Source organism: Isoptericola sp. NPDC056578 (assembly GCF_042793275.1).
Taxonomy (GTDB): domain Bacteria; phylum Actinomycetota; class Actinomycetes; order Actinomycetales; family Cellulomonadaceae; genus Isoptericola.
On record NZ_JBHTVC010000011.1, the window covers coordinates 1 to 55,632 of the forward strand.

Here is a 55,632-nt window from a genome sequence, read left to right on the forward strand (position 1 = left end):
GCCGTGACGTGCGGCGCGCGCGACGTGCGTCGCTCCGGTGCGGCCTGGGCACAGGCCGCACCGGAGCCGGGCGTCCGAGAACCACGGGGGTCGGCCGCGGGCGGCGCGGCGTGAGCTCCGTCGTCTTCGAACATGTGTTCGACTCTAGCGAGGATCGACTGACACCACAAGAGGTTCATCGCGCGTCCGACGACCGGCCGGGCAGCAACCACGCCCCCGCCGGTCCGAGGGACGGGCCATGGTCACCCGCCGCCCGCCGCGAGCCTTCGCAGGCCGTCTTCTGCCGGCGATCACGGCCGTCGGCCGCCCGCCGGTTCCCGTGCGCGGGGGACGCGCTTCCCCCGCACGGGGGAGGCCACCCGCCACCCCCGGCGCGAGCGTGGGAGCACACCCACCGACCGACCGGAGGCAGCACGATGACCAGCACGTCCGTCCCCAGAGAAGTCCCCCGGCGCGACGCCGGCCCCGGCAGCGCCCCGCACGCCGTCGAGGCGCGGCCGCCGGACCGCCGGCTCGCCGCCGCCGCGCTCGTCGCGTCCGCCGCCACGGCGGCCATGCTCGGGTGGTTCGTCGCCCGGCCGGACCTCGACCCCCTGCTCGAGGACGGGCGCATGCTCGCCGCCGGGCTGGTGCCCGCGGCGTCGCTCGTCCTGGTCCTGCTCGCGGCCGCGCTGCTCGGCGTCGTGACCGCCGCGGCCGCGCTCGCCCGCCCCACCGCCCGCGCCGCCGGGCGCCTCGTCGCGCCGGTCGGCGCCGGTGAGGTCGTCCTGTTCGGCCTGCTGGCCCAGGGGTCGGGCACGCTCCCCGCCGCCGGCTACCTCGTGTCGTTCGCGGTCCCCGTCCTCGCCGTCTGGGCGGGCGTCCAGGTGTTCCGCAACCGCCCCGCGTGGCGGTTGCCCCTCGCCGCCGTGGCGGTGCTCGCCGTCGTCGGCGTCGTCGTCGGCCGCGACGCGTTCGCCACCTGGGTCGGCGCGGTCTCGACAGGGCTCGCGCGCGAGCCGTGGGCCCTGCCCGCGGTTCTGCTGCCTCTCGCCACGGCGGCCGCCTGGGGCGGCCTCGTCGCCGTGCGCGCCTGGCGGCGCGGGTCGCTGCGGACCGCCACCGCCTGGGTCACCCGGCACCGGAAGCTGTTCACGATCCTCGCGGCGCTCGGGCCGCTGCCCTACGCGCTCGCCCGCGCCAGCTGGCTGACCCCGTGGCCGCAGCTCGGCAACGGCGAGGAGCTGACGCTGGCGGTGAAGATCCAGGGCCTGTCGCTCTCGTCCGGCGCCTGGCTCGGCATCGTGCTCACGCTCGGCCTGATCCTGCCGTGGGGCGAGCGGCTGCCGCGCTGGTTCGGCCGCCGCGCAGGACGCCCGGTGCCGCCGGCCGCCGCCATCGTGCCCGGCGGGATCGTCGCCGTCATGCTCTGCGGCGCCGCCGTCCCGATGCTCCTCCTGATGGGCGCCACGGGCGCCCTGTACTTCCCCGCGTGGTTCTGGGGGCCCACGCTCGCCCTCGCGGTCTGGGGCTACGCGGGCCACCGGTACGGGGTCGGCGACGCCGTCGAGGGCGCCCCCGGGGTCAGCGACCCAGGGACTTCTCGGCCCGCTCCCGCAGCTCGTCGCTGAGGCGCAGCTCGCCGCCGTCGTGGGCCACGACCAGGGCCTTCGCGACGTCGGCGAGCACGGGCGCGCCGTCGAGCCGGTTGAACGCCCCGAACCAGTCCGCGAGCGTCACGCCGTGCGACGGCCGGTGCACCACCTCGACCTCGTCGCCCGCGCCCAGGTCGCCGTTCTCCACGACCCGCAGGTACGCGCCGGTCCGGTTCGCCTGCGTGAACCGGCGCACCCAGCGCGGCGGCGAGTCGAGGCGGCGGGCGAACGTCTGGCACGGGGTGCGCGGCACCGTCGCCTCGAGGAGCGCCGTGCCCACGCGCCACCGCTCGCCGACGACGGCCCCGCTCACCTCGAGCCCGCGGGTGCGCAGGTTCTCCCCGAACAGCCCCGGAGTGACCTCGTAGCCCAGCTGCGCGCCCCACCAGTCGGCGTCCTCCTGGGCGTACGCGTACACCGCCTGGTCCAGGCCGCCGTGGTTGGCGCGGTCCGCCTGCACGTCCGCGTACAGCCCGTACGGGCGGGCCTTGACCCGCCCCTCCACGGGGCGCTTGTCGATGGCGGTGACGCCCACCGTCCCGGCGTCGGGCAGGAGGGCGAACACGCGGCAGACGGCGAGGAGCTCGGGCACGGCAGCATTCTCTCAGGTCACCTACCGTGGTCCCCGTGAGCGAACGCACCGAGAACCTCCCCCATGTCGTGGTCGTCGGCGGAGGGTTCGGCGGTCTCGCGGTGGTGAAGGCGCTCGCGAAGGCGCCGGTGCGGGTCACGCTCGTCGAGCGACGCGTCTACAACACGTTCCAGCCCTTGCTGTACCAGGTCGCCACCGGGGGGCTGAACCCGGGCGACGTCACCTACTGGCTCCGCGGGCTGCGACTGAAGCAGAAGAACCTGCGGGTGCTGCACGAGCACCTGGTCGGCGTCGACCACGACGCGCGCACCATCCGGCTCGCCAACGACGAGACGATCTCCTTCGACCACCTGGTGCTCGCCAACGGCGTCACCGTGAACTTCTTCGACACCCCGGGTGCCAAGGAGAACGCGTTCGGCATGTACTCGCGCTCGCAGGCCCTGCGGATCCGCGACCAGCTCTTCATCCGGCTGGAGCGCTCCGCGTTCACCCCGGGGTCCGACGACGGCCTGCGCGTCGTCGTGGTGGGCGGCGGCGCCACGGGGGTCGAGGTCGCGGGGGCGCTCGCGGAGCTGCGCACCGCCGGGCTCGCACCCGCCTACCCCGAGATCCACGGCGACGCGTTCGAGATCACGGTCGTGCAGCGCGGCGGCGAGCTGCTCAAGGCGTTCCACCCGAGCCTGCGCGAGTACGCCGCGCAGGAGCTGGGCCACCGCGGGGTGAAGCTGCACCTGGGGGCGGGCGTCGCGGAGGTGCTGCCCGACGCCGTCGTGCTCACCGACGGCACCCGCATCCGCGCCGACCTCACGGTGTGGTCGGCCGGCGTGGGACCGCACCCCGAGGTGGACGACTGGGACCTGCCCCGCCGGAAGGGCGGGCGCGTCGCCGTCGGCCCGGACCTGCAGGTCGAGGGGCGGCCCGGCGTGTTCGCGATCGGCGACATCGCCGAGACGCCCGACTGGCTGCCGCAGCTGGCGCAACCGGCCATCCAGGGCGGGCAGCAGGTGGCGCGCAACATCCTCGCGCTCCTCGAGGGCCGGGCCACCGAGCCGCTGAGCTACCACGACAAGGGCACGATGGCGGTCATCGGCCGCCGCGCCGCGATCGCCGAGATCACCCTGCCCGTGACGTCGAAGATGCTGCGGCTCACGGGCGGCCTCGCCTGGCTGGTCTGGCTGTTCGTGCACATCATGTCGCTCGTCGGCCCGCGCAACCGCGTCACGACGCTCGCCGGCCTCGTCACCCGGTACGGGTTCCCGTTCCACCGCCGCCCGATCCCGATCGTCGGCGACGTGCCCACGATCCGGCCGGCGAAGCCGGACGCCGCCCCCGACGGTGCTAGCGAGCGGCGCGCACCCGGCGCATGACGGCGTAGACCGCGAGGATCACGACGACCAGGCCGCCCGTGGCGGCGAGCTGGGCGCGCGCCGCCGGGTCGGAGAGCATGAGCCCGGCGAGCGCGACGAGACCCGCGAGCGTGACCCACGTGAGGTACGGGTAGCCCCACATGCGCAGCCGCATGGGCTCGCCCGACCGCGCGGCGTCGGCCTCGAGGCGCGGGCGCAGGCGCAGCTGCGACACGGTGATGAGCAGCCACACCACGAACAGCGCGGAGCCGACGGCGTTGAGCAGGATCGTGAGGATCTGCGCGGGCAGCAGCCAGTTGAGCCCCACGGCGACGACGCCGAAGAACACGGACACGAGCACGGCCACCCACGGCACCTCGCGACGCGAGACCCGGGTGGTGGCGGGGGGCGCGTCGTCGCGCTGCCCGAGGGAGAAGAGCATCCGCGACGTGCCGTACACGTTGGCGTTGAACGCGCTGAGCAGCGCCAGCACCACCACGACCTCCATGAGCCGCGCGCCGCCCTCGAACCCGGCCATCTGCAGCACGGACACGAACGGCGAGGCCAGCCGCGCGGCGTCGTCCCAGGCGATGAGCGCGACGATGATCGCCACCGAGCCCACGTAGAACAGCAGGATGCGCCACACGATGGTGCGGGTGGCGCGGGCCACCGCGGTGCGCGGGTCGCGCGCCTCGGCCGCCGCGATCGCGACGATCTCGATGCCGCCGAACGCGAAGACGACGGTGAGCAGGCCCGCCGCGATGCCCGCCCAGCCGGCGGGGGCGAACCCGCCGTGCGCGGCCCAGTCGCCCAGCACGCTGCCGGACACCGGGATGACGCCGACCACGATCAGCACGCCCACCACGAGGAAGGCGAGGATGGCGGCCACCTTGATCGCCGCGAACCAGAACTCCGACTCGCCGAACTGCCGCACGCCCACGAGGTTGATGCCGCCCAGCACCAGCACGACCACGGCGGCCACGACCCACTGCGGCACGTCCGGCCACCAGCCGCTGACGATGCCCGCGACGCCCGTCACCTCGACGCCGAGCACCATGATCAGCGTGAACCAGTACAGCCAGCCCAGCAGGAAGCCGGCCCATCGGCCCAGCGCCGCCTCCGCGTAGACGGAGAACGAGCCGGAGGCGGGCAGCGCGGACGCCATCTCCGCGAGCATGCGCATCACGAGGACGACGAGCGCCCCCGCGATGGCGTAGCTGACGAGGACGGCGGGGCCCGCGGTCGCGACGCCGACGCCGGCGCCGAGGAACAGGCCCGCCCCGATCGCGGACCCGAGCCCCATCATCGTCAGGTGGCGGGTGCGCAGGCCGTGCGCGAGCTGGGTGTCGTGGCCGGCGCCGGGCTGGTCGCTCGCCGTCGTGCCGGGATCCGTGGGGGTGCTCACGGCCGACCACGCTAACCCGCCCCCGCGAGTTGTCAGGACCAGCGCCCGGTATACGGCGCGCAGAGCCTGACGACTCGCGGGGCGGGGCGCTACTTCGTGGCGACGTCCCGACGGCGGAAGCCGGCGAACGCCAGCACGAACAGCACGAGCGCGACGGCGCAGAGCCCGGCCACGTGCACCCCGTCGACGTCGCCGGTGAGCGGGTCGGGCACCCACCAGAACGGCGAGATCCTCCGCGCCCAGTCGGGCAGGTGGAGCAGGTCGGCGAACAGGGAGACGACGATCGTGTACTCCAGCAGCAGCCAGACCAGGGACGTCGCCCGGGGGACCCAGGCGAACAGCGCCGCCGCGAGCCCGACGAAGACGGCGAGCGCCGGCAGGTACAGCAGCCCCGCCTCGGCGACCTGGCCGAACGTCACCTCGTCGGTGCCCGCCACGGCCGCGCCGCCGGCCAGCGCGAGGACGCCCGTCACCAGCACCACCAGGGTGCCGAGGGACGTCACGGCGAGGTTCGCCCCGAGCCACCGGCCCCGGGAGACCGGCGTCGCGAGCGCGTACTCCGCGCGTCCGGCGTCCTCCTCCGACCTGACCCGCAGGGCGGCGACGATGCCGTACGCGGCCGCGCCGAGCGCGGCGTACAGCGTGATGATGCCGACGAAGGCCTGGGTCACCTCGCCGCTGCCGAGGACGCTCGCGTACACCGGGTTGTCGGCGAGCGACTCGGTCATCGACCCGACCTGGTTGACGATCGTGCCGGTGGCGAACCACATGAACGCCAGCCCGAGCGTCGTCCACAGGAGGGCCATGCGCTGCTGCACCCACACGAGCGCGGACGGCGTCCGCAGGCTCGGCAGGGCGTCGGCGCGGCCGGGGCGGTCGGGCACCAGCCCGGCGCCGAAGTCCCGGCGCGAGGCGAGCGACGCCGCCACGACCAGCAGCAGCACGATGGCGACGGCGCCGAGGGCGGCGGGCCACCAGCGCAGGTCCACGTAGGCGCGCATCTGCTGCGCCCACGCGATCGGGGACAGCCACGAGACCCAGCTGCCGTGCTGCTCCTGCATGTCGCCGATGGTGCGCAGCGTGAACGCCGCGCCGAGCGCCGCCATCGACAGCCCCGTGGCGCCGCGGGAGTGCTCCGTCACCTGCGCCGCGACCAGCGCGATCGCGCCGAACGTCATGGCGCTCATCGCGACGCCGAGCGACATCGCCACCGAGTCCGTGGCCTCCAGCCCGCTCCCGACCAGCACCGCGGACGACAGCGCTGCGACCACCAGGTTGACCAGCAGCACCACGATCAGCGCCGACGCGACCGACGCGTGCCGCCCGACGGCGGCCGCGCGCACCAGCTCCGACCGGCTCGACTCCTCCTCGGCGCGCGTGTGGCGCACCACCTGCAAGATGCTCATGACCGCGAGCGCCAGCACCATCCACAGCACGAGCTCGTTCGAGACCGCCGCGCCGACGGTGTAGTCGTCGGTGCCGTACCCCGGCCCGGTCATCGACACCATGGCGGGCGTCTGCACCAGCGCGGCCCGCGCCTGCATGCCGGCCGGGTCGTCCGCCATCGCCGTGTACTCGCCGAGCGAGGCGAGGTACAGCGCCGGGATCGCGAGGGACCACACGAGCAGGCGCACGCGGTCGCGGCGCAGGATGAACCGCACCAGGCTCCACGTGCCCGTCAGCGTGGTGCCGCCGGAGCGCGTGGAACCCGCGCGGAGCGGCGGCGCGGCGGTGACGGCACTCATCGCGCGCCCGCCTTGCTGGTGGCGCCCTCGACCTGCACGCCGTCGGCGGCGAGCTCGTCGCCGTAGTGCCGCATGAACAGCTCTTCGAGCGACGGCGGCTGCGCGGTGAAGGAGTGCACGCCGAGGGCGGAGACGGCGGGCAGGACACGCCCCATCTCCGAGTTGTCGACGTCGAACGTCACGCGCGTGCCGACACCGTTCTCGCTGGTGGCGAGGTCGTGCACCCCGGCCATCGCCCCGATCGGGGCCGGGTCGCCGTCGACGACGGCGGTGACGGCCGAGCGCGTGAGGTGGCGCAGGTCGTCGAGGGTGCCGGACTCCACGGAGCGGCCGCCGCGGATGATCGTCACGGTGTCGCAGACCTTCTCGACCTCGCTGAGGATGTGGCTCGACAGCAGCACGGAGGTGCCGGCGGCCTTGGCCTCCCGCACGTGCTCGGTGAACACGGCCTCCATGAGCGGGTCGAGGCCGGAGGTGGGCTCGTCGAGCACGAGCAGGTCGACCTGGGAGACGAACGCCGCGACGAGCGCGACCTTCTGCCGGTTGCCCTTGGAGTAGGTGCGGGCCTTCTTGGTGGGGTCGAGCTCGAACCGCTCCAGCAGCTCGGCCTTGCGCTTCTTGTCGGGCTTCCCGCGCAGGCGGGCGAGGTAGTCGATGGCCTCGCCGCCGGTGAGGTTCGGCCACAGCGACACGTCGCCCGGCACGTACGCCAGACGGCGGTGCAGCGCGACGGCGTCGCGCCAGGGGTCGCCGCCGAGCAGCCGGGCGCTGCCGGAGTCGGCGCGCAGCAGGCCGAGCAGCACGCGGATGGTGGTGGACTTCCCGGCGCCGTTCGGGCCGAGGAAGCCGGCCACCTGGCCGGCCTCGACGGTCAGGTCCAGCCCGTCGAGGGCCTGGACGGAGCCGAAGGACTTGCGCAGGTCGTGGATCTCGACCGCGCTCGCGGCCCGCGGGCCGGTGGTGGTTGCAGCCGTGGTGGTCATGGTTCCTCTTCGTCGTGGTGGGGGGTTCCGTCGGTGGGGGCCTGCGCCCCGGGCGGCGGGTCCGGCACGTACAGGAGGTAGTCGTCGAGCATGCGACGGGTGGTGAGGAAGCCCTCGGTGAAGAGCTCGAGCATCGGCAGGTACAGCTCGTCCATGAAGCGGCGCATGGCCGCGGTGACGTCGGAGGCGTCCTGCGGCGGGTCGAGCGTGACGGACAGCAGCATCGCGCCGAGGGAGGAGTAGACGAGGTAGCGCACCCGCGCCGCCTCGTCCCGGCTGGGCCGCACGACGCCGTCGCGCACCGCCTCGGACGTGTACACCTCGGCGTCGGCGATCATGTGCTCGGTGAACTCGCGGCCCACCGCGCCGCCCACCTGCAGCGAGCGCAGCACGTAGCCCACGAGCGGCGCGTACTGGTCCGCCGCGGCGAGCACCTGCAGCAGACTGCCGCCCGCGGCGCGGCCGATCGAGTCGCGCTTGACGTCGCGGATCCACGCGAGCACGTACTCGTCGCACGCGGCGTGCAGCTTGTCCTTGGAGCCGAAGTGGTGGATGACGAGCGCCGCGCTGACCCCGGCGTCGGACGCGATGGTCCGGACGGACGCGCCGAACCCGGACCGGGCGAACCGGCGCATCGCGACGTCGAGGATCCGGCCGCGCGTGCTGCCGTCGGGTTCCGGCACGAGCGGCCCGCGGTCCTCGGCAGGGACCTCCGGCGCGACATCGACTGAACGCATGTTCAACAGACTAAACACGTGTTCAGCCGCCCCGCAAGACCCTGATTTCCGTCGCCCCCGTGACGGGCGGGCGGCTAGCGTGGCCGGATCCGCCCCCCGTCCCGCAGGAGCCCCGTGCCCGACCTGTTCGGCCAGCTGTCGGCCGTCACCACCCGCCCCGCCCTCTACGCGACGCTCACGACCCCCGACCTGTGGACCGACCCCCACATCTCCGCGCGCATGCTCGCCGCGCACCTCGACCCCGACGTCGACCTCTCGACCTACCGGACCGAGCTCCGGGAGCGCGTGCTGGCGTGGCTGGTCGACCGCTTCGACGTCGGCGAGGGCACGTCGGTGGCCGACCTCGGCTGCGGCCCCGGCCTCTACACGACGCCGCTCGCCCGCACCGGCGCGGCGGTCACGGGCCTCGACCTGCCGACGCGGTCGCTCGACCACGCCCGCGCGCTCGCCCGCGCCGAGGGGCTCCCGGTCCGCTACCTGCACCAGGACTACCTCGCCTACCGGGAGGACGTCCGCTACGACCTCGTCCTGCTGATCATGCGCGACTACGGCGCCCTGCCGCCGGAGCAGCGGCGGGCGCTGCTGGGCACGGTGCGCGACCACCTCGCCCCCGGCGGGTCCTTCGTGCTCGACGTCGACCACCTGCCGGCGTTCGCCGCGGTCCGGGAGGAGACGGTCTTCGCGCCCGACCTCATGGACGGCTTCTGGTCGGCGGACCCGTACTTCGGGTTCCGCACCACGCACCGGTACGACGAGGAGCGCGTCTCCCTGGACCGGTACGACGTCGTCGAGGCCGAGCGGACGCGCACCTTCTGCAACTGGGTCCGGTACTTCGACCCCGAGGAGCTGACCCGCGAGCTGTCCGCCGCCGGGCTCCGCACCGTCGACGTGCTGGGCGACCTGTCCGGCGCCCCGTTCGACCCCGACGGCCCGCAGTTCGCCGTCGTCGCGACCGCCGGCTGACCGGCGGGGCGCCGGAGGCGCCGGGTGCTCGGCGTCGGGCTGCTCGTGCGGTGGGTGCGCGTGTCACGATGACCCGGTGCGCCTCTGGTCCCTCGCCCCCGACTACCTCGACCGGCAGGGGCTGACGGCCTGCTGGCGCGAGGCCCTGCTCGCCCAGGCGGTGCTCGCCGGGCGCACGAAGGGCTACCGCGACCATCCGCAGCTCGCCCGGTTCCGCGCCACCCCCGACCCGCTCGCCTCCGTCGGGGCCTACCTCGAGGGGATCGCGGCCGAGGCGTCCGCCCGCACGTACTCCTTCGACCGCGGCCGGATCCTCGACGCACCCCACGCCGGCCGCCCGCCGGTGCCGCGGATCCCGGTGACGGACGGGCAGCTGGAGTTCGAACGGGCGCACCTGGCCGCCAAGCTCCGCGTCCGCACCCCCGGCCTCGCGCCGGCGCTCGAGGAGGCCGAGCGCGTCCGTGCGCACCCGCTCTTCACCGTCGTCCCCGGCGCACGCGAGGACTGGGAGCGGGGCTGACCCCGAGCCCGATCCCGAGCCCCGACAGCCTCCGGGCCGGGGTCAGAGCCAGCCCAGGCTGACGGCGATGAGCAGCTGCGTCACCAGGAACCCGGTGACGAGGTTGAGCCACAGGAACCGCCGCCACCCGGCGTGCGCCTCCTCGCAGCGGTCGTCGGGCAGGTTCCGGTACGGCGCGACGCTCACCACGTAGGGCACGACGAGGACGGCGGCGAGCGCCGCGGGCCGGCCCGCCAGGACCAACACGACGCCGGCCGCGGCGTAGGCCACCATCGCCCCGCGCACGGTGCGCGCCGCGCCGAGCCACGTGGCCACCGAGCCGATCCCGGCGGCGCGGTCCGCCTCGACGTCCTGCACCGCGCCGAACGCCTGGGACGCCATGCCCCACAGGAAGAACGCCGCGAGCACCCCGACCACCGGCCCGGTGAGGGTGCCGCCCGCCAGCGCCAGGCCGAAGACGGCGGGGCTGACGAAATGGGTGCTCGACGTCGCCGAGTCCAGCACCGGCCGTTCCTTGAACCGCAGCCCCGGCGCGGAGTACGCGACCACGGCGAAGACGCTCACGGCGAGCACCGCGGTGGAGGCGGCCGACCCGACCACGACCAGGTAGACGAGGAACGGGACGTTGCTCAGGACGGCGGAGCGCACCGTGAGGCGGTGCCACCGCCGCGACAGCACGACGCCCTCGATCCCGCCCTTGCGCGGGTTGCGCAGGTCCGACTCGTAGTCCCAGACGTCGTTGAGCCCGTACATCAGCAGGTTGTACGGGACGAGGAAGTAGAGCGCGCCGACGACGAGCTCCGCGACGCCCACCCGGCCGGCCCCGCCCGCCAGCAGGTACGCCGCGGCGAACGGGTACGCCGTGTTGATCCAGCTCACGGGGCGGGACGACCCGACGACCTGGCGCAGCGCGGCCGCCGGCCCCGTCGTCTGTCCCCCTCTCGCGGGCGCCGTCATGCGTCGACCTCCCCGCGCCCGTCGTCGCCCACCAGCGCCCACAGGGCGGGCAGCAGCAGCGCGGCCACGACGGGCCACGCGAGGTCCTCCACCGGCGTGAGCCACAGCCGCACGCCCACGAGCGCCGCGTCGTCGTACCGGAACAGGTCGGCGGCGATCATGAGGCTGTCGAAGACGACGGTGAGCGCCACGAGCACGACGGCGGCGAGCGCCGTCGCCGCCCACCACCGGCGCCCGAGGCGGCGCACCCGCGCGACGACCAGCGCGACCACCAGCGCGCCGGCGACGGCACCGACCGCGAGCCCCGCGTACGTCATCGCGCGCCCCGGGCGAGGCGTCCGGCGAGCGTGCGCCGCAGGAGCCCGTGCAGCACCAGCGTGAAATAGCAGAGGAACAGGATGAAGAAGAGCTCCTCGAGCGGCAGGTGCGGCGCGAGCTCGACGCCGGTCATGGCGGCGCCTCCGCGGGAGTAGAAGCCCGCCGCGATCGCCACGAGGTCCCACCCGAGGAACACCAGGGTGCCGACGGCGAGGACGGCGGCGCCGCGGCCGGGGTGCGCGGACCAGAGGACGAGCCGCGCGCGCCGGTCCACGAGGGCCATCGAGGCCAGCGCGCCGAGCAGCAGCGCGAGGTAGACGAAGGAGGTCCAGTGCAGGGCGATCACTCCTGGGACGCGAGGGCCGGACAGGGTTCGGGGAGCGGGCGGGCGGTCGTGTCGCCGCGCACCCGCTTCACGGCGAGCTCCGCGCTGATGAGGCACATCGGCAGCCCGACGCCGGGGATCGTCGACCCGCCGGCGTGGAGCAGCCCCGCGACGCGCCGCGAGCGGTTGCCCGCCCGGAACATCGCGCTCTGGCGCAGGGTGTGCGCCGGGCCGAGCATGCCGCCGGACCACGACGACAGGTCGGCCGCGAAGTCGCCCGGCCCCACGGTCCGGCGCACCACGACGCGCTCGCGCAGGTCGGGCACGCCCGCCCACGCGGCGACGCGGTCGATCGCGGCGTCCGCGACCGCCTCGACGGCGGCGTCGCCCCCGCCGTCCTCGCCGCCGCGGCCGAGGCCCGGGTCGGCCGGCACGGGCACGAGCAGGAAGAGGTTCTCGTGCCCGGGCGGGGCCACGGTCGGGTCCGTGCGGGACGGCGCGCACACGTACAGCGACGCCGGGTCGGGCACGCGCCCCTCGGCGATGGCGCCGAAGTTCTCCCGCCAGTCCGCGGTGAAGAACAGCGAGTGGTGCGCGAGCTGCGGCACGCGGCCGCGCACGCCCAGCATCACCAGGACGCCGCCCGGCCCCGGGTCGCGCCGGGCCCACCACGACGGCGACCGGTCGCGCAGGTCGGGCGGCAGCAGGTCCTGCTCCACGTGGTGCAGGTCGGCCGCGGTGACGACGACGTCGGCGGGCGCGTGGTGCTCGTCCCCGGCGGCGTCCACCCAGCGCACCCCGGTGACCGCAGCCCGGGGACGGCGGGACCCGGGGACGGGGATCCGGGTCCGTGCCGCCCCCGGGCCGTTCCCGACGGCCGTGGTCGTGATCGCGGTCGCCCGCGCGCGGGTGCGCAGGGTGACCCCCGCGCCCACCGCGAGCCCGGCGACCGCGTCGACCACGCGCGCGAATCCCCCCTGCGGGTATCGCACGCCGCCGTCGAGGTCCAGGGCGCTCATCAGGTGGTACAGGCTCGGCGCCCGGTCGGGCGACGAGCCGAGGAAGACCGCGGGGTACCCCAGCACCTGGCGCAGCCGCACGTCCTGGAACGACGCGGCCACCCGGGAGCCGAGCGACGCGCCCAGCAGCGGGGCGAGCCGGTGCCACCGCTTCGCGACGTCGGGATGGGCGAACGGCCGCCAGGAGGCGAACGTCGTGTACAGGAAGTGCCGCAGCGCCAGGTCGTACGTGTCGTGCGCGGAGTCCAGGTACCGCTCCAGACGCTCCCCCGCGCCGGGCTCGACCGCCTCGAACGTCGCGACGTTGGCGGCCCGGTCGGGCGAGACGTCGAGCGCGTCGTCGTGCCCCTCGAAGAAGACGCGGTAGGCCGGGTCGAGCCCGACGAGGTCCAGCTCGCGGTCGGCGCTCGAGCCCATGAGCCGGAACCAGTGGTCGAAGACCTCGGGCATGAGGTACCAGGACGGGCCCGTGTCGAAGCGGAAGCCGGCGCGCTCCCAGGAGCCCGCGCGCCCGCCCGGTGCGGCGTGCCGCTCGAGCACCTCGACCTCGTGCCCGTCGCGCGCGAGCAGCCCGGCCGTCGCCAGCCCCGCGATCCCCGCACCGACCACGACCACCCTCACCGGAGCACCTCCCCCGCAAGGGCCCCGGCCACCAGCCGCGCCTTGACCGGACCCGGGACCCTCACCCGCTCCTGCCGGATCGTGGCGGCCGGGGTGGTCGCCAGCCGACGGGAGAGCTCCGCGAACAGGTCGTGCGCCACCCGCACCGCGAGTCGCGAGCCGCGCGGCAGGTCGTCGATCGCGACGCGCGCGGCGGCCAGGTCGGCGTCGATGTCGGCGATGAGCCGGTCGCGGTCGTCGTCGCCGAACGCGTCCACGTCCAGCCCCGGGAAGTAGGCCCGGCCGCGGAGGTCCACGTCCTCAGCCAGGTCGCGCAGGAAGTTGACCTTCTGGAACGCCGCGCCGAGCCGTGCCGCGCCCGGGGCCAGGCGGTCGTAGGCCGCGTCGTCCCCCGCGACGAACACGCGCAGGCACATGAGGCCGACCACCTCGGCCGAACCGTGCACGTACGCGGCGAAGCTGGCCTCGTCGTGCGCGGTCACCGAGAGGTCGGCCCGCATCGACGCGAAGAACGGCGCCACGAGGTCGTCCCCGATGCCGAACCGGCGCGCGGTGCGCGCGAAGGCGTGCACCACGAGGTTGCTGCTGCGCCCGCGTGCCCGCGCCCGCGCGACCTCGTGCTCGAGCTCGGCGAGCAGCTCGCCGCGCTCGGCGGCGGAGAGCCCGGGCCGGGGGTCGTCGACGATCTCGTCGGCCACCCGGACCAGCGCGTAGACGCCGCGCACGTGGTCTCGCACGTCGTCGCCGAGCAGGCGGCAGGCCCAGCCGAACGACGTCGAGTAGGCACGGACGACCACCGCGGCGCTGCGCACGGCCGCGGCGTCGTACGTCGGGTCGTCCGCCGCGACGCCGGGGACGTCGGGGACGGCCCGGTCCGGCGCGGTCGCGGCGCTCATGCGGCGCTCGTCGCGTGCGGTCCGGTCCCGACGAGACGCTCCACCACCGCGTCCAGGCCGAGGTCGCGGCCCAGCGCCCGGGCGTCGCGCTCGAGGTCCGCCACGAGGGTCTCGACCGCCGCACGGGCCCCGCACGCCGCGAGCATCTCGCGGGCCCGCGCCAGCTCCGGCTCCCCGGCGTCGGGGTCGCCGAGCACGGCGCTCAGCTCGCCCCAGGCCCACGTGCCGCGGGCGAGCGCCACCAGCGGGGTGCACTTGCCCTCCCTCAGGTCGGAGGCGTTGCTCTTGCCGGTCACCTCCGGGTCCCCGAACACGCCGTCGAGGTCGTCGCGGAGCTGGAACGCGAGGCCCAGGTCACGCCCCAGGCGCAGGACGTCGGGCTCGAGGTCGTCCCGGCCCGCGAGGACCGCCGCGGCCCACAGCGGGAGCTGGAACGAGTACGCGGCCGTCTTGCGCTCGGCCGTGCGGAGCGTCTCGTCGAGGTCGGCGCACGGCCCGAGGCTCAGCCGGACGTCCGCGAGCTCCCCGTCGGCGGTGACGTGCAGGGTCTCGTCGAGGGCGTCGAGCAGTCGCTCGGTGGTCGCCGGGGCGGCCCCGCACAGCGCGACCGCCCGCACCGCGCCTGCGAGCGCCAGGTCACCGGCCAGGATGCCCGCCGCGGCGCCGTAGCCCTCGGCCCGCCGGTCGTCGACGCCCGCCTCCCGCGCCCGGGCCGCGAACGCCCCGGCGACGTTCGGGCGCCCGCGTCGGGTGTCGGCCTCGTCGATGACGTCGTCGTGCACCAGGAAGGCGTGGTGCAGCAGCTCGAGGGCCGCGGCCACGGCGAGCGCGACCTCCCGAGGCTCGGGCGGCGCCGCCGGTGCGAGCGCGTCGTAGGCAGCGAGCAGGAGGCGCGGCCGCAGCCGCTTGCCCCCGCGGCTCGTGCCGCGCACGGACTCCCACAGCCGGGCGTCCTCCGGACGGGGGCCGGTGACGAACAGCCGGTCGACGGCGTCCTCGATGTGCTCGGTGTCCGCGGTCGACGGGTCGCCGGCCCACGACGAGCGCTCCATCCGGCCCACCTCCTCGCCAAGCATGTATTTAGCCTAGCAAGATACTAGCCAGATGTGCAGTGGCTAGGATGAGCGCGTGACCCAGGCACCCACGGGGGGCTCCTACTGGTTCGGGGAGTCGGACGCGGAGGCCCGCAGCCTCCTCGAGGCGCTGCGGGCGTTCCGCCGTGCCGACGAGGCGATGCGGCGCCGCGCCGGCCGCGACATGAAGATGAACCTCACCGACCTCCGTGCCCTCCAGCACGTCATCGCGTGCGAGGGCCACGGCGAGCCGGCGACGCCGCGCGGGCTCGCCGCGTACCTGGCGATCTCCACCGCCTCGACCACGAAGCTGCTCGACCGCCTGGTCGCCTCGGGGCACCTGGAGCGGCGCCCGCACCCGTCGGACCGCCGCTCGGTCGTCGTCGTCGCCTCCGACGCCGCGCACGCCGAGGTGCGCGAGCGGCTCGCCCCGGTCCACGCCCGCATGCTCGAGATCGCGCGGGCCGTGCCGGCGCGCTCCCGCCCGGCCGTGCGGGACTTCCTGCTGGCCATGGCGGCCGAGGCCGAGCGGGAGTCCGACCACGCGGCCGGGACCGTGGCCGGCGACGCGCCCGCCTGATCCCCGCGGCGCCCGCTACGCGACGCCTGGCTGCGCGCCGCCCGGCGCGGTCCAGCCCGCCGCGCGCAGCTCGGGCACCTGCTCGACCATCCACGGGCTCACCGCCCAGGGCGCGAGGTCGACGAGCGCCTCGACGTCACCCGGCCGCACCCACCGCCAGTCCATGACCTCGTCCGGGTTCGGCGCGGGGTCGCGGTCCACCGACGCGAGCAGCACCGGGCAGATCTCGTTCTCGACGACGCCGCCCGCGTCCACCGCGCGGTAGCGGAACGACGGCAGCACGGGCTCGCCGTCGGTCGCCACGTCCAGCCCGAGCTCGTGCCCGCCGTGCCGCAGGACGGCCTGCGCCAGCGGCTCGCCCCGGCGCGGGTGCCCGCAGAACGAGTTGGTCCAGACGCCGGGCCACGTCCGCTTCGACAGCGCGCGCCGGGTGACCAGGAGCCGCCCGTCCGGGCGGAACAGGTAGCAGGAGAACCCGAGGTGCAGCGGGGTGTCGCGGGTGTGCACCGTCGCGCGGGGGGCGACCCCCAGCGGCGCGCCCGCGTCGTCGAGCAGGACCACGTGGTCCTCGGCGGCCCCGGGGCCGCCGTCGACCCCGCTCACGACGCACCCTCGACGACGCGGCCGCGAACGGCCCGCAGGCGCAGCACCACCGCCGCCCCGAGCACGACGACGGCCGCGGCGACGGCGCTGGCCGCGGCGGGTGCCGAGGCGGGCTCGCCCCCGGACCGCGCGACGGCCACCCACGCCAGGCCCCAGGCGATCGCCGCCGCCACGGCGATGCGTCCCTGCCCCCGCACCGCGAGCGCGACGCCGACGGCGGCGACCGCCGCGAGGATCCCCACGGCCCACCAGTCCGCCGCCACCGCCCCGCCGTCGAACCCCGCGGCCGCGAGGGCCGCCGCCACGTTGGCGACGGTGGCCACGCAGACCCAGCCCAGGTAGAGGCCGAGCGTCCCGTCCACGAGCACGCGCTCGACCACGCCGCTCGCCGGCGTCCGCACCAGGACCAGGAACGTCCGGGCGAGCACGGCGAGGAGCACCGCGATGACGAGCACGCTCCACCACAGCGCGCCGGCCTGGACGACGAGGATCCAGGCCGCGTTGAGCAGCATGGTCGCCGCGACCGGGAGCCGCAGCCGCCGCTGCCGGTCGTCGGCCGCGTGCGCGGGGAGCCACTGGAACACCGTGTAGCCCGCGAGGCCGAGGTAGATGACGGTCCAGATCGAGAACGCGGGGGACGCCGGGGCCACCAGGGTCGCGTCGGCTGCGAGCGCGCCGCCCGCGGCCTCCGACACCCGGGTGCCGCCGAAGACCCCGACGCCGATCATCGACCCCACCACGCACACCAGCAGGCTCGCCGTCACCGCGACCTGCTGCAGCCGCGGAGCGGTCGTCGCGTCCGCCATCGGATCCTCCTCGCACGTCGGACGTCGCCGCGGCGAGGCGCCGCGGCACCTTCCACCCTGCCACCACGCGCACAGTATTGCTAGCCTGGCTAGCAACTTGAGACCCGAGAGGGGTCCGCCGAGAAGGAGGTACGCCCGTGCCGACCGACGCGCCGCTCGTGCTGGTCACCGGCGCCACCGGGTACATCGGCGGGCGGCTCGTGCCCGAGCTGCTCGCCGCCGGGTACCGGGTCCGCGTGCTCGCCCGCCATCCCGAGCGCCTCACCGCGCGCGCCTGGGCCGACGCCGTCGACGTCGTGACGGGCGACGCCGGCTCGCACCAGGACCTGCGCCGCGCCCTGGACGGGGTCGAGGTCGCCTACTACCTCATCCACGCCCTCGGCGCGGGGCACGGGTTCGCCGACACCGACCGCCGCACGGCCCGCGGGTTCGCGGAGGCGGCCGCCGAGGCCGGGCTGCGCCGCGTGGTCTACCTGGGCGGTCTCTACCCCGACACCGCGGACCTGTCGCCGCACCTCCGCTCCCGCCGGGAGGTGGAGAGGATCCTGCTCGCCGGCCGGGTCCCCACCGTCGTCCTGCGGGCCGCGGTCATCCTGGGCTCCGGGAGCGCGTCGTTCGAGATGATGCGCTACCTCACCGAGCGCCTGCCCGTCATGGTGGCCCCGCGGTGGATCGACAACCGCATCCAGCCGATCGCCGTCCGCGACGTGCTGCGCTACCTGGTCGGGGCAGCGGAGGTCCCCGACGACGTCAGCCGCGGCTTCGACATCGGCGGCCCGGACGTGCTGACCTACCGCGGGATGATGCAGCGCTACGCCGCCGTCGCGGGGCTGCGGCCCCGCGTGATCCGCGCCGTGCCCGTGCTGACGCCCCGGCTCGCGAGCCTGTGGGTCGGGCTGGTGACCCCGGTGCCGCCGGCGATCGCCCGCCCCCTGGTGGGCTCGCTGGTGCACGAGGTCGTGGCGCGCGACCACGACATCGCGCGGTACGTCCCCGACCCGCCCGAGGGGCTCGTCGGGTTCGACGACGCGGTCGCCCTGGCGCTGGCCCGGATCCGTGACCTCGACGTGCGGACCAGCTGGAGCTCGGCGTCCACGCGCGGCGCGCCGTCCGACCCGCTGCCCGACGACCCGGACTGGGCCGGAGGCAGCCTGCTCGTCGACGACCGGGCCCGAGCGGTGGACACCACGCCGGAGTCGCTGTGGTCGGTGATCGAGGGCATCGGCGGCGCCCACGGCTGGTACTCCTGGCGCCTCGGCTGGGTCGCCCGCGGCGTGCTCGACCGCCTCTTCGGCGGCCCCGGGCTGCGGCGCGGCCGGCGGCACCCGCACCGGCTGGAGCCCGGGGACGCGCTCGACTGGTGGCGCGTGGAGAAGGTGGTGCCCGGGCGGCTGCTCCGGCTGCGCGCCGAGATGCGCCTGCCGGGGCTCGCGTGGCTGGAGCTGGCGGTCGAGGAGGGTCCCGGCCCGAGCCCGGTGTTCCGGCAGCGCGCGATCTTCTCCCCGCGCGGCCTGCCGGGGCAGCTGTACTGGTGGGCGATCAGCCCGTTCCACGGGATCGTGTTCGGCGGGATGCAGCGCAACATCGCGCGCGCGGCCCACGAGCACGCGGTCGCCGAGGGGCGCCGCTGAACGACGTCAGTGGCGGGCCCGGCGGGCGCCGAGCGGGCCGCCGAAGACCAGCGAGATGCCGAGCACGTACCCGACGTCGTACCAGTTGCCGGTGTTGTGCACCTCGTACACCGACACGGAGTCGGTGAACAGGGAGACGATGAACGTGATCGGCAGGATCATGCCCTGCCACAGGCCCCACCAGAACCCGTAGGGCCCGACGCCGCTGATCGTCGAGGTGTCGACGGCCGGGTTCGGCCCCGCGGCGCACGCGCCCAGCACCGCGAGCGCGGCGAGGGCGAGCGCCGCCGCCGTCACGCGGCGTGCCGTCCGGCCGCGGGACGCACCCGCCTGGCCATGCTCCCTCTGCGCACGTTCCATCTGCCCACGATGACACCGGCCGGCCGCCGACGCCCCGCGGACGGCGTCCGACGCCCGGGTTCACCCCTCCCCGGGCCGCTGGCTCCCGACCGAGACGGGGATCCGCGCGGGCAGCGCCTCGAGCCGGTCCGCGGTCTCGTCCGCGCACGCGGCGAGCTCCCGCGCGATCTCGGTGCTCAGGCCGAGGTAGCCCGCCGGGTCGAGGAGGGTCCGCAGCTCGTCGTCGTCGAACGCCTCGCTGACCACGGGGTCGCCGTGCAGCAGCTCGAGGAACGGGCGCCCGTCCGACGCGGCCGCCTGCGCGACGGTGAACACGACATCGTGCGCCTTCTGCCGCCCGATCTTCTCGCCGAGGGCGAGCATGAGGGACTCCGAGCCGATCATGCCCTCGGACAGGCGGATGTTCGCCCGCATCCGGCCCGGATCGAGCTCCAGGCCGTCCATCACCACCTCGAGCCGCGCGAGCATGTCGCCCGCCAGCACCGCGGCGGACGCCGAGACGTCCTCGAGCAGGGCCGTCATGGCGCCGTTCGCCTCCTGGTCGTGCAGCATCGACTCCAGCGCCGGGCCGGCGAGGGCGCGCAGCTCCGCCGACATCGTCTGCATGTCGAGGGCGAGCTGGGGGTTGCGCTTGTGCGGCATGGTCGAGCTGCCGACCGTGCCCTCCGGCACCGGCTCGAACGCCTCCGCGAACTCCGGCTGCATCAGCGTGTAGACGTCCCGGCCGATCTTCCCGATCGTGCCCGCGAGCTGCGCCAGCACCAGCACGAGCTCCACGATGCCGTCGTTGACCGACCGGGACGGCACGCGCATCGGGTGCAGCCCGAGCCGCCGCGCCACCCCCGCCTCGATCGCCCGGCCCGAGCCGCCGAACGACGCGAACGTGCCCGCGGCGCCGCCCATGAGCACGCAGAACAGCCGCTCGTCGAGCCGCTCCAGCCGGTCGGCGTGCGCGGCGAGCTGGTCGATCCACACCGCCACCTTGAAGCCGAACGTCACCGGCACCGCGTGCTGGCTGTGCGTGCGGCCCGCCATCGGCAGCGCCGCGGACGACTCCGCGAGGCGGCCCGCCGACCGCAGCACGCGGCCCAGCTGGCGCAGCACCGCCCGGTGCGCGTCGCGCAGCACCAGCACGTCCGCCGTCTGGGTGATGTTCTGCGTCGTCGCGCCCCAGTGCACCCAGCCGCCGTGCTTGGAGCCGACGGCGCGCGCGAACTCCTCGATGAGCGGCACCAGCGGGTGGCTCGCCTCGGCGGTCGCGGCGAGCACCCGCCGCACGTCGAGCTTCTCGATGCGCGCCGTGAGTGCGATGGCGCGGGCCGACTCCGCCGGGATGAGCCCGGCGTCGGCCTCCGCGAGCGCGAGCGCCGCCTCGACGTCGAGCCGCGCCTGCCACCGGTTCTCCCGCGTGAACAGCCGAGCGATGCCGGGGTCGGGCACACGGCCCTCGGTGAAGCGTCCGAACGGTGCGACGATCATGCGGCCCCCAGGGCGTCCGACGGCGGTGAGCAGCATGATCGCCCCGCCCGGCGGCGCTGTACAGCCCCGGCGCGCTGCGGGTGTCGGAGGTCCGCGGCACGCTGGGTCCCATGAGCGACGAGACGACGACGCGGGTCGCAGCCCTGGACGCGGTGGTGTTCGACGTCCCCGAACCGCAGGTCGCGGCGGACTTCTGGCAACGGCTGACCGGCGCGGAGGTCGAGCAGCAGGGGTACGGCGAGGACTGGATCACGCTGAACACCCCCGACGGCTGGTCGCTCGCCTTCCAGCCCGCCCCCGACCTGGTGCCGCCGCAGTGGCCCGGGCAGGAGCACCCGCAGCAGCTGCACCTCGACCTGCGCGTGCCGGACGTCGCGGCCGCCGTGCAGCGCGCCGTCGGGCTCGGCGCCACCGTGCTGCGCGAGAACCCGGAGTGGACGACGCTCGCCGACCCTGCCGGGCACCCGTTCGACCTGTGCCACGCGCCCGACAACGACGGTCTGACGATCATGGGCCTCACCTTCGACGTGCCGGACGCCTCGGCCGCCGCCGCGTTCTGGTCCGGCGTCCTCGGCGACCCGGTGGTCTACGACGCCGAGGGGATGGCGATGCTCGGAGGGGAGAGGGCGCTGCTGTTCCAGCAGGTGGAGGGCTACGCCGCCCCGCGCTGGCCCGACCCGGCGTACCCGCAGCAGCTGCACCTCGACCTCCAGATCGGCCCGCAGACGCTGGACGAGGCGGAGGCCGCGGCCCTCGCCGTCGGCGCGCAGCGGCTGCCCGGCGGTGAGGACACCTTCCGCGTCTTCGCCGACCCCGCCGGCCACCCGTTCTGCCTCTGCACGGGCTGACCGCCGGCCCGGCGGGTCAACCCGGCAGCACCAACGCGGGGCGGTCGGGGTGGTCCACCCGCACGACGACATCGGCGCGGCGCTCGGGCTGCGCCTCGCGGCGGTAGCGCCCGTACGCCGCGAGGGTCCACGCGTCGTCGAGCGGCGTGTTCCGCGTCTCCGTCGCGGGCCGCAGCGCCAGGTGGACGGCCAGGTCGACGTCGAGCCCCCGGCCCAGCGCGAGCGACCCGTCCAGCACGACGACGGTGCCCGGCGGCGCGTCCTCGTACCCCGCGCGGGTCGAGCGGCCGGTGTCCGGGTCGCGCAGGCTCGGCAGCCAGCGGCCCCGCGTCACGACCGCGCCCAGCACCTCCCGGTTGAGCCCGTCGACGTCGATCCACTCGTCCAGGAGCGCGTCGGCGTCCCGGCGGCCCCGCTCGAGCCGCAGCGACCGGGCGCGCAGGAAGTCCCGGACCCGCACCCGTGCGACCGGGCGGCCCGCCGCGCGCAGCGGCTCGACCAGCGCGTCCGCGAGCGCCTCCGGGCGCGTGGACGGGTGCCCGTCGACGAGCACGCGCACCGGGACGTCGCCCGCCCCGCGACCCAGGACGCGCGCCACGACGTGATCCACCACGCCGTCCGGGGTCAGGGGTTCCACGCGCACGCCGTCATGCTGCCAGGTCGCGCGCCCTCCGACGCCCGGCCCACGCCTCAGCGCGCGTGCTCGACGCAGCGGGTGGCGGCGGGCCGCGCCTCCAGCCGGGCGGCGGGGATGGGCCGGCCGCACACCTCGCAGACGCCGTACGTTCCGGCGGCGACGCGGTCGAGCGCGGCGAGGAGCTGGTCGCGCTCGCGCTCCGCCTCGGCCGCGAGCGCCGCCGCCTGCTGCCGCTCCCACGCGAGCGTGGCGCCCTCGGGGTCGTGCTCGTCGTCGGCGTTGGAGTCGCGCGCCGACTCGACGATCCCGTCGACGGCGCGGCGCTGCGCCGCGAGACGCTCCTCCACCTCCGCGAGGCGCGCGCGCAGACGGCCCTCGGCGTCCTCCCGGTCGGTCATCCCGGCAGTCTCGCACCCCACCCGAAGTTCGTCCGACCGTCACCGGCGGGTCACCCCGTCGGCCCCGGTCCGGACATCCGCGCTGCCTAGCGTGCCCGCCATATCCGTCCGACGACGCCAGGAGGGTCCACCATGACCGCACGCCGCCGCACCCTGCTCGCCCCGCCCGGGACGCGCACCGTCCCCGCCACGCTCGCGTTCGCCGTCGCCGCGGGGGTGTCCGTCGCCTCGTTCGGCGCGACCCTCGTCGCGCCGCCCGTCGCGACCGCCGCGCCGCTCGCCGCCGAGCCCGGCGACGTCGTCTACGCCCAGGACTTCGACGACGTCGCGGACGGCGCGCTGCCCGACGGCTGGCGGGTCGGGGCGGGCGCGTGGGCCGTGCAGGACGGCCGCCTCGTGGGCGAGCCGTCGACGATCGGGCGCGTCACCTTCGGCCCGCACCTGGAGAACTACCGGCTCGAGGCCACGGTGCGCTTCGACGCCGTGAACAACGCGGCCCGCTGGCTCGCGCCGATCCTCGACATCGACCCCGCCGGCGGCGTGCCGTGGTGGCAGGCCGCCATGCGCTCCACCACGACGGCGGGCAACGGCCTCGAGCTGGCCGAGCGTACGTCGGGCAACGCCTGGAACGTGCCGTCCACGGCGGCCGCGCCGTCGGACGCCGGCGTCGGCAAGGACGTGCCGATCGCGATCGAGGTGCAGGGCAACCACGCCACCTGGGTCTTCGACGGCCAGGAGGTGCTGGAGGGGCGCATCGGCCGCACCGACGACGGCGTGCTCGGCTTCTCCGCCGACGGCGCGCGCGTGAGCATCGACGACGTCGTCGTCACGGAGCTCGAGCCGAAGCCCGTCGTGAACGAGCCCGGCGACCTTCCCGTCACCGCGGCGCACCGCGGCTACTCGTCGGTCACGCCGGAGAACACGCTCGCCGCGTACGCCGCGGCGATGAAGACCGGCGCCGAGTACGTCGAGATCGACGTGCACACCACCGCGGACGGCGTGCCGGTCGTCCTGCACGACCAGACCGTCGACCGCACCACGGACGGGACGGGCGACGTCGCGTTCCTGCGGTCGCCGTACCTCGGCTCCCTCGACGCGGGATCGTGGTTCAGTCCCGCGTTCACCGGGGAGAAGGTGCCCACGTTCGCGCAGGTGCTCGACCTCATGGACACCGGCAGCTCCGACCTGCTGCTCGAGATCAAGGGGCCGGAGACCCGCGCGGAGGTGGACCGGACGGTCGACATGATCCTCGAGGCCGGGCTGGAGGACCGCGTGGTGCTGCAGTCGTTCGACGAGAAGGCCCTGGAGTACGCGTACGACCGCGCTCCGCAGATCCCGCTCGGCCTGCTGCGCGGCGCCCTCGACGCGGACCCGGTCGCCACGGCGGAGCGCCTGCACGCCACGTACTACAACCCGTCCGGCTCGGCGCTGGCCACGCGGCCGTCCGTCGTCGAGGACCTCAACGCCGCCGGCGTCGGCGTCTTCGTGTGGACGGTCGACTCCGCCGCCGACTGGACCCGGTTCACCGACCTCGGTGTCGAGGGCATGATCACCAACCGGCCCGGCGCGTTCGTCGGGTGGAAGGCCGCGCAGGAGCAGGCCGACCCGGAGCCCGAGCCCGGCCCCGGCCTGCTCGCCCGGCTCGCCGACCTCGACCTCTCGACCGGGCAGGCGCAGCAGCTGTTCTCCGCCCTCGCCCGCGAGGACTGGGACCGGCTGGAGCGCGTGGTGACGAAGCACGTCGACGACGCCGAGCAGCGCGACGCCCTCCTCGCGGAGATCGCCGAGCTCCGCGCCTGACCTCCACCGTCGAGCACGGGATCCGTACCGCTACGGGCGCCGACGGCGGTACGGATCCCGTGCTCGAAGGACGCGCTGGTGGGCGTCAGAGGGCGCGGTGCGTCCACCGGCCCGCGACGAGCGTGCCGGCGACGGCGGTGCCGCGCAGCGCGTCGGCGAGCGCCACGGGGTCGTCGTGCGCCAGGGAGCCGTGCGCCGCGGGCAGCGCGAGCGGGTCGACGTCGAGCACGGCCAGGTCGGCGGGGCTGCCGACGACGAGGTCGAGCGGGCGGCCGTCGACGGACGCCTCGAGCGCGGCGCGCACGTCGATCCGCTGCTCGGGGTGCCAGGGCGCGCGGCCGTCGCGGGAGCGGGTGACGGCGGCGGCGAGCGCCGTCCACGGGTCGAGGGGCGCGACGGGGGCGTCCGACCCGAGGGCCAGCGGCACCCCGGCGGCGCGCAGCTCCGCCAGCGGGAACGCGCGGGCCGTGCGGCCCGGCCACAGCTCCTCGGCGACGTCGCGGTCGTCCATCGCGTGCTCGGGCTGCACGCTCGCGGTGACGCCCAGCGCCGCGAACCGCGCCACGTCGTCGGCGCGCAGCAGCTGGGCGTGCTCCACGGATCCCCGCGCCCCGGAGGCCTCGAACGCGTCGAGGGCGAGCGAGTTCGCGCGGTCGCCGATGGCGTGGATCGCGCACCGCAGTCCCGCGGCGTGCGCGCGGGCCATGAGGGGCGCGAGCTGGTCGGTCGCGATGTTGAGGATGCCGTGCGCGTCCGGCCCGGCGACGCCCGCGTACTCCTCGAAGCAGAATGCCGTGAGCGTGTTGAGCGACCCGTCGCTGATCACCTTGAGCGGGCCCTGCGTCACCAGGTCGGACCCCTGCGGGTGGCCGAGCGGGTCCCCGTGCCGCAGCCCGGCGTCGAGCACGGCGTCCAGGTGCTGCTCCCACACCCCCGCGCGCACGCGCAGGCCGTCCCAGCCGCCGGCCACCCGGCGTCGCCACGCGGTGAGGTTGTCCGCCACCTCGAAGTCGACGACGCCGACGACGCCGCGGGCGGCGGCCGCGCGGGCCGCGTCCACCACCAGGGCGTCCGCCACGGCGTCGTCCACCGTGACGATGCGCGGGCTGGCGGGCATCCACTCCTCCTCCCGCAGCAGCCCGGTGGGGTGCTCCGCGATGCCGAGGAAGCGCAGGCCCGCCGTCGACGCCCAGGCGCTGTGCAGGTCGCCGGACAGGAGGACGACGGGCACGTCCCCGGCGACGGCGTCGAGCACCGCGGCGGTTGGGTCGTCCGGCCACGTGGCCCACCGGAAGCCGTAGCCGACGAGCGGCGTGCCGCCGGTGGGCGGCGCGGCCAGGTCCAGCCGGTCGCGCACCAGGGCGGCGGCGTGCGCGGCGCTCGTCGCTGCGGACACGTCGAGGCGCTGGCGCACCATCGCCCACTGCGTGAGGTGCGTGTGCGCGTCCCACAGCCCGGGCACCACCGTGCGACCGTCGACGTCGACCCGCTCGGGGAGGGTCGAGACGGGCACCGGGGCCGGGGAGCCCGCGGGCGTCACCGCGGCGACCCGGCCGTCGTCGAGCAGGAGGTCGACGGGCCGGCCGGGCCGGCCGGCGAGGCGGGCGTTCGTCAGGAGCAGCGCGGGCACGGGGCCACCGTAGACGGCGGGCGTCGCGCCGGTCAGGCGCCGCCGGCGGCCTGCACGCGCAGCGCCTCGACGACCAGCGCGTGGTCGTCGGCCTGCGCCAGCCCGGACACGGTGACGACGCCGACGATCCCCACGCCCTCGACCCGCACGGGGAACGCACCGCCGTGCGCCGCATACTCCTGCAGCGGCAGCTGGTGCTTGGCGTTGAAGTCCTCGCCCTTCGCCCGCGCGCGCAGGCCGGTGAGGTACGACGACGCGCCGAACCGCTCCACGACGCGCACCTTGCGCTGCACCCACGAGTCGTTGTCCGGCGTCGTGCCCTCGCGCGCCGCGTGGAACACCTGCTGGGACCCCTTGCGGACGTCGACCGTCACGGCCAGGCCACGCTCGGTGGCGAGCTCGACCAGCAGGCAACCGAGCTGCCACGCGTCGTCGTGCGTGAACCGGGAGAGCACGAGCTCGCGCTCCTGCTGCTCGACCTCGGCGACCAGGGCTGCGACGTCCTCCGTGTTCCCCATGGGCCCAGCGTCCCACGCCCGCCGCCCCGCGCGCGGCGCGTCCGCGAGGGCCGGCCGACGCGGGTGGGTACCGTCGCCCGCGTGACCCGACTGGTGCTCGTCCACGGCCGTGACCTCGACGGACGCGACCCGGAGGCGCTGGAGACGCAGTGGCTCGGCGCGCTCGGCGCGGGGCTCGCCGCGGCGGGGTCGCCGCTGCGGCCCACGGACGACGACGCGTCGTTCGTCTACTACGGCGACACCCTGGAGCGGCTGGTCGACGGCGGCACGCCGCCGCCCGTGACGGTGCACGCGCTGGCCGCGGACCCGGCGGCCGTCCCCCGGCTCGTGGGCGGGCTGCCGGACGGCGAGCTGCGGTTCCTGCTCGACGTCGTGCGCGAGGTCCTGGCCGGCGCCGGCCACGGCCCCGGCGCCGCGCCGCCCGCCGTCGTGGAGGGCGCGCTCGGGGACGCGCTGGTCGAGGCCGTCGTCGCGGCGCTGGCGCTCGTGGACCGCGTCGTGCCCGGCGTCAGCGCCGCCGTCCTGCTCACGCTCACGCGCGACGTGTACGCCTATCTGCACGACGACGCCGTCCGGCGGGCCATCGACGCGGGCCTCGCCGACGCCTTGGCCGACGCGACGGCCGGCGACGAGCCCGCCGCCGTCGTCGCGCACTCCCTCGGCAGCGTGGTGGCGTACTCGGTGCTCGCCGCGCGGGCCTCGGGTCCGGAGGTGCCGCTGCTGCTCACGCCCGGCTCGCCGCTCGGCATCCGGGCGGTCCGGGAGGCGCTGGAGTCGCGCGCGCCGCTGGTGTTCCCCGCGCAGGTGGGGCGCTGGGTGAGTCCTCGCGACCCGCGCGACCTGCTCGCGCTGCACGACCTCACGCCCGACGTCTTCCCGCTGCCGACAGGTCGGGGGCCCGCGTCGCCGACGATCGAGGCCCCGCGCGTGACGAACCGGGCGCCAGGGTTCCACGCCGCGGCGTACCGCCTCGACGACGGCGCGTGGGCGGGCTACCTGGCCCTGCCGGAGGTCGCCGGGCCGGTCGGCGAGGCGCTGACGTAGCGCTCGGTCGCCGTCCCTGCACAGGACGACGACGAATCGCTACGTCGCGGCGTCCCGCCAGCCGGGCAGCACCCGCTCCAGCGCGTCGACGAGCTCGATCGAGCTGCCGTCCTTGCCGCCCGCGCCGAGGATCATCGGCGGGCGCTGCGGCTCGACGCGCGCCCCGCGCACCCGGTCGACCAGCGTCAGCGGGGCGGTGAGCACGTAGAACGCGCCGTCGGCCGTGACGGCCGCCGTGCGGTCGTGCCGCAGGTACCAGCCGCGCAGCGACGTGCGCGCCGTCCCGCGCCCGCCGTAGCCCTTGACCTGCAGCGGCTCGGGCTCCAGCCCGGCGGCCGCCGCGGCCCGGACGAAGTCGCGCAGCAGCGCCTCCGCCTCCGTGTGCTCGGCGTCCTGCCGCGCGCGCAGCCGATCCGCCTGCACGCGGGCCGCCTCCGTGCGCTGCGCCGCCCAGTCGTCGCTCACCCGGGCATCCTCCCACCCGCCGGGTCGTCAGGGTGCGCGCGGGTATGGCGCGCACCCTGACAACGTCCGGGGCAGGTCAGAGCTCGCGCTCCGCGTACGCGACGAGGGCGTCGCGCACGAACGTCGCGCCCTCGGTGCCGCCGTAGTTCTTCGCGAACCGGGGGTCGGCCACGTACATCTCGGCCAGGCCGACGACGTACTCCTTCGTGGGCCGACCCCGCTCGGAGCCCGGCGTGCCGGGGATGCCGCCGAGCCAGGCCGCGTGCCGGGCGGCGAGGGCCTGCGCCTCGTCGGACGTCGGGGCGACGCCGCGGCGGGCGGCGTCGCCCCAGGCGTCGCCGAGCTCCGTCGTCCGCGCCTGCCACTCCTTCTGTCCGGCGGGACCCAGGCCGCGCCACCACGCGTCGCTCCTCGCGTACGCGTCGGCGCCCCAGCGCTCGGTCACCTCCTCCTGGTGCTGCGTGTGGTCGAAGCCGTCGAGCATGTCCTCGGCCATGAGCTGTTCTCCCTTCTCGATCGCGGTCACGGTCCGTTCCACCGACGCGATCTGCCGCGTCAGCCGGTCCTGCTCGGCACGGAGCTGGCCGAGGTGGCGGCGCAGCGCGCCGGCCTCGTCCGCCTGCTCGTCGAGCACCCTGCCGACGTCGCTCAGCGGCAGCCCCAGGTCGCGCAGCAGCAGGATGCGCTGCAGACGGCGGACCGCCGCGTCGTCGTACCGGCGCAGCCCGCCGGAACCGGTGCCCGACGGCGGCAGCAGACCGATCTGGTCGTAGTGCCGCAGCGTGCGGCTGCTGACACCGGCGAGCCGGGCGACGTCCTGGATGGAACGGGTCATGACACCAACGGTAGAGGTTGACGCTGCGTCAACCGCAAGAGGTCCGGTCCGATCCGGCCACTCCGACCCTCCGGGGACCAGAATCCCCGGAACTCCAACGGAAACGCCCCTCCCTGGCACCAGTCAGGGAGGGGCGTTCCCATGCCGGCTCTCACGCCGGCACTCACAACCGGGAGCCTGCGACGCTCAGAGACTGGGGTCGGTCCGCTCGCCAGGGCCGGACGGCTCGGACCCGGTGCCGTCGTCGTCAGCAACTACCGGCGGGTTGCCCGGAACGTCGCCGGTCGCTGCCTGATACTCGTCGTCCGTCAAGAATCCTCCGTCACGGAGGGCGATGAAAAAGTAGAGCGTCTGCGATCCGGCGTCGTCGTAGTGGTGCGCTAGGACTTCGCGCACACGGGCTGCATTCAGCTTCGCGGCAGCGGGCTCCTTATCGCCGAACAGCACCATGGACGCTGCAAGGTCGCCCGCACCAACCGTGTTCGGCCCGCTTCCGGGGTCCTTCGACCTCGCGCGAAAGAGCGCGTCCCTCATGAAGTAGCGGCGCACGAACTGTCGAAACGTCTCCGGCGAGCCGGAAAACTGCGACTGCCCAGGCGTCAGAAACAGGGGCGTCCAGCGAGCGACGGCATCGCGGCGGCCCGCGACGCGAACCCGCACGCGAAGATGGTGCCATCGTCGATCCCTACCGTCGGGGGGCCGGTGAGGCGACGCCATGAGCGGTCGGGCATCCAACAAGTACTCCGCGTAGTCGTGAGGCTCCACGCGGACACGGTCACCGGTCACGACGCCTTCGCCGGCGAAGGCGTAAGTACCAATCTCCCAGCGCTTCCGGCGCGACGCGCCCCACCAGCGGTCCTTGTGCCACAAGGGCGCGAGAATCTCGAACCTCGGAGTGCTCGCGGTGAGCGGCGTCCGCCCCTTGTTCTCGACCCGGACCGTGATGGCCTCCACTCCGGTCGTCGGGGGCCACCGAGGCTTGTCCTGTTGAGATGAGCTACGCGCCGCCGCTCGGTGAAACGTCACTCCGTCGGAGATCACGGAGAGCTGGACGCTGATGCGGGGACGCGCCCCGGTGGCGCGATGGATGACCAGCGCGGTGATCAGGGTCGCGAGGGCGGCGAAAAGTGATCCGATGGCTGCGACAGCAGCCCAACCGGTGGCGTCCACGCCTAGGAACTCGGGCGAGGGCACAGCCTGGGTCAACACCACGCGGTCAAGGTAGCCCAGGGGATCAGGAGGCAGACGCCCTAAGCGACCAATTCACCCGGAGCGGCCGCCCGCTCGTTTCGACGGCCGCCCCGAGCAGCTCCAGGCTAGGACTCGGCGGGGCCAGCGGGGGCGTGCCCATTGATGGGCTGGTGAAGGCCCCGGTCAGTTTTCGGGCTCAGCGACGTTCGGGCTGTTCTCATCGCCGCAAGAGTCGACATCCTTGCCGTCCTGCGTCACCGTCGACACCCAGGTGAAGTCGCTGCCTAGTGGCTCTAGCAATGCGACCGGGTAGCGGACCGAAACCTGTCCGTCAGCGAACACGGCGCCGTTCGTCACGCTCTCCTGATCGCTCGCGTTCATGTCGAACACAAAGTTCGCTATTTCCGCCCCGTCGAGGAACTTCGTCCCGAACTGGTAACTACTTTCCCGGTCCGCCGAGCGTGCGAGCGTGAGGAAGCTCAGATCGTTCACGTCCGCCGGTTCGATGGGCTCCGACAACGTCACCGACGCGAACACGAGCGATCCGTCATTGGAGAGTGACACCTCTTCAATATCAACTCCGTTCGAGCCGTCGCCACGGTCGTCGGTGCACGTCGAGTAGAACTCTGGGAATCCGGCCCGGACGGCTGGGGCTGCGCCGGCGTTGAGGAGGTCGTCGCAGGTACCGTCCTTCGGCTCCCCCATCGTCTCGCCGGGAAAGGTCACCACGACATATCCCGCGCTGCCTCCCGCGCCGTCCGGACCCCCGTCCTCGCCATAGGTCCGGTCCACGCACACGTCGGCGTCGTCCACCACGGTGCCTATCGTGGTAACGCCCTCCCAAATCGGAATATCAGGGAGTTCTGCGACTACTAGGCCCTCGGCGGTGGAGACCCGGTCGGCGTCCGACATGACCGGTTCCGCCGCCGTGGCGGCGGTCGCAGAGTCGCTAGGGGCATCCGGCTCGCCGGCTCCACCGCTGCACCCGGCCAGGAGCGCCAAAACCAGGGCCACCCCGATGCCAACGATCCGCCGCATTGGCTCCCCCCAACGTTCGATGCCCAGCAGACTAGGCCCGCCTGCTTCTACTTCTGTGACGTACCCGAAGTGACATCCTCTCTCGCGCAACCGGAACATGCTCGCTTCTCCAAGCCGTCAGGCAGGCCCAGGCGGTGCTCGCGCTAAGCCAACTTGCAGCGGCAGGGCCTGCCGGCCCGCGGCTTCAATCCACGACTCGCATACCGCCCCGGTGCATTGCCCGGATCATCCCGGCGGCCTGTGTCGTCGCGCCAAGCCGCAAAGAGGCCCGGTCGCGGCTGTCCAGGTGCTGAATGAGGGTCTTCACATCCGCATCTCATGCGGGGGCCACCGACCGCCCGGAGGATCGTCGTCATGAGCAACCGCACCGCACGCCGCCTCGCCGTCCCCGCCGCGCTCGCCCTGACGCTCGGCCTCACCCTCACCGCCTGCGCCGACGGCTCCGGTGACGACGGCGCGCCCGCCGGGGACGCCACGACGTCCGCCGGCGCGACCGACGACACCACGACCGACGACACCACGCCGGACGACGGCGGTGCGGCAGACGGCACGTCGCCGAGCGCGTCCGCGGAGCCGGAGCACCGCACGGCCGCCGGCCTGCTGGCGATCGCCACCGCGGAGAAGAAGGCGGGCGGCACCGCGTTCGCCATCGACGACCCGGACCGCGACAACACGTGGGAGGTCGACGTCGCGACCGGCACCATCAGCATCGAGGTGGAGGTCAGCGCCGACGGGACCGAGGTGGTCCGCACGCAGGAGGACGACCTCGACGCCGACGACCGCCGCGCGCTGGCCGACGCGACGTTCTCCCTGACCCAGGCGATCGAGCGGACCGTGGCGACGTCCGGCGGCGACCTCGACGACGCGGAGCTCGACGAGGACGACGGCCGGTACCACTGGTCGGTCACGGTGCTGGTGGACGGCGTCGAGACCGACTACCGGGTCGGCACCCAGGACGGGAAGGTCGTCCAGGAGCGCGGCGACGACTGATCCTCCGGCCGACCGTCCGGGCCGGGCCGGCGCGGCGTCGCCCCGGGCACGCTCAATCACCCCCGCCGCCCGTTGACCGCCCCGCGACGCCGGTGGGTCACTGGAGACATGACCCGCTCGGTCGACACCGACTACCTGGTCGTCGGCGCCGGGGCGGCCGGGATCGCGTTCGTCGACGCGCTCGTCGACCACGACCCGACCGCGCACGCGACGCTCGTCGACCGGCGTGCCGCGCCGGGCGGGCACTGGCTGGACGCGTACCCGTTCGTCCGCCTGCACCAGGCGTCGCAGTTCTACGGGGTCGCGTCGACCCGCCTCGGCTCCGGGCGCGTCCAGGAGTCGGGCCCGGAGCAGGGGATGCACGAGCGCGCCACCGGCCCCGAGATCTGCGCGTACTTCGCCCGGGTGCTCGCCGACCGGCTCCTGCCGACCGGGCGCGTGGAGCTGCTCGGCGGGCACGAGTACCGCGACGGCCTGCTCGTCGACCTCGCCTCGGGGGACGTCGTCGAGCCCCGCGTCCGCCGGCGGGTGGTCGACGCCCGCTACCTCGCCCCGTCCATCCCCGCCGTGGGCCCGCCGCCGTTCGACGTGGACGACGGCGCCGACGTCGTCCCCGCGGGCGCGCTGCCCGACGTCGGGGAGGCCGCCGCCTACGTCGTCGTCGGGTCGGGGAAGACGGCCACCGACGCCGTGGTGTGGTTGCTCGGGCGCGGGGTGGACCCGGACGCGATCCTGTGGGTGCGGCCGCGGGACCCGTGGATGCTCGACCGTGCCGTCGTCCAGCCGGACCCGGCGGTCTTCCTGGGCATGGCGGGGACGCTGATGGCCTCGGCCTACGACGCCTCGTCGGCGGACGATCTCTTCCTGCGCCTCGAGGACGCGGGCGTCATGACGCGCATCGACCCGGCGGTCGTGCCGACCATGGCCCGCACGCCGACGCTCGGCCGGTGGGAGCTCGAGCTGTTGCGGTCGGTGACCCGCGTCGTCCGCGACGGGCACCTGCGCCGGGTCGAGCCCGGACGGCTGGTGCTCGACGACGGCGAGGTCGCGCTCCCGCACGGCGCCGTCGTCGTGCACTGCGCGTCGTACGGCCTGCACGTGCGCCCGGGGCTGCCGATCTGGGACGAGCGGATCACGCTCCAGTCGGTGCGGGCGGGGTTCCCGCCGTTCTGCGCCGCCCTGGTCGGCTACGTGGAGGGCACCCGCCACGACCGGCCCGACGCCGAGAAGAACGCCCTCTGCCCGCCGACGCCCTACTGGAGCACGCCCGCCGACTGGGCGGCCATGCAGGGCCGCGGCGCGCGGGCCGCCGCGACGTTCATGGCCGACCCGGACCTCGCCGCCTGGGCGCACTCCGTGCTGCTCAACCCCGCCCGTGTCCCGCCCGAGGAGACCGCGCGGCCCGAGGTGCGCGCCGCCGTCGAGCGGTACCTCGAGTACGCCCCCGCGGGCATCGCCGGGCTGGAACGGATCGGCCGCGACGCCGGGGTGCGGATCTGAGGGCAGCCCGCCGTCAGCCGGCGAGCACCTCCCGCAGCCGGGCCGCGAACGCCGCCGGGTCGTTGCCGGGGGACCACTCGTTGGACGCGAAGCCGCCGTGGTCGCCGGGGAAGACGACGGTGTCGAGGCCGAGCGCCGCGGCCAGCGCTTCTCCCCCGCGGCGGGGCATCGAGCCCGGCGCCTTCTCGCCGACGGCGGGCACCAGCCGCACGGTGGTGCGGCGCAGCGCGTCGAGGTCGGGCTCGAACCAGGGCAGGGCCTTCATGTTCCCGTTCAGCAGCAGGTCGTCCCGGGAGCCGTCGTCCTCGGTGGGCAGGCCGAACGCGGCCGGGTCGGGCGCGGGTTGCGTCAGGTAGTCCTCGGTGAGCGGCGCGTCCTGCATGGAGACCTGGATGAACTTCGCCATCGCGGGGCCGAAACCGTCCCGCTCGTACGTCTCGACGATGTCGCGGGTGACCTGGCGCTGCACGTCGCGGTCCTCCAGGAGCGCCCACAGCGGGGGCTCGTGCGCCACGACGGTGCCCAGCTCGTCGGGGTGGTCCACGATCCACGGCAGCACGTTGACGGCGCCGCCGCTGGACGCGAACACGTCGACGGGACCGTCCCCGATCACCGGCCGGGCGGCGGCCACCACGCGGTGGAAGTCGTCGGCGTGGAGCTCGACCGACACCGCGCCGCCGGCGGCGAGCGTGCTCCGTTCCGTGCCGCGCGGGTCGTACGTGACGACGGCGCGGTCGTCGACGTGCCCGAGCAGCTGGGTGAAGCCCGACGCCGCCATCGGCGACCCGAGCAGGAACAGCGGCGGGTGCCCGCCGGGGGCGGCCGGGATGCGGACGTCGTAGGTGAGGACGGCGCCGGGCACGTCCACGGTGAAGGTCTGCTGGGTGCTCATGGGGTGCCTCCGTCGGCCTGATGGGGTTCTCATCCTGTGGTGGGGGAAGACGGCGCGCCACCCCCGAACTCATCGGTCGTGACCAGGCACGACGTCGCCGCGGCGCTCCGGGAGTGGGAGCCTGCCCCCAGGTTCCGCGTGTCCACAGGCCGCGGGCCCGGGCGCCTCGACGACGGCCGCCGCCCGCGAGGCTCGGCCACGGACGCCCGCCCCGGACGCCCCGAACCCGAGGAGCCACCCATGCCCGTCGCGACGCCGCCCCCGCCCACCTCGCCGGCCCCCGGTCCCGCCCGCTTCGTCCCGCCCGACCTCGTCGACCTGCGCACCGCGTGGACCCGGGAGCGCGAGCTCGCGGCCGCCGCGGGCGGACCCCACCACGGCGGCCGGGACGGCGGCTGCCCTGGCCGGCACGGCTGGTTGCTCGACGACGGGCTCGACGTCCTGCTGGAGCCCGTGCTCGCCGGCTCGACCACGCCCGGCTTCTACCCGTTCGCCGCCCTGGACGAACGGACCGCCGCCGGGCTGCTGGAGCGGCTGGACGAGGCGGAGCTGGCGACCGAGCGGCAGAACCTCGGCCCCACGCTCGGCACGGTGCTGCGGGCCGTCGTGCGGTACCCCGACCGCGTCCGCGCGCAGGGGTACGTCGTCGGGCCGCTGTGGTGCGACGAACGGATCACCGTGACCGGGGTGCTGCTCCGGCCGGGCCCGGGCGTGCGCCTCGAGGGACCGCAGGGGCCCGGCGGTGAGAGGGCCGACGTCGTGCGCGCCCTCGCCGCGCTGGGTGTCGACGACATGCACGCGCCCCCGGACGAGGTCGCGCCCTGGCGGGGGCGACGGCTCGACGGCGGCACGGACGACGGGCCGTGGTTCCGCGTCTGGTGGGACTGACCTGATGGGCCTGACCTGATGGGACTCACCCACCCGACCGACCCTGTGGATAACCTCGACCCGCCCGGTCCCACCGTCGCTAGCGTCGTGCCCGCGCCCCGGCGCAGCCTCCGACGGACCCACGACGAACAGGGACGGGATGACCCAGCTCGACCTCGACACCACGACCCTCGCGGCGGTGGGCGCGGACCTGCGCGCGGGCGCCACCACGCTCGCCGGCGCCCGCGCCGGAGCGCTCACCGCGGCCGCGGCGCCGGGCGCGAGCGGCGACGTCGCCCTGTCGGCCGCGGTGGAGGACCTCGCCGCGGCCTGGCGGTCGGCCCACGAGTCGCTCGTCGGCGCACTCGAGTCGCTCGGCGCGGGGCTCTCGGAGGCTGCGGAGGTCTTCGCCGGTGCGGAGCGCGGGACCGTGCGCGACCTGGCCGCGCTGCTCGGCGCTGCCGGGACGGCGGACGGCGCATGAGGCCCGAGGTGCGGCACGGCGGGCAGCGCGGCGGCGGACAGGGCACCCTCGACGGCGAGCTCGGCGCGCTGACGGGCAGCCCGCCCGCGCTGGTCGACGCCGCCGACGCCGCGGCACGCGCCGCGGCACGGCTCGCGGACGTGCACGCACAGCTGCTACGGGTGCACGCGTCGCTCGACGGTCAGCGCAGCACCGCCGTCGAGCGGGCGCGCGGGCGGGTCGCCACCGTGGCCGACGACGCCCGCGCGAGCGGCGGCCTGCTCGAGGCGGCGGCCGGCGCCCTGCACCGGTACGCGGTCACGCTCGGCGACGCCCGGTCCGCCGCGGGACGGGCGCTCGCCGACCGGGCGGAGGCCCTGTGGCGGGAGGCGCGGTGGCGGTCCGAGGCCGACGAGGCCCGGCGTTCCACGTGGAACATCGCCGGGCCGGGCCTCCTCCCCGCGGCCCCCGACGTCGGCGTGCCGGGAGCGGCGACGCCGCTCGGCGACCCGGGGCAGGCGCACCAGCGGCTCGTCGTCGCGGAACGAGAGGTCGCCGCGGCGCGCGAGGACGTCGCGGCGGCGGAAGCGCGCTGGCGGTCCGCCCGCGACGCCAAGGCCGAGGCGTCGCGCCGCGCCGCCACCACCCTGGCCGCGCTCGCCGACGTCCGTGCGGTCCGAGCTGTCACCGCCGCAGGGGCCGACCCGGCAGGGCTCGTGGCCTCCGGGGACGCCGCGCGGCGGGTCGTCGCGCTGCTGCCGCGCGCCGCGTCGGGCGGCGACGACACCGCACGTCGCGAGCTCCGGGACGACGTCCGCCGCGTGCTGACCGGCCACGCGGACGACCCCGCGTTCTGGGCCGTCTTCTGGGACACCACGACGCCGCAGGACCTCTACCTGGCGCTCGGACCGACCTCCCTCGACCCGACCCGGCCGGTCCCGACCGAGCTGCGCACCGCCCTGGCCCAGGGCGCGGCCGCCTGGGCCGGCACGGCGTCGGACGCGGAGCTGCGCGAGTTCGGGCGGGACGTCGTCACCGGCGTCGGCGACTGGCCGCTCGGCCTGGGCGAGCGGTCCCGGATCGCCGCGACGCTCCTGCCCGCCGAGCTCCCCGCGGCGGCGCACGCCGCCGCCGGCGACGCGCTCGACGCGAGGTGGCAGGCCCGCGCGGACGAGCAGGCGGCCGCCACCGGCACCCGCGGCGGCCTCGGAGGTGAGGCCCTCGTCGACGCCACGATCACCGCGCCGCTCGCCGCGGCCGTGCTGGCGGGTTACGCCCGGCACCCACGGCTCGCGCTCGACCGGCTCGCCCCGGCTCAGGACGCCCAGGTCGCCGGCAGCGTGCGGCGCTGGTTCGGGTGGGTCCCGGACGGGGGCTGGCCCGACGACGGCAGGGCCGTCGCGGGCGCGTTCGCCGCCGCGGTGGAGGAGGGGACGACGTCGCACCATCAGGCCGACCAGCGGAGGGCCGCCGTCCTCGTCTCGCACGCCACGCCGGTCCTGCCGTCCGGGCTGCTCGCGGGCCCCACGCTGGACGACCACGCCGGCGCCGACGTCGCGCGCGCGTACGAGCCGTACCTGCCGTCGGTGGGCGACGCGACCCTGGACCAGACGCTCCACCGCGGATCGGAGGACGGGCCTCCGGAGCCCGCCCCGGCACCCGGGATCGACGCGGACGACGGTCTCGCCGCGGGCACGGGACGGCGCGCCGACGTCCTCCAGCCGGAGCTCGACGCGTTCGCCCTGCGCGACGTCGTCGCCGCGACGTCGCGCAGCCCCGAGGCCGCGCGGGCCTGGCTGGGAGCCACCGAGCGCTATGCGGCGGCGATGGTCGAGGTCGCGACGTCCGGCGCCTACGACGTCGACACCGCGCCGCGCTACCACCTCGCGGAGCAGGTGCTCGGCGGGGTGGGTGCGGTCACGGGCGCCATGCAGGCCGAGACGCTCGCCACCGCCTACGACGAGGTCGAGACCCGCGAGGCGCTCATCTCGCTGGCCGGCGACACGCTGGGGCTCGGCACCCTCGGCCGCAGCAGCGCGGAGGCCCTGGCCGCCACGGCGACGACCAAGGGCCTGGAGTTCCTCGACACGAGCAGCCCGGTCGCCGAGGCACGGGCCGAGGTCGGCGACGTCGGCCACCAGACGTACACCCGGTACGCGACGACGATCCACGACCTCTACCTCGCCCACGACCTCGACCTCGGCATCCCGCTCGACGAGGCGATGCGGCGCACCGAGAGCACGGACGTCGCCGCCGCCGACCACGAGAAGCTCTCCGTCGCCCGCCAGTTCTGGGGCGCGTTCAAGGACATGTCCCAGCCCGCCGGAGGAGGTCGATGAGCACCGTGCTGAAGCGTGTCTTCGCCAACCCGCAGGTCACGCCGGCGGTGGTGCTCGTGCTCCTCCTGGTGGCGCTCGTCACCGTCCCCCGGGCGCTCGACGCGGCGACGGACCGCCAGCGGCAGCGCGAGCTCGAGCAGGCGCAGACCTGGATCGCGGACCGCTGGGTGTTCACCACCGCCGACTTCCCCGCGCACGACACGGCCGAGCTCCCGGTGGAGCGGTGGTGGCTGGACCGGGGCCTCGCGGGGGCGGGCTGGCTCGTCGAGCCCGTCCGGGCCACGGGCATCGCCCCGCTGTTCCACGCCCCGTTCGCACTGACCGGTGGGTGGTCGCCGGAGTCGACGTCCGGAATCTCCGGCGTGCGGGTCGACGGCGTCGACGTGTACAGCTATGTCGCCACTCCCCCGGGCCCCGGTTTCGACACCGCACGAGGATCGGATGGTGTCTGGCGGCTGCAGGAGGAGGCGTCGAGGGTCGCGGACTATCTCCTGGACCCCGGCTCCGCGTGGGAGGAGTACCGCGGCGCGGAGCTCCTGTCCGTCGCGTACGTCGGGACGCCCGCAGGCCCCCGGTGGTACGAGGATCACCTCGGCGAGCCGTTCGACGCCGGCGGGCCGGGCTATTTCGGCGTGGAGGTCCACGAGCGTGCCGATGACGACCTGGCGTTCCGGACCACGACGATCGGCACGGTGGTCGAGGGCTCGCTCGCCGTGGTGGGCGTCGTCGTCCCCGACGGCGTGGTGCCGCCGGCCGAGCTGGAGCCGGCGCTGCTGCTCGAGCGCCTCTCCCAGGAGCTTCGCTCCCACCCGCCGTCACCGACGGACACGGTCGGCGGCGCCGTCAGCGGCACGGACCGCGGCGCTCAGGCCGACTCGCGCACCACCAGGGAGGTGGGCAGCGTGATGGCCGCGGGCTCCTGACCGTCGACGACCTCGAGCAGCAGCCGCACCATCTCGGCGCTGATGCGCTCGTAGGGCTGGCGCATCGTCGTCAGCGGCGGGTGGAGCTGCGCAGCGACGCCGGAGTCGTCGAAGCCGCCGACGGCGACGTCGCCGGGCACGCTGCGGCCGGCGGCCTGCAGGGCGACCAGGGCGCCGGCGGCCATGAGGTCGGAGTGCACGAACACGGCGTCGACGTCGGGCCGCCGCTCCAGCAGCTCGGCCATCGCGAGGCGGCCGCTCTCGCGGGAGTAGTCGCCGTGCACGACCAGCTCCGGGTCGTAGGCGTCGCCCAGCACCTCGCGGTACCCCTCGAGACGCAGCACGCCGCCCGGGGTGTCCAAGGGGCCGGTGATGGTGGCGATGCGCCGCCGGCCGGTGTCCCACAGGTGCTGCGTCATCGTCCGCCCGCCGGACCGGTCGTCGGCGGCGACGTACCCGACCTTGCCCTCGTACCCGAGCGGGACGCCGCACGCGACGGTGGGGATCTCGTGCCGCAGCAGCTCCCTCATCATCGGGTTGCCGCGGTGGGAGCTGATGAGCAGCACCCCGTCCACGTGCCCGGCCTCGAGGTACTGCGCCACCCGGCGACGCTCCTGGTCCGTGCCCGCGACGAGCAGCACCATCGGCATCTCCCGCTCGGCGGCGGCGTGCGTGGCGCCCCGCAGGAGCAGGGAGAAGTTGGGGTCCTCGAACAGCAGGTGCTGCTCCTCCGTGAGGAGGAAGGCGACGGAGTTGGCGCGCCCCGTCACCAGGGAGCGGGCGTGCGGGTTCGCGCGGTACCCGGTGGTGCGGATGGCCTCCTCGACCGCGGTGCGCGCGTCGGGTGACACCCAGTGCCCGCCGTTGATGACCCGCGAGACGGTGCCCCGCGACACCCCCGCGACCGCCGCGACGTCGCGGATCGTGGGCCGCTTCGCCCGGCCGTCGTCGGCCCCGTGCCCACCCGTTCCTTCCACGCCCGCGAGTCTAGGGACCCGAGCGGCCCCGGCCTGACCGGCGCGAGGAGGCGTCACGACTTCACCGCGCCCGCGGCGAGGTCCACCTGCCAGAACCGCTGGAGCGCGAAGAACAGTGCGACGAGCGGCACGATCGACAGCAGCGCACCGGTGATCACGAGCGTGTACATGGCGGGCTGGCTGGCGCCCTGGTTGAGGAGGCCGGACAGGCCCACCGTGATCGGGAACAGCTTGTCGTCGCCGAGCATGATGTACGGCAGCATGAAGTTGTTCCAGATCGCGACGAACTGGAAGAGGAACACCGTCACGAGGCCGGGCACCAGCATCGGCACGGCCACCTGGAAGAAGGTGCGGGTCTCGCTCGCGCCGTCGGTCCGGGCGGCCTCGACCACCTCGTCGGGCACGGCAGCGGCCGCGTAGATGCGCGCCAGGTAGATGCCGTACGGGCTGATGATGCTGGGCAGCAGCACCGACCAGTACGTGTTGGTGAGGTCGAGCTCGGCCAGCAGCAGGTACTGCGGGATCGCGAGCACGATGGCGGGGACGAGCACGCCGGCGAGCAGCACGTTGAACACCGCGTTCTTGCCGGCGAACGTGTACTTCGCCAGGCCGTAGCCGGCCATCGCGGACACCAGCGTGGACGCCGCCGCGCCGACACCGGCGTACAGGGCCGTGTTGAGCATCCACCGCCAGAACAGACCGTCGCGGTAGGCCGAGAGGTCGGCGACGTTGTCGGCCAGGTGGGTGGAGGGCGCGAACGTGAAGCTCGAGAACAGCTCGGCGCCGGACTTGGTCGAGGCCATCACCACCCACACCACCGGCAGCAGGCAGTACAGGGCCCCCAGGAGGAGCACGGCCGTGGCCACCGGGGACGGCCGTTCGCCGGCGCCGCGCCAGTGGCGGCGTCCCTTCGCGGCCGGGCGGCGGACGTCGGAGCGCGCGGCCGGGGCGTCGGCGGGCAGCGGGCTGGTCAGCGTCGTCATGGTCACTTCTCCTGGCCGAAGGCGCGGCCCTGCACGAGGCGCAGGAAGCCGAACGAGAGCACGAACGTCGCCGCGGCGATGATCACCGAGGTCGCGGCGGCCGAGTAGAGGTCGCCGCGCGTGAACGCGTCGCGGTACACCTTCATCAGCGGGGTCCAGGTGGTCGAGATGGCGTTGCTCAGCGGGCGCAGCGTGGTGGGCTCGGCGAACACCTGGAGCGTCGCGATCATCGAGAACACCGCTGTCATGATGATCGACGGCGTGACGATCGGGATCTTGATCCGCAGGGCGACCGCCACCTGCGACGCGCCGTCCAGCTCGGCCGCCTCGTAGAGCTCCGACGGCACCGCCTTGAGCGCCGTGTAGATGACGATCATGTTGAACCCCGTGCCGCCCCAGACGGCGATGTTCGCGACCGCGAACATCACGAGGTCGCCCTCGAACAGCGACGGCACGTCCCAGCCGAACCGCTCGAACAGGTCGTAGAAGGGGCTGACCCCGGGCAGGTAGAGGAAGCCCCACAGCAGGGACGAGATCACGGCCGGCACCGCGTAGGGCAGGAAGATCGCCGTCCGCGAGAACGTGCGCGTCCGCGCCCGGCGCGAGTCGAGGAGCAGCGCGAACAGCAGCGCCAGGCCGAGCATCGTCGGCACGACGATCAGCCCGTACAGGGCCACGCGCCCCACGGACGCGAGGAACTCCGGGTCGCCCAACGCGGCCGCATAGTTGGACAGCCCCGCCCACACCTCGGTGCGCGAGCCCGAACCGAGGCCCAGACCGCTCACCTTCTCCGTGCGGAAGGACAGGTAGACCGCGTACGCGATCGGCAGCGCCAGGAAGAGGACGAACAGCACGATCGCCGGCGCGAGGAAGCCCCACGGGGCGAGGCGGCGCCGGCCGGACGTGCTGGGCCCGGTCGCGCGGGCCGGCGGCGCGGCGGTGGTCGTGGTCATCTCAGGCTTCCCTCTCGGATCTTCGCCGATCGTGCTCGACGGCGATCGTGGTCGACGCGGGTCGGGCCGCCCGGGGGGTCTCCCCGCCCCGGGCGGCCCGCGTCGTCACTCGCTGACGCTGAACCCCTGGTTCTTCAGGTCGTCGAGCGTGATCTGCTGCATCGCGCCGACGGCGTCGAGGAACGCGCTCGCCGTCTTGGCCTTGGTGGCCTTGGCGAACTCGTCGTTGTACGCGGAGTAGGCGACGTTGATGTTCGGCCCGTAGGTGAACGGCTGCACGGTCTGCGCGGTCTGCGCCGCGACCTCGTAGAAGTCGGGCTGGTTGGAGAAGAACTCCGGCGGGTCGCTCAGCGCCTCCGTGCTCGCGGGGACGTCGGCCGGGTAGATGCCGGTCTCGTCCACGAGCGCCTGCACGGCCTCCGGGTCGGTGTTGAGCCAGGTGACGAACTCGGCGGCCTGCTCCGGGTGCTCCGACTGCGACGTCACCGCGGTGGCCGAGCCGCCCCACGCGCCGGTGGCGGGCGCGTCGGCGTCCCACTGCGGCATGGGCGCCATCTCCCACTTGCCCGCGGTGTCGGCGGCGTTGCCCGACAGGACGCCGGGCGCCCAGATCGCCGACAGCCAGCCCACCTGGGTGCCGTCGTTGAGGCCGGCGTTCCACTCGGGGGTGTACATCGGCCTGTTGTCGATGACGCCCTCCTCCACGAGGCCGCCCCAGTACTCGGCGACCTTCGTCGTGGCGTCGGAGTCGATGTCCACCGACCAGGCGTCGCCGTCGATCCCGTACCAGGACGCGCCGGCCTGCTGCGTGATGCCGGCGAACCAGCCCGCGTCGTTGGCGGAGAACGTGCCGAGGTACGCCTTCGGGTCTGCCTCGTGCACCTTCCGCGCCGCCTCCGCGTACTCGTCCCACGTGGTGGGGACGTCGATGCCGAGCTTCTCGAAGATGTCGGCCCGGTAGTAGAACTGCATCGGCCCGGAGTCCTGCGGCACCGCGTAGACGGCGTCCGACCCGAGGGTGACGGCGTCCCACACGCCGTCGGCGAAGTGCCCGGCGACGTCGTCGCCCAGCGAGCCCGAGAGGTCCGCGAGCGCGTCCGAGGACACCAGCTGCGGGATCTTCTGGTACTCGGCCTGCATGATGTCGGGCGCGCCCGAGCCGGCCTTGATCGCGGTGAGCAGCTTGGTGACGGCGGGGTCGCCGCCGTCCTGCTTGTTCACCGTGACCGTGATGTCGGGGTGCTCGGAGTTCCAGAGGTCGACGACCTTCTCCATGTTCGGCGTCCACGTCCAGAAGGTGAGCTCGACGGGGCCCGCGGCCGACCCGCCGTCGTCCGTGCCGGCGACGTCGCCACCGCCGGAGCAGGCGGACGCGAGCAGCGCGGTGGCGGCGGCGAGGGCCGCGATCCGGGTGCCTGTGGTCAGGCGCATGACTCCTCCTCGTCAAGGACCATCGCACCGCCGCGTCAGGCAGGGAGCGCTGGGCGACTCACGACAGTGTGGCTGTGCACGGTCACAGTAGCGACACGGCTCCCGGGATTGTCAACTTCAGGTTTCGTGGTGTTACCTAGTCGTTGCCCGGCCACGACGACTGTGACCGGGCACAGAAAGCCGAGCACAGCACCGACGCGAGGAGCCTCTCCCATGCCCGACGCCACGCCCCTCGAGCTGCCGGGCGGCGCCCCCACCCGGACCACGCCTCTCCGCCCCGGCCCGGACTTCGACGGCTGGCTGCCGGGCATCGACGAGATCTCCTACGGCGGCGACTACAACCCGGAGCAGTGGCCGGAGGAGGTGTGGGCGCAGGACGTCGCCCTCATGCAGGAGGCCGGCGTCACCCTGGTGAGCGTCGGGATCTGGAGCTGGGCGCTGCTGGAGCCGCGCGAGGGCGAGTACGACTTCGGCTGGCTCGACCGGCTGCTCGACCTGCTGCACTCCGGCGGCATCCGCGTGGACCTCGGCACCCCGACCGCGTCGCCGCCGGCATGGTTCTTCCGCACCTACCCGGACTCGCGCGTCGTGACGCGCGACGGCACCGTGCTGGAGTTCGGCTCGCGCGGCGCCGCCGCGCCGTCGTCGCCCGCCTACCGTCGCGCCGCCACCCGGATCGCCGGCGCGCTGGCGGAGCGCTACGCCTCCCACCCCGCCGTCGTGCTGTGGCACGTGCACAACGAGTACGGCGCACCCGTCTCCGACGACTACTCCGACCACGCGCAGCGCGCCTGGCGCCTGTGGCTGCGCGCCCGGTACGGCACGCTGGAGGCGCTCAACACCGCCTGGGGCACGCGCTTCTGGGGCCAGGTGTACGGCGAGTGGGAGCACGTCGTCGCCCCGTCGGCCACGCCGACCGTCGCGAACCCGGCGATGCGCCTCGACTACGCACGGTTCACCGACGCGATGCTGCGCGAGTGCTTCGTGGCCGAGCGCGACGCGATCCGCGCGCACTCCGACGTCCCGGTCACCACCAACTTCATGGCGACGGCGTGCCCCTCGACCGACCTGTGGGCCTGGGGCCGCGAGGTCGACGTCGTCTCCGACGACCACTACCTCACCGCCGCGGACCCACGCGGCCACGTCGGTCTGGCGATGGCCGCCGACCTCACCCGGTCGGTCGCGGGCGGCAAGCCCTGGCTGCTCCTGGAGCACTCCAGCTCGGCCGTGAACTGGCAGCCCCGCAACGTGGCCAAGCGGCCCGGCGAGGAGCGGCGCAACGCCCTGTCGCACCTGGGCCGCGGCGCCGACGGGATCCTGTTCTTCCAGTGGCGGGCCTCGCGCAGCGGCGCGGAGAAGTTCCACTCGGCGATGCTCCCCCACGCCGGCACGGGCAGCCGCGTGTTCCGCGAGGTGTGCGCGCTCGGCGCCGAGCTCGGCCGCCTCGGCGAGGTGCGCGGGTCTCGCGTGCGCGCCGACGTCGCGCTGCTGTGGGACTACGAGTCGCACTGGGCGCAGGACCTCGAGTGGCGCCCCAGCGTCGACGCGTCGCACCGCGAGCGCACCGAGGCGTTCTACGACCGGCTGTGGCGCGACGGGCTCACCGTCGACATGGCGCACCCGGAGCAGGACCTGTCCGGCTACCGCCTCGTCGTCGCACCGGCGTCGTACCTGCTCACGGCGGCCGCGGCCGACAACCTCGCCCGGTACGTCGAGGGCGGCGGCACGCTGCTGGTCAGCTACTTCAGCGCCGTCGTGGACGAGCACGACCGCGTGCACGAAGGCGGCTACGGCGCGCCGCTGCGCCGCGCGCTCGGCCTCACCGTCGAGGAGTTCCTGCCGCTGCGGGAGGGCGAGACGCTCGGCGTCGTCGGCCTGTCCGACGGCGCGCTGACCGGCGACGTGTGGGCCGACGACCTCGCGCTCGACGACGCGGACGTCGTCGCCACGTACGACGGCGGCCCTCGGCCCGGCGCCGCGGCGGTCACGCGGAACTCCCTCGGCGCGGGGACCGGCTGGTACGTCTCGACGCGGCTGGACGTCGACGCCCTCGCGCCCCTCATGGCGCGGGTGTACGACGACGCGGGGCTCGCGCCCGCCGGCCTGCCCGCGGAGCTCGAGGTCGTGCGCAGGCACGGGGACGGAGCCGTGTTCACCGTCGCGCTCAACCACGCCGACGCCGACGCCAAGCTGCCCGACGTCGCGCCGGGCTCCACCGACCTGCTCACCGGGGAGGGCGTCGCAGGCTTCGTCGTCGTCCCCGCCGGCGGGGCGCGCGTGCTGCGCACGCCCGTCCCGCACTGACCCGCGACCTGTCAGGGCGAGCGCGGGGCATACCCCGCGCTCGTCCTGACAGATCGGGGCCCACAGGAGCTGTCAGGGCACGCGCCCGGCATACCGGGCGCTGACCCTGACGGCTCGCCCGACGCGAAAGGACGATGATGTCGCACCGCACCCGCACGATCGCCACGAGCCTGCTCGCCGCCGCCCTCTCCGCCGCCCTCGCGGCCGCCCTCGCCTCGCCGGCGGGGGCCGCGCCCGGCGGCCGGTCCGCCGTCGAGCCCACGAACGCAGGGTTCTCCGGCCTGGACGGCTGGACCGTCACCGGCGACGCCTCCGCCGCGACGACGGAGGCCGGCGGCCGCACCGGCGACCGGCTGACGCACTGGTCGGACACGCCCTACGAGGTCACGACGTCCCAGCGCCTCGGCCGCCTGGGGACGGGCTGGTGGACGGCGAGCGCCTGGGTGAAGTCCGGCGGGCTGGACACCTCGACGCTGTCCCTGACCTGCGCGGGCGGCACGTCCGGCACGGTCACCCTGCCGCAGTCGCTGCAGGACGACGCGTGGGTGCGCGTCGCCGTCTCCGCGAAGAGCCGCGGCGGCGACTGCACGCTCGCCGTCGCGACGTCGGACGACGCGGGCGGCGCGTGGGCGGGCGTCGACGACGTCGCCGTCGAGCGCGGCCGGGTGACGCGCGACGTGCGCGGCGGCGACCTCTCCGGCCTGGCGAAGAACGAGGACCACGGCGCCGCGTACGCCGACGTCGACGGCACGCCCGGCGACCCGGTCGAGATCCTCGCCGACCACGGCATGAACCTCGGCCGCCTCAAGGTGTGGGTCGACCCGGCCGACGGCTACAACGAGGTGACGCACGTCGTCGAGACGGCGCGACGGATCCAGGCCGCCGGCATGGACGTCATGGTCGACTTCCACTACTCCGACCGGTGGACCGACCCGGGGGCGCAGGGCGTGCCGGCCGCGTGGGCGGGGTCGAGCGTCGCCGCGATGACCGACCGGCTCGCCGCGCACACCCGCGAGGTGATGGCCGCCCTCGTCGACGCGGGCGTCGACGTCGCGTACGCGCAGGTGGGCAACGAGATCAACCCCGGCATGCTGTGGCCGTACGGCCAGACGTGGGACGTCGACCCCGACGACGGCGTCGCCGACGCGCAGTGGGACGCCCTCGCCGGCTTCCTCACCGCCGGCCACGACGCGGTGAAGGCCGTCTCGCCGTCGACGCGGACGATCCTGCACCTGACGAACATCAACAACGGCGTCGACTCGCTCACCTGGTGGTTCGACGAGGTCACCGCGCGCGACGTCCCGTTCGACGTCGTCGGGCTGAGCTACTACGGCTACTGGCACGGGTCGCTCGCCGACCTGCAGGGGGCCGTCAGCACCCTGTCCGCGCGCTACGACCGCGACGTCATGGTGGTCGAGACGGCGTACCCGTTCACGCTCGAGGACGACGACCCGGCCTGGGAGAACGTCATCGCGTCCGAGGACCAGCTCGTCGACGGCTACCCCGCCACGCCCGAGGGCCAGGCGGCGGCGTTCCGCGCCGTGCAGGACACGGTCGCCGCCGCCCCCGGCGGTCGCGGCCTCGGCGCCGTCTACTGGGAGCCGGCCTGGACGGCCGTCGAGGGCAACGGCTGGGACCCGGAGGACCCGGCGTCCGGCAACGCGTGGGAGAACCAGGCGATGTTCGACCACGACGGGCGCCTGCTCGCGCCCGTCGCGGCCGAGCTCGCCGCCGACTGACCGACGTCGTACGGCGGGTCAGCAGGTGGCGAGCAGCGCGGGCACCAGGGCGGTGCCGAGGTCGGACTCCAGCGACGTCAGGTCGCGGCCGGTCAGGGCCACGGTGACCTGGCGCTCGGCGTCCGGCGAGGTCAGCGTGATGCTGAGCGTGCCGAACGACGCGCCGTCGTGCCCGTACAGCCACGCACCCTCCTCGCACGGGTCGGGCAGGCGGTACACGCCGAGCCCGTAGTCGGGCAGCACCTGGCTGTCGACGGTGCGCGGCGTGAGGACGTCCGTCACGGTCTCCGGCTCAAGCAGGTCGCCCGTCACCAGCGCCTCGGTGAACCGCTGCAGGTCCTCCGTGGTGCTGGTGACGGCGCCGGCCGAGCCGAACAGGCTGGGGTCGAAGCCGTCGAGGCCGTACCAGCCGGCGCCGAGGTCGCCCGTGTACGCGGCCTCGCGCAGGAACGGGCCCCGGTAGCCCGGGTCGTCGGGGTACGCGGAGTGCCGCATCCCGGCGGGCTTGAAGACGCGCTTCTCCAGCAGGCGCTCGACGTCCTGCCCGGTGGCGTGCTCCAGCGCGAGGCCCAGCAGCACGTAGCCGGCGTTGGAGTACGAGGCGTCGGTGCCGGGCTCGAACAGCCACGGCTGGTCGTCCATCGCGGCGAGGTGGTCCGCCGTCGTGTACTCCTCGCCGAGGACGTCGAAGAACTCGTCGTAGTCCTCCGGGTCGGTCATCCGGCTCGCGGTGAGCGCGGCGAGGTGGTCCGGCAGGCCCGAGCGGTGGGTGAGCAGCAGCTCCAGCGTCACGTCGTCCTCGTACGCGTCGGGGACGACGACGGCCGCCTCGGGCACGACGTCGACCACCGGGGTGTCGAGCGACCACGTGCCCTGCTCGACCTCCTGGAGCACGAGCGTCGAGACCATCATCTTGGTGTTGCTCGCCGCGCGGAACCGGTCCTGCGACCGCGCCGGCCCGTGCCCGTCCAGGCGGCGCGTGCCGTCCGCGCCGCTCCAGTGCAGGCCCGGGGCGTCGACCCGGCCGACGACGCCGATCGGGACGCCCGCCGCCGTGTCCGCGAGCGCCTGGTCGAGAGCGTCGGTCACGGCGTCGGCCCGTCCCGACGCCTCGCTCGGCGCGCTGAACGTCCTCGCGCGAGCCTGGCGCTCCGCCTGCGCGACGGCGTCGGCCACCGCCTGCGCGACGGACGAGCGGTCCTCGTCGAGAGCCGCCGACGGCGAAGGGCCCGGCGGCTCGTCCGCCCCCGCGGGCAGCGCGCCGAGGCCCAGTGCGAGCGCGGCGGCGGTCGTGACGGTCAGGGGCGTGCGCATGCGGCGGCGCATGGTGTCTCCTTCGTCCTCGGTGTCGGTGCACCCACCCTCGCAGGGCGGGCCGCCCGGGCGGATCCGTCGGGCGACGGAGATCCGCCGTCGTCGCCTCCGCCGTCCGCCGGACGCCGAGGTGGTACTACCTCGGCAGGTTCGGTACTACCTCGGCAGGGTCCGAACTACCTCGGCGTCTGCGGGACTACCTCGGCGAGGCGGGCGGCGGCCTCGTCGCGGCGGCGGGTGGCGTCGGCCAGGGTGCGCTCGGCGCGCTGGCGGGCGACGACGGCGCCGCGCAGCTCGGCGTCGACGGCCGCGGCCTCGTCGTCCAGCTCGGCGAGGCGACGACGGACGGCGTCGCGCTCGGCGTCGGTGCGGTGCGCGACGCCCTCGATGCGGCCCACCTCCGCGGCCGCCGCGCTGCCGGCGTCGCGCGCGGCGGCGACGTCGTCCTCCGCGTCGGCGAGCTCCTGCTCCGCCTGCTGCCGGGCCGCCTCCTGCGCGGCCTGCTCCTCGGCGGCCGCGTCGTCGTCCTTCCTCGACGGGCCCCGTCGCCGGCGGCCGGCGCGCGCCCCGCCCGGGAGGTCGGGCACCGCGTGCAGGTGCCGCGACGGCGCGCCGTCGTCGTCGACGGGCGCGATGCCGAGCGCGTCGGGGACGGCGACGGCGGACGCGACGTCGGCCCGCCCGATGCCGGTGGCCTGCAGCGGCCCGACCAGCAACCCGCCGCGGACGGCGCGGCCGGCGTCGGCGTCGATCATCGCGGCGGTGAGCGTGGCCTCCACCTGCGCCAGGACCGCGCCCGAGACGGACGCTCCGGTCTCGACGGCGAGCGATCGCGCCCGCGCGGCGACCGCGGCGACGAGCAGCCGCCGCTGGCGCGTGAGCTCGCGCAGGCGCTTGCCGTCGAGGTCGTCCTGCGCCTCGCGGAACGCGGCGCCGAGCTCGACCACCTGCTCCACCTGCGCGGCGTCGGCGCGCGCGAGGAGGTTGACCACCCAGGCCGCCGTCGACGGCTTGCGCAGCCGCTTCACCCGGTCGGCCGCCTCGTCCTCGCCGTCGGCGCGCAGGGCGGCGGCGCGCGCGTCGCGCGCGGGGACGAACGCCGCCGGCTCGAGGGCGTAGAGCTCCCCGGCGACGTCGGTCAGCAGCTCCGCCAGCGTGGGCACCCTCCGAGAATCCGGAACGCCGCCGCCCACCGCAACCCCACCCGCGCGAGCTGTCAGGACCAGGTCACGGTATTCATGCTCCTGGTCCTGACGACTCGCGCCTACGATCGTCTCGATCCCCATGACCGAGAACCTTCCCCACGCGCCGGCGTCCGCCATCACGCCCCCTGTCGACGAGCGTCGCGCCACGATCATCCTGGTCGCGATGGCGCTGTCGACGTTCCTGTTCGTCACCGTCGAGTCGCTGCCGTCCGGACTGCTCACGCTCATGGCCCCCGACCTGGGCCGGTCGACGTCCGAGATCGGCCTGCTCGTCACGGCGTACGCGCTGGTGGTGCTGGTCACGACGGTGCCGCTGGCGCACTGGGCGCGACGCGTGCCGCGCCGGTGGGTGCTGTCCGCGTGCGCGGGCGTGGCCGCCGTCGCGACGCTGTGGGCCGCGCTCGCCCCCAGCTACGAGCAGCTGCTGGCCGCCCGCCTCGTGACGGCGACGGCGCAGGCCCTGTTCTGGGCGGCCGTGGTGCCCGCGACGACCGGGCTGTTCCGGCCCGTGGTGCGCGGCAGGGTGATGACGCGCCTCGCCCTCGGCAACTCGCTCGCTCCCGTGCTCGGCGTGCCGGCGGGGACGTGGCTCGGCGAGCACACCTCATGGCGGTGGACGTTCGCCGCCGTCGCGGTCCTGTCGCTCGTGGTGACGTTCGTCGTGCTGGCGCTGTTCCCCACGATGGCGCCGTCCGAGGGCGGCGCCAGCCGGGCGCCGCACCCCAGCCGGCGCCGGTTCGGGTTCCAGATGGTCACGACCGGCCTGGTGCTGACCGGCGCGTTCGGCGTCATCACGTTCGTCACGCAGTACTTCATCGAGGTCACCGGCTTCGCGCAGTCGGACATGGCCCGGCTGCTGCTCCTGCAGGGCGCGGCCGGCGTGATCGGCACGATCGTCGTGGGCCGGTTCATCGACGCCCGACCCGTGGCGGTGCTGCTGGTGGCGCTCGCCGTGCTCACCGCGGCCCTGCTGGGCCTGTGGGTGTTCGGCGAGCAGCCGGTCGCCGCCGTCGCGTCCCTGGCGCTCTTCGGGTTCTCGTTCTCCTGCGTGCCACCCGCCCTGTCGCACCGCGTGATGCTCGTCGCCCCTGGTTCGACCAACATGGGGGTGGCCATCTCCTCGTCCATGTTCAACGTGGGCATCGCGGCCGGTTCCGGGCTGGGTGCGGCGCTGGTCGCCGCCGTCGACGTGCGCGTCGTGCCGCTCGCGAGCGCCGTCGTCGTGCTGCTGGCGCTGCTCGTCGCCCTCGGCGAGGAGCGGTTCAACCCGCGCCTGCCCGGCGCGCACTGACCCGACGCACCCGACCCGACGCACCGACCCCCAGGAGGACCCGTGCTCGACGACGACCGCTGCCCCTGCGGCTCCGGCGACACCTACGGCGCGTGCTGCGGGCCGCTGCTGCGCGGCGACCGGCCCGCCCCCACCGCGGAGGCGTTGATGCGCTCGCGCTACACCGCGTTCGCCGTCGGTGACGCCGCCTACCTGCGCGCCACGTGGCACCCGCGCACGCGCCCGCCGTCGCTGGAGCTCGACGACGACCAGCGGTGGCGGCGCCTCGTCGTGCTCGCCACCCACGCCGGGGGCCCGTTCGACGACGGCGGCGAGGTGGAGTTCGTCGCGCAGTACGTGCAGGCGGCCACGGGTGAGCGCGGCCGCCTGCACGAGGTGAGCCGGTTCGTCCGCGAGGACGGCCGCTGGTTCTACGTGGACGGCGACGTCGGGGCCTGAGCCGCGGCCGGCTCCAGCTCGGCGTCGGGCGCCGGATCGGGCACCGGGTCGGGCGCCGGGTCCGGCGACCGCCGGAGCTGGTCGCCGTTGAGCAGCAGGTTGAGCAGGATGGCGCTGATCGCGCCGGCGCTGATGCCGGAGTCGAAGATCAGCTGGAACCACGTGGGGAACTCCGCGTAGATCTCCGGGCGCACGGTGGGCAGCATGGCGACCCCGAGGGACACCGCGACCACGAGGATGTTCTTGCTGGTGAACGTCACCTTGGTGAGCGACCGGATGCCGGACGCCGCGACCATGCCGAACAGCGCGATCCCCGCGCCGCCGAGCACGGCGCTGGGCACGCCCTCGACCACCGCGCCGACCTTGGGCACCAGGCCCAGGACGACGAGGATGCCGCCGGCCATCGTCGCGACGTAGCGCGACGCGACCCCCGTGAGGCTGACGAGGCCCACGTTCTGCGCGAACGCGGTGTACGGGAAGGTGTTGAACAGGCCGCCGATCATGGTGGACAGCCCGTCGGCGCGCAGCCCGTCGCCGAGCCGCTGCTTGGTCACCGGACGCCCGGTGATCTCGCCGACGGCGATCATGTCGCCCGTGGTCTCGGTCATGATCACCAGCCCCACGACCAGCATCGACACGACCGCGGCCAGCGGGAACGTCGGGAGGCCGAAGTGGAACGGCGTCACGACGGCGAACCAGCCAGCCTCGCCCACGCCTGACCAGTCGACCTTGCCCATCGGCAGCGCGGCGAGCGTGCCGAGGGCGAGGCCCAGCAGCACCGAGAGGCGCGCGAGCGCGGGTGGCGCGAACCGCTCGACCAGCACGATGAACAGCAGCGTCCCGGCCGCGAGCGCCAGGTCGGACGGCGCGGCCGTCTCGCCGTTGTTCGTGATCCAGCCGGCGGCGACGTCCATGAGCGAGACGCCGATGATGAGGATGACCGTGCCCGTGACGATCGGCGGGAAGAACCGCAGCAGCGCCGAGAAGAACGGTGCGACGAGGATCATGAAGAGGCCGCACGCGATGGTGGCACCGAAGACGGCGGTGATGTCGTAGGTGGTGCCGATGGTGATCATCGGGCCGACGGCGGCGAACGTCACGCCCTGCATGAGCGGCAGCCGCACCCCGAACCGCCAGAACCCGAGGGACTGGATGATCGACGCGATCCCCGCGACGAACAGGTCGGCGCTGATGAGGAACGCCAGGTCCTGGGCGGAGTAGCCGAGCGCGCCGCCCACGATGAGCGGCACCGCCACCGCCCCGGCGTACATCGCGAGCACGTGCTGCAGCCCGAGCGGGAACAGCCGCGCGAACCGTGGCACCTGGTCGACCGGGTGCCTCTCGGTGGTGCTGGGTGATGCGTCGGACATCGGTCGTCCCCTTCCGTCACCGGGCGCCTGGACGGCGCGTCGGGACGACGGTAGGGAGCGACGGTTTCCGTGGGATCAAACAGCGTTTCCGGGAGGTGACATCTTCTCGGATGAACCTTTCACGCCCGGCCGGTGGAGAGGACGACGACGTCGTACGGCGCGAGCGGGAGGGTCGCGGAACCGTCGTGCCGCGCGCCGGTGAGCAGGTCGGTGAGCACGGCGGTGGGCACGGCGGCGGGGCCCACCGCCCGGGCCGCGGCGAGATCGAGCGTCGTCGACCGGTCGGCGTGGTTGATCGCGACGAGGACGCCGCCGCGCCACACGGTCTCGACGCCGGGTCCCTGCCCGCCGAGGGGCACCCCCGCGTCGTCCAGCGCGGCGCGCAGCACGTCACCGAGGCCGCCGGCGGGCCCGGCGAGCGCGGTCCCGACGTACCAGGTGCGGCCCGACCCGTGGGCGTGCCGGGCGACGGCGACGCAGCCGGCCAAGGGTCCGTCGTCGTAGGTGGCGAGCACGTCCGCGCCGTCGGACCGCGTGCGCTCGCCGAGGGTCGCCGCCGTGCCGCGGAGGCCCTCCACCCCCGCCCCGGACCACGCGACCGCGCTGCCGCCCTCGGGCAGCGGCACCCACTCCTCCGCGGAGACGCCGAGCACGTGCCGCAGCGGCGCGGGCGAGCGCCCGGCGTGCAGGTGCGACAGCCCGTCCGCGACCCCGCCGAACGGGCCCCACACGAGGTGGCCGCCGCCCGCGACGTACGCGTCGAGGCGGGCCGCGGAGTCGTCGTCGAGCACGTACTGGGCGGGGGCGAGCACGAGGTCGTAGTCGTGCAGCGCGACGTCCGCGCGGTCCGCGGGCACGACGTCGGCCACGACGCCCAGCCGCCACAGCTCGCGGTGCCAGGCCTGCAGGGTGGCGAGGGGGTCGAGGCGCGCCGTCGGGAGCGCGACCTGGGTGGCGGCCCACCAGGACGTCCAGTCCCACAGGAGCGCGACGCGGCGGTGGACGGGCTCGCCGACGAGGCCCCGCAGGGCGCGCAGCTCGGCTCCCAGGCTCCGGACCCCCTGGTGCACGGCCGTGTCGGCACCCGCGACCGGCAGCATCGCGGAGTGGAAGCGCTCGGGGCCGGAGCGCGCCTGGCGCCACTGGAAGAACAGGGCGCCGTCGCAGCCGTGCGCGAGCGCCTGGAGCACCTCGGTGCGCAGCCGCTCGGGCGACTTGGTGAGGTTGTGCTCGCGCCAGCTCACCGCGCTCGCCGCCTGCTCCATGCGCAGCCACGACCCGCCGCCCGCCAGCCCGCGGGCCAGGTGGTTGACGAGCGCCGCGTCCGCGGCGGCGTCGGGCGAGGCCGGGTCCGGGTAGGCGTCGTCGGCGACGACGTCGAGGTCGGCGCGCCAGTCGTGCGGGTCGATGCCGCCGAAGAACCCCATGAGGTTGGTGGTGACGGGGCGGTCGCGGTCGTGCCGCCGCACGACCGCCTTCTGCTCGCGGTAGAGGTCGAGCAGCAGGTCGGAGCCGAAGCGGCGGAAGTCGAGCTCCTGCGCCGGGTTGCGGTGGTACGGCGCGACGCGCGGCGGCAAGATCTCGGCCCAGTCGCCGTACTCCTGCGACCAGACGGCGGTGGCCCACGCGGCGTTGAGGTCGTCGAGCGTGCCGTACCGGCCGCGCAGCCAGTCGCGGAACCGCTCGGCGCAGCGGTCGCAGAAGCAGACCTGGCCGTACTCGTTGCCCGCGTGCCACATCCGGACGGCCGGGTGGCGGGCGTAGCGGGCGGCGACCTGCTCGGCGATCGCCGCGGCGGCGGTCCGGTAGGCGTCCGAGGACGGGCAGAACTGGTTGCGCGACCCGTAGCTCAGCACCGTGCCGTCGGCCGTCGTGGGCAGCGACCCCGGGTGCCGGTGGCCCAGCCACGGCGGCGGGGAGGCGACGGGGGTGGCGAGGTCGACGGCGATGCCGGCGTCGTGCAGCAGGTCGAGCACCTCGTCCAGCCAGGCGAACCGGTACTCCCCCGGGCGCGGCTCGAGGTGCGACCAGCTGAAGACGCCGACCGTGACGAGGTTGACCCCCGCCTCCCGCATGAGCGCGACGTCCTCCCGCCACACCTCGCGGTCCCACTGCTCGGGGTTGTAGTCCCCGCCGTACAGGATGCCCAGCTCGTCCGTGAGCCGTGCCAGACCACCCGCCATGCCGCGATACCCCCGTGGACCGTCGAAGCGCTTCGATGCGCGCGCCAGCCTACCCACCCACGAGTTGTCAGAACCAGCGCCACGTATGCGCGGCGCTCGCCCTGACAACTCGTGATCAGCCGACGCGGCCGGCCAGCCACCCCGCGAGGCGGTCGGGGCGGTCGGTGATGATCTCGTCCACGCCGAGCGCGACGGCGGCGGCCCAGTGCTCGGGCTCGTTCAGCGTCCAGACGGCGGTGGCGAGGCCGGCGTCGTGCAGCCGTGCGACGACGCCCGGGTCGTCGCGCAGCACGGTGCCCTGCGGGTTGCACATGACGACGTCGAGCTCGCGGCAGCGCTCGACCAGGTCGTCGCGGGCGGCGGTGACGAGCAGGCCGCGACGCAGACCCGGGTCGGCGTCCCGCAGCGCGGCCACCGTCTCGGGCCAGAAGCTCTGCGCCACGGTGCGGGCGGCGAGGCCCGCCTCGCGCAGC

The 55,632-nt window shown here is 75.0% G+C and carries 52 protein-coding genes (1 of these 52 only partly in view); 19 read left to right on the forward strand and 33 right to left on the reverse strand.

What is annotated here, in order from left to right; all coding sequences use genetic code 11:
* Window positions 1-416: 416 nt before the first annotated feature.
* Complete coding sequence (locus tag ACFQ80_RS06540; RefSeq protein WP_430563041.1) at window positions 417-1,610, forward strand: hypothetical protein; 1,194 nt, start codon at window positions 417-419, stop codon at window positions 1,608-1,610.
* Here ACFQ80_RS06540 and ACFQ80_RS06545 read toward each other — a convergent pair.
* Complete coding sequence (locus ACFQ80_RS06545) at window positions 1,564-2,226, reverse strand: MOSC domain-containing protein (RefSeq protein ID WP_430563042.1); 663 nt, start codon at window positions 2,224-2,226, stop codon at window positions 1,564-1,566. The genes ACFQ80_RS06540 and ACFQ80_RS06545 overlap by 47 nt on opposite strands.
* Window positions 2,227-2,261: 35 nt before the next feature.
* Between ACFQ80_RS06545 and ACFQ80_RS06550 the strand changes: the two genes are divergently transcribed.
* On the forward strand, window positions 2,262-3,593 hold the full coding sequence (locus tag ACFQ80_RS06550) for an NAD(P)/FAD-dependent oxidoreductase (RefSeq protein WP_430563043.1): 1,332 nt from the start codon (window positions 2,262-2,264) through the stop codon (window positions 3,591-3,593).
* Here the strand turns inward: ACFQ80_RS06550 and ACFQ80_RS06555 are convergent.
* From ACFQ80_RS06555 to ACFQ80_RS06570, 4 genes are all read right to left on the reverse strand, one after another.
* Window positions 3,565-4,977 carry an amino acid permease gene (locus ACFQ80_RS06555; RefSeq protein ID WP_430563044.1) on the reverse strand — a complete coding sequence of 471 codons (1,413 nt, stop codon included), beginning with the start codon at window positions 4,975-4,977 and terminating at the stop codon, window positions 3,565-3,567. The genes ACFQ80_RS06550 and ACFQ80_RS06555 overlap by 29 nt on opposite strands.
* 89 nt (window positions 4,978-5,066) lie before the next feature.
* Window positions 5,067-6,722: an ABC transporter permease gene (locus ACFQ80_RS06560; RefSeq protein ID WP_430563045.1), complete on the reverse strand. Its 1,656-nt coding sequence runs from the start codon at window positions 6,720-6,722 to the stop codon at window positions 5,067-5,069.
* On the reverse strand, window positions 6,719-7,705 hold the full coding sequence (locus ACFQ80_RS06565) for an ATP-binding cassette domain-containing protein (protein WP_430551031.1): 987 nt from the start codon (window positions 7,703-7,705) through the stop codon (window positions 6,719-6,721). The genes ACFQ80_RS06560 and ACFQ80_RS06565 overlap by 4 nt, the downstream gene beginning before the upstream one ends.
* Window positions 7,702-8,442, reverse strand: coding sequence for a TetR family transcriptional regulator (locus ACFQ80_RS06570; protein WP_430551030.1), 741 nt, complete (start codon window positions 8,440-8,442; stop codon window positions 7,702-7,704). The genes ACFQ80_RS06565 and ACFQ80_RS06570 overlap by 4 nt, the downstream gene beginning before the upstream one ends.
* Before the next feature lie 114 nt (window positions 8,443-8,556).
* On the opposite strand from ACFQ80_RS06570, the gene ACFQ80_RS06575 reads away from it, so the two are divergent.
* A complete protein-coding gene (locus ACFQ80_RS06575) occupies window positions 8,557-9,405 on the forward strand; it encodes an SAM-dependent methyltransferase (RefSeq protein WP_430563046.1) in 849 nt (282 codons plus the stop codon).
* A gap of 76 nt (window positions 9,406-9,481) precedes the next feature.
* Window positions 9,482-9,925 (forward strand): pyrimidine dimer DNA glycosylase/endonuclease V, encoded by a 444-nt coding sequence (locus ACFQ80_RS06580; protein ID WP_430563047.1) that lies wholly within the window; start codon window positions 9,482-9,484, stop codon window positions 9,923-9,925.
* 42 nt (window positions 9,926-9,967) lie between these two features.
* Here ACFQ80_RS06580 and ACFQ80_RS06585 read toward each other — a convergent pair whose 3' ends face one another.
* From ACFQ80_RS06585 to ACFQ80_RS06610, 6 genes are read right to left on the reverse strand one after another with little or no spacing between them, the layout of a single operon-like run.
* Window positions 9,968-10,882, reverse strand: coding sequence for a prenyltransferase (locus ACFQ80_RS06585; protein ID WP_430563048.1), 915 nt, complete (start codon window positions 10,880-10,882; stop codon window positions 9,968-9,970).
* On the reverse strand, window positions 10,879-11,199 hold the full coding sequence (locus ACFQ80_RS06590; protein WP_430563049.1) for a lycopene cyclase domain-containing protein: 321 nt from the start codon (window positions 11,197-11,199) through the stop codon (window positions 10,879-10,881). The genes ACFQ80_RS06585 and ACFQ80_RS06590 overlap by 4 nt, the downstream gene beginning before the upstream one ends.
* Window positions 11,196-11,546, reverse strand: a complete 351-nt coding sequence (locus tag ACFQ80_RS06595; RefSeq protein ID WP_430551025.1) for a lycopene cyclase domain-containing protein — start codon at window positions 11,544-11,546, stop codon at window positions 11,196-11,198. The genes ACFQ80_RS06590 and ACFQ80_RS06595 overlap by 4 nt, the downstream gene beginning before the upstream one ends.
* Complete coding sequence (gene crtI, locus ACFQ80_RS06600) at window positions 11,543-13,165, reverse strand: phytoene desaturase family protein (RefSeq protein WP_430563050.1); 1,623 nt, start codon at window positions 13,163-13,165, stop codon at window positions 11,543-11,545. Before crtI ends, ACFQ80_RS06595 begins: the two co-directional genes overlap by 4 nt.
* On the reverse strand, window positions 13,162-14,061 hold the full coding sequence (locus tag ACFQ80_RS06605) for a phytoene/squalene synthase family protein (RefSeq protein WP_430551023.1): 900 nt from the start codon (window positions 14,059-14,061) through the stop codon (window positions 13,162-13,164). Before ACFQ80_RS06605 ends, crtI begins: the two co-directional genes overlap by 4 nt.
* Window positions 14,058-15,137: a polyprenyl synthetase family protein gene (locus ACFQ80_RS06610; RefSeq protein ID WP_430563051.1), complete on the reverse strand. Its 1,080-nt coding sequence runs from the start codon at window positions 15,135-15,137 to the stop codon at window positions 14,058-14,060. Before ACFQ80_RS06610 ends, ACFQ80_RS06605 begins: the two co-directional genes overlap by 4 nt.
* Window positions 15,138-15,189: 52 nt before the next feature.
* On the opposite strand from ACFQ80_RS06610, the gene ACFQ80_RS06615 reads away from it, so the two are divergent.
* Window positions 15,190-15,714 (forward strand): MarR family winged helix-turn-helix transcriptional regulator, encoded by a 525-nt coding sequence (locus ACFQ80_RS06615; protein WP_430551021.1) that lies wholly within the window; start codon window positions 15,190-15,192, stop codon window positions 15,712-15,714.
* A gap of 15 nt (window positions 15,715-15,729) precedes the next feature.
* Here ACFQ80_RS06615 and idi read toward each other — a convergent pair whose 3' ends face one another.
* Entirely contained in the window at window positions 15,730-16,317 is a 588-nt protein-coding gene (gene idi / locus ACFQ80_RS06620; RefSeq protein ID WP_430563052.1) for an isopentenyl-diphosphate Delta-isomerase, read from the reverse strand.
* Window positions 16,314-17,123, reverse strand: coding sequence for a tryptophan-rich sensory protein (locus tag ACFQ80_RS06625; RefSeq protein ID WP_430563053.1), 810 nt, complete (start codon window positions 17,121-17,123; stop codon window positions 16,314-16,316). Before ACFQ80_RS06625 ends, idi begins: the two co-directional genes overlap by 4 nt.
* A gap of 137 nt (window positions 17,124-17,260) precedes the next feature.
* Here ACFQ80_RS06625 and ACFQ80_RS06630 point away from each other — a divergent pair, with 137 nt between their 5' ends.
* A complete protein-coding gene (locus tag ACFQ80_RS06630; RefSeq protein WP_430563054.1) occupies window positions 17,261-18,754 on the forward strand; it encodes an SDR family oxidoreductase in 1,494 nt (497 codons plus the stop codon).
* 6 nt (window positions 18,755-18,760) lie between these two features.
* On the opposite strand, the gene ACFQ80_RS06635 is transcribed toward ACFQ80_RS06630, so the two are convergent.
* Together ACFQ80_RS06635 and ACFQ80_RS06640 are read right to left on the reverse strand one after the other, a co-directional pair.
* Window positions 18,761-19,114 (reverse strand): hypothetical protein, encoded by a 354-nt coding sequence (locus tag ACFQ80_RS06635; protein WP_430551017.1) that lies wholly within the window; start codon window positions 19,112-19,114, stop codon window positions 18,761-18,763.
* Window positions 19,115-19,174: 60 nt separating this feature from the next.
* Entirely contained in the window at window positions 19,175-20,593 is a 1,419-nt protein-coding gene (locus ACFQ80_RS06640; RefSeq protein ID WP_430551016.1) for an adenylosuccinate lyase family protein, read from the reverse strand.
* A gap of 110 nt (window positions 20,594-20,703) precedes the next feature.
* On the opposite strand from ACFQ80_RS06640, the gene ACFQ80_RS06645 reads away from it, so the two are divergent.
* On the forward strand, window positions 20,704-21,441 hold the full coding sequence (locus ACFQ80_RS06645; protein WP_430551015.1) for a VOC family protein: 738 nt from the start codon (window positions 20,704-20,706) through the stop codon (window positions 21,439-21,441).
* A 16-nt stretch (window positions 21,442-21,457) separates the two neighbouring features.
* Here ACFQ80_RS06645 and ACFQ80_RS06650 read toward each other — a convergent pair whose 3' ends face one another.
* A complete protein-coding gene (locus tag ACFQ80_RS06650; protein ID WP_430563055.1) occupies window positions 21,458-22,084 on the reverse strand; it encodes a uridine kinase in 627 nt (208 codons plus the stop codon).
* Window positions 22,085-22,131: 47 nt separating this feature from the next.
* Window positions 22,132-22,476, reverse strand: coding sequence for a TraR/DksA family transcriptional regulator (locus tag ACFQ80_RS06655; protein WP_430551013.1), 345 nt, complete (start codon window positions 22,474-22,476; stop codon window positions 22,132-22,134).
* Between the two features lie 132 nt (window positions 22,477-22,608).
* Here ACFQ80_RS06655 and ACFQ80_RS06660 point away from each other — a divergent pair, with 132 nt between their 5' ends.
* Window positions 22,609-24,276, forward strand: a complete 1,668-nt coding sequence (locus tag ACFQ80_RS06660; protein WP_430563056.1) for a glycerophosphodiester phosphodiesterase — start codon at window positions 22,609-22,611, stop codon at window positions 24,274-24,276.
* Window positions 24,277-24,361: 85 nt separating this feature from the next.
* Here the strand turns inward: ACFQ80_RS06660 and ACFQ80_RS06665 are convergent, their stop codons facing one another.
* Both ACFQ80_RS06665 and ACFQ80_RS06670 read right to left on the reverse strand, forming a co-directional pair.
* Entirely contained in the window at window positions 24,362-25,906 is a 1,545-nt protein-coding gene (locus ACFQ80_RS06665) for an amidohydrolase (RefSeq protein WP_430563057.1), read from the reverse strand.
* Window positions 25,907-25,938: 32 nt separating this feature from the next.
* Window positions 25,939-26,424 (reverse strand): heme-degrading domain-containing protein, encoded by a 486-nt coding sequence (locus ACFQ80_RS06670; protein ID WP_430563058.1) that lies wholly within the window; start codon window positions 26,422-26,424, stop codon window positions 25,939-25,941.
* Between the two features lie 81 nt (window positions 26,425-26,505).
* Here ACFQ80_RS06670 and ACFQ80_RS06675 point away from each other — a divergent pair, with 81 nt between their 5' ends.
* The gene (locus ACFQ80_RS06675) at window positions 26,506-27,468 is read left to right on the forward strand and encodes a hypothetical protein (RefSeq protein ID WP_430563059.1); all 963 of its coding nucleotides are present in this window, start codon (window positions 26,506-26,508) and stop codon (window positions 27,466-27,468) included.
* A 39-nt stretch (window positions 27,469-27,507) separates the two neighbouring features.
* Here ACFQ80_RS06675 and ACFQ80_RS06680 read toward each other — a convergent pair whose 3' ends face one another.
* From ACFQ80_RS06680 to ACFQ80_RS06695, 4 genes are all read right to left on the reverse strand, one after another.
* Window positions 27,508-27,933, reverse strand: coding sequence for a hypothetical protein (locus ACFQ80_RS06680; RefSeq protein WP_430551008.1), 426 nt, complete (start codon window positions 27,931-27,933; stop codon window positions 27,508-27,510).
* Window positions 27,934-28,009: 76 nt separating this feature from the next.
* The gene (locus tag ACFQ80_RS06685; RefSeq protein WP_430563060.1) at window positions 28,010-28,768 is read right to left on the reverse strand and encodes a TipAS antibiotic-recognition domain-containing protein; all 759 of its coding nucleotides are present in this window, start codon (window positions 28,766-28,768) and stop codon (window positions 28,010-28,012) included.
* A 186-nt stretch (window positions 28,769-28,954) separates the two neighbouring features.
* A complete protein-coding gene (locus ACFQ80_RS06690; protein ID WP_430563061.1) occupies window positions 28,955-29,980 on the reverse strand; it encodes a hypothetical protein in 1,026 nt (341 codons plus the stop codon).
* A 162-nt stretch (window positions 29,981-30,142) separates the two neighbouring features.
* On the reverse strand, window positions 30,143-30,871 hold the full coding sequence (locus tag ACFQ80_RS06695) for a hypothetical protein (protein ID WP_430563062.1): 729 nt from the start codon (window positions 30,869-30,871) through the stop codon (window positions 30,143-30,145).
* A gap of 480 nt (window positions 30,872-31,351) precedes the next feature.
* On the opposite strand from ACFQ80_RS06695, the gene ACFQ80_RS06700 reads away from it, so the two are divergent.
* Together ACFQ80_RS06700 and ACFQ80_RS06705 are read left to right on the forward strand one after the other, a co-directional pair.
* The gene (locus tag ACFQ80_RS06700) at window positions 31,352-31,987 is read left to right on the forward strand and encodes a hypothetical protein (RefSeq protein ID WP_430563063.1); all 636 of its coding nucleotides are present in this window, start codon (window positions 31,352-31,354) and stop codon (window positions 31,985-31,987) included.
* A 108-nt stretch (window positions 31,988-32,095) separates the two neighbouring features.
* A complete protein-coding gene (locus tag ACFQ80_RS06705) occupies window positions 32,096-33,487 on the forward strand; it encodes a pyridine nucleotide-disulfide oxidoreductase (RefSeq protein WP_430563064.1) in 1,392 nt (463 codons plus the stop codon).
* 13 nt (window positions 33,488-33,500) lie between these two features.
* Here the strand turns inward: ACFQ80_RS06705 and ACFQ80_RS06710 are convergent, their stop codons facing one another.
* The gene (locus tag ACFQ80_RS06710) at window positions 33,501-34,379 is read right to left on the reverse strand and encodes an alpha/beta fold hydrolase (RefSeq protein WP_430563065.1); all 879 of its coding nucleotides are present in this window, start codon (window positions 34,377-34,379) and stop codon (window positions 33,501-33,503) included.
* 240 nt (window positions 34,380-34,619) lie between these two features.
* On the opposite strand from ACFQ80_RS06710, the gene ACFQ80_RS06715 reads away from it, so the two are divergent.
* The 4 genes from ACFQ80_RS06715 (at window position 34,620) to ACFQ80_RS06730 (ending at window position 38,971) form a co-directional block, all read left to right on the forward strand.
* Window positions 34,620-35,267 (forward strand): hypothetical protein, encoded by a 648-nt coding sequence (locus ACFQ80_RS06715; RefSeq protein ID WP_430563066.1) that lies wholly within the window; start codon window positions 34,620-34,622, stop codon window positions 35,265-35,267.
* 139 nt (window positions 35,268-35,406) lie between these two features.
* On the forward strand, window positions 35,407-35,730 hold the full coding sequence (locus ACFQ80_RS06720; RefSeq protein ID WP_430563067.1) for a hypothetical protein: 324 nt from the start codon (window positions 35,407-35,409) through the stop codon (window positions 35,728-35,730).
* Window positions 35,727-38,048 (forward strand): hypothetical protein, encoded by a 2,322-nt coding sequence (locus ACFQ80_RS06725; RefSeq protein ID WP_430563068.1) that lies wholly within the window; start codon window positions 35,727-35,729, stop codon window positions 38,046-38,048. Before ACFQ80_RS06720 ends, ACFQ80_RS06725 begins: the two co-directional genes overlap by 4 nt.
* Window positions 38,045-38,971 (forward strand): hypothetical protein, encoded by a 927-nt coding sequence (locus ACFQ80_RS06730; protein WP_430563069.1) that lies wholly within the window; start codon window positions 38,045-38,047, stop codon window positions 38,969-38,971. The genes ACFQ80_RS06725 and ACFQ80_RS06730 overlap by 4 nt, the downstream gene beginning before the upstream one ends.
* Here ACFQ80_RS06730 and ACFQ80_RS06735 read toward each other — a convergent pair.
* The 4 genes from ACFQ80_RS06735 to ACFQ80_RS06750 all read right to left on the reverse strand — a co-directional run bounded on the left by ACFQ80_RS06735 (window position 38,914) and on the right by ACFQ80_RS06750 (window position 43,315).
* On the reverse strand, window positions 38,914-39,948 hold the full coding sequence (locus tag ACFQ80_RS06735) for a LacI family DNA-binding transcriptional regulator (RefSeq protein WP_430550999.1): 1,035 nt from the start codon (window positions 39,946-39,948) through the stop codon (window positions 38,914-38,916). The genes ACFQ80_RS06730 and ACFQ80_RS06735 overlap by 58 nt on opposite strands.
* A gap of 53 nt (window positions 39,949-40,001) precedes the next feature.
* A complete protein-coding gene (locus ACFQ80_RS06740; protein WP_430550998.1) occupies window positions 40,002-40,931 on the reverse strand; it encodes a carbohydrate ABC transporter permease in 930 nt (309 codons plus the stop codon).
* 2 nt (window positions 40,932-40,933) lie between these two features.
* On the reverse strand, window positions 40,934-41,884 hold the full coding sequence (locus ACFQ80_RS06745; protein ID WP_430563070.1) for a carbohydrate ABC transporter permease: 951 nt from the start codon (window positions 41,882-41,884) through the stop codon (window positions 40,934-40,936).
* 105 nt (window positions 41,885-41,989) lie between these two features.
* The gene (locus ACFQ80_RS06750; RefSeq protein WP_430563071.1) at window positions 41,990-43,315 is read right to left on the reverse strand and encodes an ABC transporter substrate-binding protein; all 1,326 of its coding nucleotides are present in this window, start codon (window positions 43,313-43,315) and stop codon (window positions 41,990-41,992) included.
* 213 nt (window positions 43,316-43,528) lie between these two features.
* Between ACFQ80_RS06750 and ACFQ80_RS06755 the strand changes: the two genes are divergently transcribed.
* Together ACFQ80_RS06755 and ACFQ80_RS06760 are read left to right on the forward strand one after the other, a co-directional pair.
* Entirely contained in the window at window positions 43,529-45,619 is a 2,091-nt protein-coding gene (locus tag ACFQ80_RS06755; protein ID WP_430563072.1) for a beta-galactosidase, read from the forward strand.
* A 137-nt stretch (window positions 45,620-45,756) separates the two neighbouring features.
* On the forward strand, window positions 45,757-47,358 hold the full coding sequence (locus tag ACFQ80_RS06760; RefSeq protein ID WP_430563073.1) for an arabinogalactan endo-beta-1,4-galactanase: 1,602 nt from the start codon (window positions 45,757-45,759) through the stop codon (window positions 47,356-47,358).
* 18 nt (window positions 47,359-47,376) lie between these two features.
* Here the strand turns inward: ACFQ80_RS06760 and ACFQ80_RS06765 are convergent, their stop codons facing one another.
* Both ACFQ80_RS06765 and ACFQ80_RS06770 read right to left on the reverse strand, forming a co-directional pair.
* Window positions 47,377-48,684 (reverse strand): serine hydrolase domain-containing protein, encoded by a 1,308-nt coding sequence (locus ACFQ80_RS06765; protein WP_430563074.1) that lies wholly within the window; start codon window positions 48,682-48,684, stop codon window positions 47,377-47,379.
* A 164-nt stretch (window positions 48,685-48,848) separates the two neighbouring features.
* A complete protein-coding gene (locus ACFQ80_RS06770) occupies window positions 48,849-49,835 on the reverse strand; it encodes a hypothetical protein (protein ID WP_430563075.1) in 987 nt (328 codons plus the stop codon).
* A 121-nt stretch (window positions 49,836-49,956) separates the two neighbouring features.
* On the opposite strand from ACFQ80_RS06770, the gene ACFQ80_RS06775 reads away from it, so the two are divergent.
* Window positions 49,957-51,168, forward strand: a complete 1,212-nt coding sequence (locus ACFQ80_RS06775) for an MFS transporter (RefSeq protein ID WP_430563076.1) — start codon at window positions 49,957-49,959, stop codon at window positions 51,166-51,168.
* Window positions 51,169-51,210: 42 nt separating this feature from the next.
* Complete coding sequence (locus ACFQ80_RS06780) at window positions 51,211-51,606, forward strand: YchJ family protein (RefSeq protein ID WP_430563077.1); 396 nt, start codon at window positions 51,211-51,213, stop codon at window positions 51,604-51,606.
* Here ACFQ80_RS06780 and ACFQ80_RS06785 read toward each other — a convergent pair.
* The 3 genes from ACFQ80_RS06785 to ACFQ80_RS06795 all read right to left on the reverse strand — a co-directional run.
* Window positions 51,579-52,976 (reverse strand): nucleobase:cation symporter-2 family protein, encoded by a 1,398-nt coding sequence (locus ACFQ80_RS06785; RefSeq protein WP_430563078.1) that lies wholly within the window; start codon window positions 52,974-52,976, stop codon window positions 51,579-51,581. The genes ACFQ80_RS06780 and ACFQ80_RS06785 overlap by 28 nt on opposite strands.
* A gap of 119 nt (window positions 52,977-53,095) precedes the next feature.
* Entirely contained in the window at window positions 53,096-55,159 is a 2,064-nt protein-coding gene (locus ACFQ80_RS06790; protein WP_430563079.1) for a beta-galactosidase, read from the reverse strand.
* 115 nt (window positions 55,160-55,274) lie between these two features.
* Window positions 55,275-55,632, reverse strand: partial view of a glycerophosphodiester phosphodiesterase gene (locus ACFQ80_RS06795; RefSeq protein WP_430563080.1) — the 3' portion only. The gene runs 419 nt beyond the window's last position; 358 of the gene's 777 nt are visible here — the last part of the coding sequence; its start codon lies off the right edge, out of view; its stop codon occupies window positions 55,275-55,277.

Excerpts from the sequence above, each read along its gene's own strand:
- ACFQ80_RS06605 (WP_430551023.1), bottom strand. The coding sequence starts at position 14,061 with ATGAGCGCCGCGACCGCGCCGGACCGGGCCGTCCCCGACGTCCCCGGC.
- ACFQ80_RS06670 (WP_430563058.1), bottom strand. The coding sequence starts at position 26,424 with ATGGGGAACACGGAGGACGTCGCAGCCCTGGTCGCCGAGGTCGAGCAG.
- ACFQ80_RS06645 (WP_430551015.1), top strand. The coding sequence starts at position 20,704 with ATGAGCGACGAGACGACGACGCGGGTCGCAGCCCTGGACGCGGTGGTG.
- ACFQ80_RS06705 (WP_430563064.1), top strand. The coding sequence starts at position 32,096 with ATGACCCGCTCGGTCGACACCGACTACCTGGTCGTCGGCGCCGGGGCG.
- ACFQ80_RS06730 (WP_430563069.1), top strand. The coding sequence starts at position 38,045 with ATGAGCACCGTGCTGAAGCGTGTCTTCGCCAACCCGCAGGTCACGCCG.
- ACFQ80_RS06660 (WP_430563056.1), top strand. The coding sequence starts at position 22,609 with ATGACCGCACGCCGCCGCACCCTGCTCGCCCCGCCCGGGACGCGCACC.
- ACFQ80_RS06565 (WP_430551031.1), bottom strand. The coding sequence starts at position 7,705 with ATGACCACCACGGCTGCAACCACCACCGGCCCGCGGGCCGCGAGCGCG.
- ACFQ80_RS06790 (WP_430563079.1), bottom strand. The coding sequence starts at position 55,159 with ATGGCGGGTGGTCTGGCACGGCTCACGGACGAGCTGGGCATCCTGTAC.
- ACFQ80_RS06610 (WP_430563051.1), bottom strand. The coding sequence starts at position 15,137 with ATGCTTGGCGAGGAGGTGGGCCGGATGGAGCGCTCGTCGTGGGCCGGC.
- ACFQ80_RS06715 (WP_430563066.1), top strand. The coding sequence starts at position 34,620 with ATGCCCGTCGCGACGCCGCCCCCGCCCACCTCGCCGGCCCCCGGTCCC.
- ACFQ80_RS06540 (WP_430563041.1), top strand. The coding sequence starts at position 417 with ATGACCAGCACGTCCGTCCCCAGAGAAGTCCCCCGGCGCGACGCCGGC.
- ACFQ80_RS06560 (WP_430563045.1), bottom strand. The coding sequence starts at position 6,722 with ATGAGTGCCGTCACCGCCGCGCCGCCGCTCCGCGCGGGTTCCACGCGC.
- ACFQ80_RS06570 (WP_430551030.1), bottom strand. The coding sequence starts at position 8,442 with ATGCGTTCAGTCGATGTCGCGCCGGAGGTCCCTGCCGAGGACCGCGGG.
- ACFQ80_RS06685 (WP_430563060.1), bottom strand. The coding sequence starts at position 28,768 with ATGACCCGTTCCATCCAGGACGTCGCCCGGCTCGCCGGTGTCAGCAGC.
- ACFQ80_RS06700 (WP_430563063.1), top strand. The coding sequence starts at position 31,352 with ATGAGCAACCGCACCGCACGCCGCCTCGCCGTCCCCGCCGCGCTCGCC.
- ACFQ80_RS06655 (WP_430551013.1), bottom strand. The coding sequence starts at position 22,476 with ATGACCGACCGGGAGGACGCCGAGGGCCGTCTGCGCGCGCGCCTCGCG.
- ACFQ80_RS06695 (WP_430563062.1), bottom strand. The coding sequence starts at position 30,871 with ATGTCGGACGCCGACCGGGTCTCCACCGCCGAGGGCCTAGTAGTCGCA.
- ACFQ80_RS06740 (WP_430550998.1), bottom strand. The coding sequence starts at position 40,931 with ATGACGACGCTGACCAGCCCGCTGCCCGCCGACGCCCCGGCCGCGCGC.
- ACFQ80_RS06710 (WP_430563065.1), bottom strand. The coding sequence starts at position 34,379 with ATGAGCACCCAGCAGACCTTCACCGTGGACGTGCCCGGCGCCGTCCTC.
- ACFQ80_RS06635 (WP_430551017.1), bottom strand. The coding sequence starts at position 19,114 with ATGGAACGTGCGCAGAGGGAGCATGGCCAGGCGGGTGCGTCCCGCGGC.
- ACFQ80_RS06745 (WP_430563070.1), bottom strand. The coding sequence starts at position 41,884 with ATGACCACGACCACCGCCGCGCCGCCGGCCCGCGCGACCGGGCCCAGC.
- ACFQ80_RS06760 (WP_430563073.1), top strand. The coding sequence starts at position 45,757 with ATGTCGCACCGCACCCGCACGATCGCCACGAGCCTGCTCGCCGCCGCC.
- ACFQ80_RS06590 (WP_430563049.1), bottom strand. The coding sequence starts at position 11,199 with ATGACGTACGCGGGGCTCGCGGTCGGTGCCGTCGCCGGCGCGCTGGTG.
- ACFQ80_RS06755 (WP_430563072.1), top strand. The coding sequence starts at position 43,529 with ATGCCCGACGCCACGCCCCTCGAGCTGCCGGGCGGCGCCCCCACCCGG.
- ACFQ80_RS06640 (WP_430551016.1), bottom strand. The coding sequence starts at position 20,593 with ATGATCGTCGCACCGTTCGGACGCTTCACCGAGGGCCGTGTGCCCGAC.
- ACFQ80_RS06750 (WP_430563071.1), bottom strand. The coding sequence starts at position 43,315 with ATGCGCCTGACCACAGGCACCCGGATCGCGGCCCTCGCCGCCGCCACC.
- ACFQ80_RS06785 (WP_430563078.1), bottom strand. The coding sequence starts at position 52,976 with ATGTCCGACGCATCACCCAGCACCACCGAGAGGCACCCGGTCGACCAG.
- ACFQ80_RS06765 (WP_430563074.1), bottom strand. The coding sequence starts at position 48,684 with ATGCGCCGCCGCATGCGCACGCCCCTGACCGTCACGACCGCCGCCGCG.
- ACFQ80_RS06625 (WP_430563053.1), bottom strand. The coding sequence starts at position 17,123 with ATGGCGGACGCGACGACCGCTCCGCGGCTGCAGCAGGTCGCGGTGACG.
- ACFQ80_RS06720 (WP_430563067.1), top strand. The coding sequence starts at position 35,407 with ATGACCCAGCTCGACCTCGACACCACGACCCTCGCGGCGGTGGGCGCG.
- ACFQ80_RS06585 (WP_430563048.1), bottom strand. The coding sequence starts at position 10,882 with ATGACGGCGCCCGCGAGAGGGGGACAGACGACGGGGCCGGCGGCCGCG.
- ACFQ80_RS06725 (WP_430563068.1), top strand. The coding sequence starts at position 35,727 with ATGAGGCCCGAGGTGCGGCACGGCGGGCAGCGCGGCGGCGGACAGGGC.
- ACFQ80_RS06775 (WP_430563076.1), top strand. The coding sequence starts at position 49,957 with ATGACCGAGAACCTTCCCCACGCGCCGGCGTCCGCCATCACGCCCCCT.